At 73.6% G+C, this 56135-nt stretch carries 50 protein-coding genes and 2 pseudogenes (2 of these 52 running past the window's edge); 29 read left to right on the top strand and 23 right to left on the bottom strand.

Annotated elements, in window-relative coordinates:
* Together AC07BF_RS19235 and AC07BF_RS19230 are read right to left on the bottom strand one after the other, a co-directional pair.
* Positions 1–5825: the 5' portion of a DNRLRE domain-containing protein gene (locus AC07BF_RS19235; protein WP_478333641.1), read on the bottom strand. Its footprint begins 370 nt before the window's first position; only the first 5825 of its 6195 coding nucleotides appear in the window; its start codon is at positions 5823–5825; its stop codon lies off the left edge, out of view.
* Between the two features lie 497 nt (positions 5826–6322).
* On the bottom strand, positions 6323–6526 hold the full coding sequence (locus tag AC07BF_RS19230; protein WP_363631329.1) for a hypothetical protein: 204 nt from the start codon (positions 6524–6526) through the stop codon (positions 6323–6325).
* Positions 6527–6810: 284 nt separating this feature from the next.
* On the opposite strand from AC07BF_RS19230, the gene AC07BF_RS19225 reads away from it, so the two are divergent.
* Positions 6811–7797, top strand: coding sequence for a helix-turn-helix transcriptional regulator (locus AC07BF_RS19225; RefSeq protein ID WP_363631331.1), 987 nt, complete (start codon positions 6811–6813; stop codon positions 7795–7797).
* A gap of 892 nt (positions 7798–8689) precedes the next feature.
* Entirely contained in the window at positions 8690–9226 is a 537-nt protein-coding gene (locus AC07BF_RS19220; protein ID WP_400984933.1) for a cation:proton antiporter domain-containing protein, read from the top strand.
* A 97-nt stretch (positions 9227–9323) separates the two neighbouring features.
* On the opposite strand, the gene AC07BF_RS19215 is transcribed toward AC07BF_RS19220, so the two are convergent.
* On the bottom strand, positions 9324–9650 hold the full coding sequence (locus AC07BF_RS19215) for a carboxymuconolactone decarboxylase (protein ID WP_478333640.1): 327 nt from the start codon (positions 9648–9650) through the stop codon (positions 9324–9326).
* Between the two features lie 227 nt (positions 9651–9877).
* On the bottom strand, positions 9878–11323 hold the full coding sequence (locus AC07BF_RS19210) for a hypothetical protein (protein ID WP_478333639.1): 1446 nt from the start codon (positions 11321–11323) through the stop codon (positions 9878–9880).
* A 352-nt stretch (positions 11324–11675) separates the two neighbouring features.
* Here AC07BF_RS19210 and AC07BF_RS19205 point away from each other — a divergent pair.
* Positions 11676–12226, top strand: a pseudogene (locus AC07BF_RS19205) (hypothetical protein); the annotation flags it as partial.
* Positions 12227–12613: 387 nt separating this feature from the next.
* On the opposite strand, the gene AC07BF_RS19200 reads toward AC07BF_RS19205, so the two are convergent.
* Positions 12614–13447: a methyltransferase domain-containing protein gene (locus AC07BF_RS19200; protein WP_478333638.1), complete on the bottom strand. Its 834-nt coding sequence runs from the start codon at positions 13445–13447 to the stop codon at positions 12614–12616.
* A gap of 415 nt (positions 13448–13862) precedes the next feature.
* Between AC07BF_RS19200 and AC07BF_RS19195 the strand changes: the two genes are divergently transcribed.
* Both AC07BF_RS19195 and AC07BF_RS19190 read left to right on the top strand, forming a co-directional pair.
* Positions 13863–14645: a class I SAM-dependent methyltransferase gene (locus AC07BF_RS19195; protein WP_363631339.1), complete on the top strand. Its 783-nt coding sequence runs from the start codon at positions 13863–13865 to the stop codon at positions 14643–14645.
* A 53-nt stretch (positions 14646–14698) separates the two neighbouring features.
* The gene (locus AC07BF_RS19190; RefSeq protein ID WP_363631341.1) at positions 14699–15151 is read left to right on the top strand and encodes a hypothetical protein; all 453 of its coding nucleotides are present in this window, start codon (positions 14699–14701) and stop codon (positions 15149–15151) included.
* 85 nt (positions 15152–15236) lie between these two features.
* Here AC07BF_RS19190 and AC07BF_RS19185 read toward each other — a convergent pair whose 3' ends face one another.
* A complete protein-coding gene (locus AC07BF_RS19185; RefSeq protein WP_363631342.1) occupies positions 15237–16355 on the bottom strand; it encodes a DUF6745 domain-containing protein in 1119 nt (372 codons plus the stop codon).
* A gap of 187 nt (positions 16356–16542) precedes the next feature.
* Complete coding sequence (locus tag AC07BF_RS19180; RefSeq protein ID WP_063350717.1) at positions 16543–16869, bottom strand: hypothetical protein; 327 nt, start codon at positions 16867–16869, stop codon at positions 16543–16545.
* 201 nt (positions 16870–17070) lie between these two features.
* On the opposite strand from AC07BF_RS19180, the gene AC07BF_RS19175 reads away from it, so the two are divergent.
* From AC07BF_RS19175 to AC07BF_RS19145, 7 genes and pseudogenes are all read left to right on the top strand, one after another.
* A complete protein-coding gene (locus tag AC07BF_RS19175) occupies positions 17071–18027 on the top strand; it encodes an STM4015 family protein (RefSeq protein WP_478333637.1) in 957 nt (318 codons plus the stop codon).
* A gap of 79 nt (positions 18028–18106) precedes the next feature.
* Positions 18107–19048, top strand: coding sequence for an STM4015 family protein (locus AC07BF_RS19170; protein WP_400332874.1), 942 nt, complete (start codon positions 18107–18109; stop codon positions 19046–19048).
* 15 nt (positions 19049–19063) lie between these two features.
* The gene (locus AC07BF_RS19165) at positions 19064–20203 is read left to right on the top strand and encodes an STM4014 family protein (protein WP_478333636.1); all 1140 of its coding nucleotides are present in this window, start codon (positions 19064–19066) and stop codon (positions 20201–20203) included.
* A gap of 47 nt (positions 20204–20250) precedes the next feature.
* Positions 20251–21075, top strand: a pseudogene (locus tag AC07BF_RS19160) (STM4013/SEN3800 family hydrolase); the annotation flags it as partial.
* Between the two features lie 149 nt (positions 21076–21224).
* Positions 21225–22556, top strand: a complete 1332-nt coding sequence (locus AC07BF_RS19155; RefSeq protein ID WP_363631349.1) for an STM4012 family radical SAM protein — start codon at positions 21225–21227, stop codon at positions 22554–22556.
* Positions 22553–23506 (top strand): STM4011 family radical SAM protein, encoded by a 954-nt coding sequence (locus tag AC07BF_RS19150; protein ID WP_478333635.1) that lies wholly within the window; start codon positions 22553–22555, stop codon positions 23504–23506. The genes AC07BF_RS19155 and AC07BF_RS19150 overlap by 4 nt, the downstream gene beginning before the upstream one ends.
* A gap of 279 nt (positions 23507–23785) precedes the next feature.
* A complete protein-coding gene (locus tag AC07BF_RS19145) occupies positions 23786–24166 on the top strand; it encodes a VOC family protein (protein ID WP_363582641.1) in 381 nt (126 codons plus the stop codon).
* A gap of 161 nt (positions 24167–24327) precedes the next feature.
* Here AC07BF_RS19145 and AC07BF_RS19140 read toward each other — a convergent pair whose 3' ends face one another.
* Positions 24328–25923 carry a YDG/SRA domain-containing protein gene (locus AC07BF_RS19140; protein WP_363631352.1) on the bottom strand — a complete coding sequence of 532 codons (1596 nt, stop codon included), beginning with the start codon at positions 25921–25923 and terminating at the stop codon, positions 24328–24330.
* A 261-nt stretch (positions 25924–26184) separates the two neighbouring features.
* Here AC07BF_RS19140 and AC07BF_RS19135 point away from each other — a divergent pair, with 261 nt between their 5' ends.
* The gene (locus tag AC07BF_RS19135) at positions 26185–26514 is read left to right on the top strand and encodes a hypothetical protein (protein WP_363582638.1); all 330 of its coding nucleotides are present in this window, start codon (positions 26185–26187) and stop codon (positions 26512–26514) included.
* Between the two features lie 173 nt (positions 26515–26687).
* Positions 26688–27578 (top strand): YhjD/YihY/BrkB family envelope integrity protein, encoded by an 891-nt coding sequence (locus AC07BF_RS19130; protein WP_363582637.1) that lies wholly within the window; start codon positions 26688–26690, stop codon positions 27576–27578.
* 64 nt (positions 27579–27642) lie between these two features.
* Here the strand turns inward: AC07BF_RS19130 and AC07BF_RS19125 are convergent, their stop codons facing one another.
* Complete coding sequence (locus tag AC07BF_RS19125) at positions 27643–28350, bottom strand: rhomboid-like protein (protein ID WP_478333634.1); 708 nt, start codon at positions 28348–28350, stop codon at positions 27643–27645.
* On the opposite strand from AC07BF_RS19125, the gene AC07BF_RS19120 reads away from it, so the two are divergent.
* The 5 genes from AC07BF_RS19120 to AC07BF_RS19100 all read left to right on the top strand — a co-directional run bounded on the left by AC07BF_RS19120 (position 28334) and on the right by AC07BF_RS19100 (position 32781).
* Complete coding sequence (locus AC07BF_RS19120; protein ID WP_478333633.1) at positions 28334–28792, top strand: hypothetical protein; 459 nt, start codon at positions 28334–28336, stop codon at positions 28790–28792. The genes AC07BF_RS19125 and AC07BF_RS19120 overlap by 17 nt on opposite strands.
* A 146-nt stretch (positions 28793–28938) precedes the next feature.
* On the top strand, positions 28939–29547 hold the full coding sequence (locus AC07BF_RS19115; RefSeq protein WP_363582631.1) for a rhomboid-like protein: 609 nt from the start codon (positions 28939–28941) through the stop codon (positions 29545–29547).
* Between the two features lie 75 nt (positions 29548–29622).
* On the top strand, positions 29623–30153 hold the full coding sequence (locus tag AC07BF_RS19110) for a hypothetical protein (RefSeq protein ID WP_363582629.1): 531 nt from the start codon (positions 29623–29625) through the stop codon (positions 30151–30153).
* Between the two features lie 238 nt (positions 30154–30391).
* Positions 30392–31816 (top strand): argininosuccinate synthase, encoded by a 1425-nt coding sequence (gene argG / locus AC07BF_RS19105; RefSeq protein WP_063350707.1) that lies wholly within the window; start codon positions 30392–30394, stop codon positions 31814–31816.
* Positions 31817–32112: 296 nt separating this feature from the next.
* On the top strand, positions 32113–32781 hold the full coding sequence (locus AC07BF_RS19100; protein ID WP_363582627.1) for a GAP family protein: 669 nt from the start codon (positions 32113–32115) through the stop codon (positions 32779–32781).
* Between the two features lie 107 nt (positions 32782–32888).
* On the opposite strand, the gene AC07BF_RS19095 is transcribed toward AC07BF_RS19100, so the two are convergent.
* The 3 genes from AC07BF_RS19095 to AC07BF_RS19085 all read right to left on the bottom strand — a co-directional run bounded on the left by AC07BF_RS19095 (position 32889) and on the right by AC07BF_RS19085 (position 34877).
* Complete coding sequence (locus AC07BF_RS19095) at positions 32889–33578, bottom strand: hypothetical protein (RefSeq protein WP_400805759.1); 690 nt, start codon at positions 33576–33578, stop codon at positions 32889–32891.
* On the bottom strand, positions 33575–34147 hold the full coding sequence (locus tag AC07BF_RS19090) for an RNA polymerase sigma factor (protein WP_350882705.1): 573 nt from the start codon (positions 34145–34147) through the stop codon (positions 33575–33577). Before AC07BF_RS19090 ends, AC07BF_RS19095 begins: the two co-directional genes overlap by 4 nt.
* A 256-nt stretch (positions 34148–34403) precedes the next feature.
* Positions 34404–34877 (bottom strand): MarR family winged helix-turn-helix transcriptional regulator, encoded by a 474-nt coding sequence (locus AC07BF_RS19085; protein ID WP_363582623.1) that lies wholly within the window; start codon positions 34875–34877, stop codon positions 34404–34406.
* A gap of 117 nt (positions 34878–34994) precedes the next feature.
* On the opposite strand from AC07BF_RS19085, the gene AC07BF_RS19080 reads away from it, so the two are divergent.
* Positions 34995–35405, top strand: coding sequence for an organic hydroperoxide resistance protein (locus AC07BF_RS19080; protein WP_363582621.1), 411 nt, complete (start codon positions 34995–34997; stop codon positions 35403–35405).
* Positions 35406–35524: 119 nt separating this feature from the next.
* On the opposite strand, the gene AC07BF_RS19075 is transcribed toward AC07BF_RS19080, so the two are convergent.
* Positions 35525–35866 (bottom strand): SHOCT domain-containing protein, encoded by a 342-nt coding sequence (locus AC07BF_RS19075; protein ID WP_363582619.1) that lies wholly within the window; start codon positions 35864–35866, stop codon positions 35525–35527.
* A gap of 156 nt (positions 35867–36022) precedes the next feature.
* Between AC07BF_RS19075 and AC07BF_RS19070 the strand changes: the two genes are divergently transcribed.
* Positions 36023–36394: a hypothetical protein gene (locus AC07BF_RS19070; RefSeq protein WP_363582617.1), complete on the top strand. Its 372-nt coding sequence runs from the start codon at positions 36023–36025 to the stop codon at positions 36392–36394.
* 10 nt (positions 36395–36404) lie between these two features.
* Here AC07BF_RS19070 and AC07BF_RS19065 read toward each other — a convergent pair whose 3' ends face one another.
* Together AC07BF_RS19065 and AC07BF_RS19060 are read right to left on the bottom strand one after the other, a co-directional pair.
* Positions 36405–37055, bottom strand: coding sequence for a LamG domain-containing protein (locus AC07BF_RS19065; RefSeq protein ID WP_363582615.1), 651 nt, complete (start codon positions 37053–37055; stop codon positions 36405–36407).
* A gap of 158 nt (positions 37056–37213) precedes the next feature.
* Positions 37214–37843, bottom strand: coding sequence for a CBS domain-containing protein (locus AC07BF_RS19060; RefSeq protein ID WP_478333632.1), 630 nt, complete (start codon positions 37841–37843; stop codon positions 37214–37216).
* A gap of 342 nt (positions 37844–38185) precedes the next feature.
* Between AC07BF_RS19060 and AC07BF_RS19055 the strand changes: the two genes are divergently transcribed.
* Positions 38186–40036 (top strand): hypothetical protein, encoded by a 1851-nt coding sequence (locus AC07BF_RS19055; RefSeq protein WP_478333631.1) that lies wholly within the window; start codon positions 38186–38188, stop codon positions 40034–40036.
* Here AC07BF_RS19055 and AC07BF_RS19050 read toward each other — a convergent pair.
* Positions 40020–41279 carry an FAD-dependent monooxygenase gene (locus AC07BF_RS19050; RefSeq protein ID WP_478333630.1) on the bottom strand — a complete coding sequence of 420 codons (1260 nt, stop codon included), beginning with the start codon at positions 41277–41279 and terminating at the stop codon, positions 40020–40022. The two genes, AC07BF_RS19055 and AC07BF_RS19050, sit on opposite strands and share 17 nt — an antisense overlap.
* Before the next feature lie 135 nt (positions 41280–41414).
* Here AC07BF_RS19050 and AC07BF_RS19045 point away from each other — a divergent pair, with 135 nt between their 5' ends.
* The 3 genes from AC07BF_RS19045 to AC07BF_RS19035 all read left to right on the top strand — a co-directional run bounded on the left by AC07BF_RS19045 (position 41415) and on the right by AC07BF_RS19035 (position 43440).
* Complete coding sequence (locus AC07BF_RS19045; protein ID WP_400806148.1) at positions 41415–42104, top strand: TetR/AcrR family transcriptional regulator; 690 nt, start codon at positions 41415–41417, stop codon at positions 42102–42104.
* Positions 42105–42178: 74 nt separating this feature from the next.
* Positions 42179–42979: a HEAT repeat domain-containing protein gene (locus tag AC07BF_RS19040; protein ID WP_363582605.1), complete on the top strand. Its 801-nt coding sequence runs from the start codon at positions 42179–42181 to the stop codon at positions 42977–42979.
* A gap of 191 nt (positions 42980–43170) precedes the next feature.
* A complete protein-coding gene (locus AC07BF_RS19035; protein WP_363582603.1) occupies positions 43171–43440 on the top strand; it encodes a GlsB/YeaQ/YmgE family stress response membrane protein in 270 nt (89 codons plus the stop codon).
* An 83-nt stretch (positions 43441–43523) separates the two neighbouring features.
* On the opposite strand, the gene AC07BF_RS19030 is transcribed toward AC07BF_RS19035, so the two are convergent.
* Positions 43524–45425, bottom strand: coding sequence for an APC family permease (locus tag AC07BF_RS19030; RefSeq protein WP_363582601.1), 1902 nt, complete (start codon positions 45423–45425; stop codon positions 43524–43526).
* 315 nt (positions 45426–45740) lie between these two features.
* Between AC07BF_RS19030 and AC07BF_RS19025 the strand changes: the two genes are divergently transcribed.
* The 3 genes from AC07BF_RS19025 to AC07BF_RS19015 all read left to right on the top strand — a co-directional run bounded on the left by AC07BF_RS19025 (position 45741) and on the right by AC07BF_RS19015 (position 49722).
* Positions 45741–47360 (top strand): N,N-dimethylformamidase beta subunit family domain-containing protein, encoded by a 1620-nt coding sequence (locus tag AC07BF_RS19025; RefSeq protein WP_478333629.1) that lies wholly within the window; start codon positions 45741–45743, stop codon positions 47358–47360.
* 270 nt (positions 47361–47630) lie between these two features.
* On the top strand, positions 47631–48371 hold the full coding sequence (locus AC07BF_RS19020) for a polyprenol monophosphomannose synthase (protein WP_063350695.1): 741 nt from the start codon (positions 47631–47633) through the stop codon (positions 48369–48371).
* A gap of 115 nt (positions 48372–48486) precedes the next feature.
* Positions 48487–49722: an FUSC family protein gene (locus AC07BF_RS19015; RefSeq protein WP_363374742.1), complete on the top strand. Its 1236-nt coding sequence runs from the start codon at positions 48487–48489 to the stop codon at positions 49720–49722.
* 46 nt (positions 49723–49768) lie between these two features.
* Here the strand turns inward: AC07BF_RS19015 and AC07BF_RS19010 are convergent, their stop codons facing one another.
* From AC07BF_RS19010 to AC07BF_RS18985, 6 genes are all read right to left on the bottom strand, one after another.
* Complete coding sequence (locus AC07BF_RS19010; protein WP_363582597.1) at positions 49769–50218, bottom strand: SRPBCC domain-containing protein; 450 nt, start codon at positions 50216–50218, stop codon at positions 49769–49771.
* A gap of 4 nt (positions 50219–50222) precedes the next feature.
* Complete coding sequence (locus AC07BF_RS19005; protein ID WP_363582595.1) at positions 50223–50696, bottom strand: VOC family protein; 474 nt, start codon at positions 50694–50696, stop codon at positions 50223–50225.
* Positions 50697–50792: 96 nt separating this feature from the next.
* Positions 50793–52784, bottom strand: coding sequence for a phosphocholine-specific phospholipase C (locus AC07BF_RS19000; protein ID WP_478333628.1), 1992 nt, complete (start codon positions 52782–52784; stop codon positions 50793–50795).
* 14 nt (positions 52785–52798) lie between these two features.
* Positions 52799–54232, bottom strand: a complete 1434-nt coding sequence (locus AC07BF_RS18995; RefSeq protein ID WP_478333627.1) for an endonuclease/exonuclease/phosphatase family protein — start codon at positions 54230–54232, stop codon at positions 52799–52801.
* Positions 54233–54571: 339 nt separating this feature from the next.
* A complete protein-coding gene (locus AC07BF_RS18990) occupies positions 54572–54838 on the bottom strand; it encodes a metal-sensitive transcriptional regulator (RefSeq protein WP_363582589.1) in 267 nt (88 codons plus the stop codon).
* 222 nt (positions 54839–55060) lie between these two features.
* Positions 55061–55408 (bottom strand): PRC-barrel domain-containing protein, encoded by a 348-nt coding sequence (locus AC07BF_RS18985; protein WP_400805768.1) that lies wholly within the window; start codon positions 55406–55408, stop codon positions 55061–55063.
* Between the two features lie 244 nt (positions 55409–55652).
* On the opposite strand from AC07BF_RS18985, the gene AC07BF_RS18980 reads away from it, so the two are divergent.
* On the top strand, positions 55653–56135 hold the 5' portion of the coding sequence (locus AC07BF_RS18980) for an SAM-dependent methyltransferase (protein ID WP_363582587.1). 348 nt of this gene lie beyond the right edge of the window; only the first 483 of its 831 coding nucleotides appear in the window; its start codon is at positions 55653–55655; the stop codon falls past the right edge of the window.

Below are 56135 nucleotides of genomic sequence, written 5' to 3'. Positions count from 1 at the left end.
CCCTCCAGGACCGGGTCGGTCTGGAGGAAGCGGCCGGTGGCCGGGTCGTAGACCCGGACCCCCATGAGGATCAGGCCGCTGAGCGAGTCGCTGGCCCGCAGTTCCCCGCCGTGCCAGCCGTACTCGGTGGTGCCGGTGGCGTCGGCGACGTTGCCGTACTCGTCGTAGTGGTAGACGGCGAGGTCCTGGGTGCCGTCGGGCGACATCTGGACCGAGGCGTCGCCGTGCAGGTTGGTGAGGACCAGGACCGCGCCGCCGTCGGTACCTGTGGCGGCCACGAGCTGACCGCCGAGGTCCGTGACGTTGCGGGTGAGCTTGCCGTTGACCTCGCTGGTCCAGGTCGGCTTGTCGTCGGTGCCGTCGTAGTGGTGGGTGGCCCGGGCCGTGACGGTCCAGGTGCCGTCCTCGCCCCTGGTCTCCGTGGTGGCCGTCGCGAGGCGGCCCGCGGCGTCCAGGTCCCAGGTCTTGCGGGTTCCGCCGAGCGTCTCGCTGCGGATCAGGTCGGTGGCGTGGTAGCTCAGCTGGGTGCCCCGGGGCAGCGTGGTGGTGCGGCCGAAGGCGTCGTACGCGTAACCGGGGTCGGTGATCCGGTCCGCGGCGTCGTAGCCGTGGTTCTCGGCGGTGGTGACGGCGTCGGCGGTGGCCGGGTCGCAGTCGTCGCCGACCGTGGTGCGCTTGGTGCGGTTGCTGCTCCGGTCGAATGCGTAGCTGCGGGTGGCGCAGTCCAGGCCGTTGCCGGAGACGGCCTTCAACAGGCGGCCGACGGCGTCGTAGGTGTAGTCCTCGCTGGTGCTGTTGCCGTCGGTCTGGGTGCGTCCGGCCTGCTGCCCGTGGACGGTGAAGCCGGCGGTGTCGGCGAGCAGGACGGTCCCGGCCTGGGTGGCGTAGGTCTTGCCGGTCTGGATGCCCCGGCTGTCGTAGGAGCTGGTGAGGGTGTTGCCGCCGGGCAGCGTCTGGGAGACCAGGCGGCCCTCGACGTCGTAGCCGGCGGTGAAGGTGCCCGCGACCGAATCGGTCATGCTGGTGGGCAGGCCGCGCGGGTCCTTGGCGGTGTCGTAGCCGTAGGTGACGGTGGAGGGCACCGAGTCGGACTTCTTCACCACCCGGTCGAGCCGGTCGTACTCGGTGGTGGTGACGCTCCCGGCGCCGTCGTCGTAGGAGACGGGGCGGCCGAGCCGGTCGTAGCCCTGGGTGACGGTCGCCGTCCCGTTGCCGGTGGTCGACGGCTGGCCGGTGGCCTGGTCGTAGCCGTACACGGTGTCGGGCACGGCGGTGCCGGTGCCGCCCGTCACGGAGACCTTGGTCGGGCGACCGGCGCCGTCGTAGGTCCGGGTGGTGGTGCGGGTGACGCCGTTGGCGGACTCGGTGAGGACGGTGACGTTGCCCCAGCGGTCGTACTGGTACGTCTTGGTCGGCAGCTGCGCGGGGGCGCTGCCTCCGGTGACCGCCGCGGCCGGGGCGGTGGAGCAGACCAGCCCGGCCCATTCCGGGCGACCCGCGCACGAGCCGGTGGCGCCGGTGCCGTAGTAGGTGGTGACGGTGGTGCCCGCGTCCGAGCCGTCGGAGTTCGGGCGGGACTGCGAGACCACGCGGCCGCTCGCGTCGTAGCCGGTGGCGGTGGTGATCTTCAGACCCATCGGGTCCTGGACGGACCGGGTGGGCAGGCCCTGGGCCCAGTCGTAGCCGGTGGCGGTGGTGCGCACGTCCGCGTCGGCGGCGTAGCCCTCGATCCTGGCGCCGACCGCGACCGAGGTCTCCCGGTCACTGACCGCGGCGTTCGCCGGGCGGTTCTCGTCGTGGGTGGTGACGGTGTGGGCGCGGGCCGGGACCTCGTCGCCCGCGACCAGGGCGGGGCTGGTGCCGGAGGCCGCCAGGTCGTGCTCCAGGGTGACGAGCTGCAGCGGGTCGTACTGCTCGACCAGTCGCTTGCCGTCCGCCGAGTACACCGACAGGGCGGACAGCATCTGGGCGCGGTCGGCGGTGGAGCGGCCGGCGATGCCGAGGGCGCGCAGTTTGCCCAGGCCCTCACCGGTGGCGGCCAGGGCCAGGATGCGGTTCTCGGCCGAGAGGGTTCGCACCGGGCTGCCGTGGGCGTTGTACTCGGTGGTGACGATTCCGCCGCCGGGGGTAGCGATGTTGACCTCGCGCCCGGAGGCATTGGTGTAGGTCACCGAGGCGCGGGCGTAGGCGGCGGTGCCGAGGGCCTTGCCGTCGTGGCCCGCCGGTACGGCGTCGGGCGGCAGTACGGCGGTGGCGTCGGTCGGGGCGTCGCTCTGGCCCCAGGCGGCGACGTCGGAGGGGCCCAGCGGGTACGGGGCGTTGGCGCCCGACAGCGGCACGTCGTACACCATCGAGGTGGTCGCGGCGCCGTCGGTGACGTCCTTGCTGCCCTGCTTGAGGGTCGCCCGGGAGGCGGCCAGCAGCATGCCCTCGCCTGCGGTGGCGGCGTTGCCGGCCTTGCCGTACTCCAGCGTCCAGGGCAACTCTCCGGGCTGGGCCTCGGTGGCGACCCGGCCGGCGGCGTCGTAGGTGTAGACGGTCTTCAGCGCGGGACTGATCAGCGGGTCCCAGACCTCGCGCAGGAGGCCCTGCTCGTCGTAGGCGTACTGGGAGACGGCCACGGGGGTGGCGCTGCTCGCGGCGGGCTCGGTGGACCACAGCCGGATCTGCTTCACCTGGCCGGCCACGTCGCCCAGGGCGGCCGGGGTGGCGGTGGTGGCGGTGGCGTAGACGTACTCCAGGACGCGGCAGCCAGCGGTGGCGGGCGCGGCGGCGCAGTCGGCGGAGGCGGTCCCGGCGGTCGGCGCGATGACGTACTTGGGGCGGGCCAGCGTCCGGCCGCCGGCCACGACCTTCTCCGAGACCACGGAGGTGGTGGAGTCGGCGCTGGGCAGCGAGGAGCCGGTGGCCTGCCAGGTGGTGGCCGCCGGGTCGACCTTGCCGAAGGTGACGGTGGTACCGGCGGTGTCCTTCAGCGTGAAGGCGCCGGTGAACGCACCGCTCAGGGTGAGGTCCGCCGCGCCCGGCTCCGGCTTCCAGCCGCCCGCGCCGGTCGCGGTGAAGCCGATCTCACCGCCGGCCGAGGAGACCACCGACACCGAGGTCGGAGAGGTCTGGCGGACGTAGGAGTAGGCGGTCTCGGTGAGTTCGGCGGTGGTGCCGGAGCTCCACTGCGGGCCGAAGATCGCCGCCTGGCCCTCCTGGGCCGAGCCGTTGAGCGGCCGGCGGGAGGAGAACGAGCGCTCGGCGCTCAGGCCGAAGCCCTGGGCGTCGGTGGCCGAGAGCGTGAGGTCACCGGTGAGGGTGTTGACCTGGCCGGGGCCGACCGGGGTCTCGGGGGCGTCGCCGGCGTGCCGGTCGACCGTGACGGTGGTCGGCTCGGTGGCGTCGGTGGCGGTGCCGTCGGTGAACACTGCGCGCACGTCCACCGGGCCGTTCTCGGCCAGGGTGTCGGTGATGTTCCAGGTCAGCGCGGCCGGCTTGCCGGCGGAGGCGGCGAACGGCCAGGCGGCCACCGGCTTGCCGTCGGTGGTGGCTACGTTGGCGACCGGCACGTCCTTCCAGGCGTCGGTCTCACCGCGGCGGTACTGGTAGCGCACGCCGGTGTAGGTGCTGTTGCCCTCCGCCTGGAGCGAGGTGCGGCGGGCCGGGCGCTCGCCGGGGCCCGGGGCCACCAGGGCGGAGCCCTTGCCCGCGTAGAAGGCGTGGGTCTTGTCGGCGGAGACGTTGCCCGCCGCGTCGCGGGTGTGCGCGGTGACCTTGTGCGCCCCGGCCTTGAAGGTGAGCTTGGCCGAGACCGGCGCGCCGGTGGTCGCCACCGTCGCCCAGGCGCCGCCGTCCAGCCGGTACTGGACGTCCTTCACGTCGCTGGTCGGCGGGGTGAAGGTGAAGGTGCCGCTGTAGTCGCCGTTCGCGTCCGGGGAGCCCGCCCACTGGCCGGCCGGGAAGTCCGTGGAGGAGACGGTGGTGGCGCCCGGCGCCGTGGTGTCCACGGTGAAGGTGCGGAAGCCCGACCACGCGCTGTTGGCGGTGCCGTCCCAGGACCGCGAGCGCCACTTGTAGGCGCCCGGCACCAGCGCGGTGCCCGGCGTCCAGGTGAAGGTCGAGCCGGAGGCGGCGAGGCCGGTCCGGCCGGACTGGAGCGCCGCGGTGCCGGTGGACGTCCAGACCTCGAAGTCCAGGGCGATGTTCCCGCCGTCCGGGTCGGTCGCCTTGGCGGACAGCGTCGGCCTGGCCTCGTTGGTCAGCGCGGCGTTCGCCGGGGAGACCAGGGTGGAGACCGCCGGCGGGGTGTTGTACGTCACCGACAGGTACGGGGTGTTGGACGACGCGTTGCCGGAGTTGAACTTCTTCCAGCCGTACGGGTCGGCCTCGTCGGTGGCCCGGATGCCCAGGGTGTTGTTGGCGTTGCCGTTCCCGGCCCAGGCCTTGACCAGGGCGGTGATGTCCTGGTTCACCCAGCCGTCGTTGCAGGAGCTTGAGTAGCCCTTGGTCGCGGTGGAGGTGGCCCACTTGCGGTTCCAGTTGGGCTGCGCCGTCCAGCGGGTGGCGGTGGTGGCGCTGCCGGTGTCCCAGACCTCCCAGCTCTTCGCCGTGCAGGACCAGCTGTGGAAGTTCCACAGGTTGAGCTTGCCGCCGGTGATCTGCTTCCCGCTGATCTTCGCCATCGGGAACTGCAGGAAGGAGCGGGCCACCTGGCCGGAGCCGTTGTTGCCCAGCTTCAGCTCGGTCTGCGCGGAGACGTCGGTGCCGTAACCCTGCTGCACGAAGGTGTCGAAGCCGACGCCGATGTTGACCGCGGGGTCGACGGTCACCGGGTAGACGGTCCTCGGGTCGGTCAGGAAGGCGGCGTCCGGGGTGAGCGTCAGATCGATCGCGTCGCCGTCCTGGGTGACCTTCAGCCCGACCGGCGCGGTGCGGGTGTGCTCGCCGCTGCGCTCGTCGACCTGCGCGTCCCACATCACCGGCGCCGGGAGCTGGCCGGCCTCCTGGCCGGTCTTCGGGTCGAGGAACGACACCGAGCCGTCCGGGTTCTGCCGGGCCCGGAGGCCGTCCGCGTCGAGGGTGAGCGTGACGCTGCCGTTGGCGGCCACCGCCGAGCGGTCCTTGAGCTCCAGGAACTGCTCGAAGCCGGTGCGGGTGGACTCGATGACGAGGTCGGTGGCGGTGAGCGCGTCCGCGTACCGGGCGCGGGCGCCGTCCAGCGTGGGGGCGGGCAGGGCGCCGCGCCAGGACAGCGACATGGCGGTGCCGTTGCCGTTGTCCAGCGACACCAGCGGGGTGTTCGGGGCCTTCTGGTCCCCGGCCTGGGCACCGGCGGCCTTGAACGCCGACACGGCGGCGGGCGGGGTGGCGCCGGCCAGGGCGAGGTTGAGCGGGTGGCCCTTGGCCTTGACGCTGCCGTCAGGCTGGCGGGCGAGGTCGACGTCGATCGGCTGCAGGCGACCGGCCGCGTCCTGGTAGCGGACCGGCCCGGAGGCGACGTCCAGGGTGGTGGTGCCGTCCGGGTTGATCCAGGTGGTGGTGGACTCGGTACGCTCGTCGACCACCTCGATCCGACGGTCCTCCAGCCGGGCCTTGAGGTGGGCGGTGGCGAGGTCCTTGGCCTCGGCCGGGCCCAGGGACCGGGTGGGCCGCGGGGCCTGCTCCGTGGTGACGGCGACGGCCTGACCGGTCGTCATGATTACGACGGCCGACTCGGCGGCGAGCACCACGGCCAGGGCGACGGCGGTGTTGCGCAGCGCGGTACGGCGGCGGGTCGGCAAGGGGGACGGCGCGCCGGTTGCGGCCCGGTGCCGTGGCGGTTCGCCCGTGGGGCGTGGCATGGAACTCCTCGATGGTCTGTGTGGGTGACGGTTCTTTGTGGTGTCGACGGTTCGTCGGGTGAGGGCCGGCGGTTCGGGAGGGCCGGTCGTTGGAGGAGAGAGGAAGGATCGACATGACGAGCCCATGAGAGTCATGGCGAAGCAAAGCAATCGCAATGAATCAGCCAAATTGCCAGGCGGTCGAAATCGATCGAAAACCGTCCGGAAGATTGGAAACCATTCGAGCCCGGCTACCGCGGATCGAACGGATGCCGACCCCTGGCGGCCCGTGCCCGGGCCACCAGCGCCCACGCCCTCGAACGGGCCGCCGTCCCGTCAAGAGCGCGGACGTGGAGCACCAGGCCTGCGCCGCCGACGACGGCGCAGGCGCGCGTGCTCCAGGCCGCCGCCGGGACCGGCACACGACCACAGGGCGGCCTGGACCTTCGCGGCGACCGCATCGCCCGACGGCCAGGCGGAACCGGCCGACAGGGCCAGGTGGACCGGTAACACCGAGGTCAGGACCGCCCGGAGGCCTCGGCGGCAGGCGGGGCGTCCCAACCGATCGACCTGGCGGAGGGGCCGTCCCAGCCGATCCCGCCGCCCGCACCCCCGGCGGCGAGGGCCAAGGCGGCGGAGGCGGCGAGGGTGGCGAGAGCGGGGACGACCGGGGCGGCGAGGGCGAGGGACACGAGGACGGTGGCGAGCGGGCGGACGGACACGACGGAGTCCTGTTCTGTGCGGGAACCAGGGCGAGGGCGCCGGAATTCTGGGTGTCCGGGCTTTGGCGAGAGAGCGCGCACGGCGAATCCTCCCCTCCACGAACCGTCACGGGAAGCGGATCCGGCAGGCAGGATCAGGCCAGGCAGCTTGCTGCAAAGAGGCCCGGACGACCTGGGCGGGGGCGTTGACCGGATCAGGCCTTGCAAGGGTGTCCACCCGGCGGAAAGATCGACAACGGGCCGATCGGGAATACCGAATCGACCACGGGGATCGGGGGCGCGGAATGCTGGAACTGCTGGGGTTGGACACCACCGCGGAAGCGGTCTACCGGGAAATGCTCACCGACCCCGACGGAGGGATCGCCGAAATCTGCGACCGGCTCGCGCTTCCCGAGGCCGCCGTGCACACCGCCCTCGACCGGCTCGCGGACCTCACCCTGCTCCGGGCCTCCCGCGATCGGCCCGGCGCGCTGCGACCGGTCAGCCCGGAACGCGGGCTCGACCTCCTGCTGCGCCGACAGGAAGAGGAACTCGCCTGCCGTCAGCAGGAGTTTGCCGCCTCCAAGGCGGCCGTCGCACGCGCCCTGGCGGCGTACGCGACGCTGCGCACCGACACCCCGGTCGGCGTCCGCGAACGGCTCGTCGGGCTGGACGCCATCCAGGAGAAGCTGGAGATGCTGAGCGCCCGGCTGACCACCGAGGCCCTGGCGGTGATGCCCGGCGGCGCCCAGTCCGCGGCCAGCCTGGCCGCCTCCCGCCCCCTGGACGAGGAGGCCCTGCTGCGCGGGGTCGGCCTGCGCACCATCTACCAGGACAGCGTCCACGACGATCCGGCGACCCTCGGCTACGCCCGCTGGCTGGTCGGCCTCGGCGGCGAGGTGCGGACCGCTCCCGTCCTGCCGCCGCGGATGCTGGTCTTCGACCGGAGCACCGCGGTGGTACCGATCGACCCGCAGAACACCCGGGCCGGCGCCCTGTGCACCAGGGAGCCGGGGATCGTCGCCCCACTGGTCGCCCTGTTCGAACGGACCTGGGAGGCCGCCGTCCCGATCGCCGACGACCGCGCCGGTGGGGAGCCGGTGGGCCTCAGCCCCGGCGAGCGCGAGGTCCTGCGCCTCCTCTCCACCGGACTCACCGACGAAGCGGTGGCCAAGCGGCTCGGCGTCTCGGTCCGCACCGTCCGGCGCCAGATGGCGGCCCTGATGGAACGCCTCGAAGCCGCCAGCCGCTTCGAGGCCGGGCTGAAGTCCGCCCGGCGCGGCTGGCTCTGACCGGGCCGAAGGCGCGGAGGCCGGTCACGGAGAGGCTTCCGAAACGAGAACCGCTTCCGGGAGCAGCTGCACATCGGCGACCACCACACCCCGTACAACGCCGCCCCGAAGGCACCGGCCACGAGGTAGCCCGCACCCCGTGCCTCGGCGGCGGCCCGGAGGCGGACCGCCCTCGGCGCTGGACCGGCTCGGCCGCGAAGCACCGTCCGTCCGCGCACGGGCGGCGCCTTCTCACGTCGGGCCCTGATCGGGAAGGCCCGGGTCGGACGTCCGAACGGTCAGCCGCCGAGAGGGCCCGACACGTCCGCCACGGTGGGTGTACGCCTGCGACCTGCCCTGCGGCGCGGCTGCCACACTGCAGCCATGACAGAGGAAGGGACGGAGCAGGATCGGCCCCGCCGCCGTTCGCCCACCGCCCGCCCACCGGCCCGCACCGGTCGCGCGTCCAGTCCGGTCGGCCATCGCGGCAGCAGATCCGAGGTGACGCGATGACCTCCGCGGATCTGGCGATCATCACCGGGCTGGTCTTCGTCTGGGGGATGCTCTCGGCACGACTGGAACGCTTGGACATGACCGCGCCCATCGTGTTCACCTCAGCCGGCGTCCTGCTGACCCACGGCCCGCTGACGCCGCTCGGGATCACCCCCAGCCCGGAAATGGTGAAGGTCCTGGCCGAGGCGACTCTGGCGCTGGTGCTGTTCTCCGACGCCTCCCGGGTCGGGCTGCGCCAGCTACGCCCGGATCTGGGGCTGTGCCTGCGTTTGCTGCTCCTCGGGCTGCCGCTGTCCATCGGACTGGGCACACTTGCCGCCTTCGCCCTGCCCCGGGGTGGGGACCGTCTGGCTCGCCCTGCTCGTCGGCTCGGCGCTGGCGCCCACCGACGCGGCTCTGGGTGCGGCTGTCATGGTCGATCCGGCGCTTCACCGCCGCGGGCGGCCCGGCGGCCGCGTTGGTCCCCTTCGTCGAGGAGACCGGTGCCCTGCTCTCCCTGCTGGTCTGGCTGATCTTCGGCGTGATCGCGGTGGTACCGGCGATGGAGGCTCTGACCTGGCAGACGGCGCTGTACGCAGTGTTTAGCCTGACGGTCGTCCGGATGCTGCCGGTGGCACTCGCACTGGCGGGGACCCGTCTCGGCCGGCCCGCCGTCCTGTTCCTGAGCTGGTTCGGACCACGCGGCCTGGCATCCGTCGTCTTCGGACTGCTCGCACTGGAAGACCTCGCCGGGCCCGTGGCTCGGCCCGCTGTCACCGCGATCGCCTTCACGGTGCTGCTCAGCGTCCTAGCGCACGGCCTCAGCGCGGACCCGCTGGCCAAGCGCTACGGACCGCGCCTCGCCGCACCACAGGGAACGCCCGCCTCGCCGGCCGAAATCCCCGAGCGACGCCTCATCCGCCGCACCCCGGCCGACAACCGTCTCAGCGGGCGGTGAGCTCGTCGCCGGCGACGCCGAGGCCCGGCCCCACGCGGGGCGCGCACGGCCGGACCGCTGTCGGGAGCCTAGGCGGCCCGGATTCCGGAGAGGCCGCCTACGCTTCGAGTCCGGCTTCGCCTTCGGCCACGGCGATGACGTACCCGAGGGCCTCGGTGATGTGGGTGGCCGCGGACATGACCCGGGCGGTTCCCACGATCGGAGCGATCGCGATCAGGACGTCCTGCATCTGGGCGGGGGTCAGGTCGGTCTGGATGGCCGGATCGATGTGGGCGAGGTAGGACACCGCCGGTGCGTCCATGGCCGCGAGTGCGGCAATACGGGTGAGGATGAGCATGTCCGGGGGCAGCCCGCACCGCTCGACGGAGTCGAGGGTCATGGCGGCCAGGGTGTCGAGGACGGGGGTTTCGGACGATGTCGTCATGCTGAGCCATCTCCAGGGTGCGCCGGAGCCGACCCGTCAGTAGCGAGAAGGAACCCTGCGTCGCACCCCCTGTTTCAACTCTAGGAACACTCCTGCCGAGACGCATCCCGACTGCACGGGCAGCATTTCGGGGAGGCGGCAGACGCGCACCCGGCACTGGTGCCGATCCGCGCTGAACGCTGCCGGCAGCGTCTTGGGCGCGGCGTCGCGTCCCTGGTCCCGGAGCCTCAACCACCTGCGGATGGGCCGCCTTCGACCGTGGGTGCCGACGGCACCGGAGGGGAGCCTCCCGGTTCGGAATCCAGGAACTCCCGGATCGCGAACCCGGCCAGCACCACGACGACGATCCACAGAACCACGACCGCCGTCGGGTAGTTCCAGGTGGCGAGGACGACCGCTGCCACAACCAGGATGGCGGCGCCGATCCAGCGCTTGCAGCGGTGCACGAAGCGGCCCACCGGCCCGAGGCGCATGCCGTGTGACGTCGCCACCTCGCGCAACGCGCCGATCGACGAGCTGCAGGCGCTGCGGACAGCGACGGCGGCCCTGGACGGGCCGATCAGGAACGCGCCGGCAGCCGCCACCAGCGCCGTCACGCCGACGACCCGGATGCCTGCGCGCAGGAAGCGGATCAGTGCGTCGTAGATCGCGCCGGCGGCGGCCTGGGATGCCCCCGGCGGCAGGTGATCGAGGTAGAACGACCGGAAGACCGTCAGCACGGCTCCCAGCAGGAGCATGGCGACGGCCACCCCGAGGGCGGCACCGATCAGGCCGCGACGCCGGTTCACGGCGGTGAACACGCCGGCCGCGGCGATCAGCACCGCGATGACCGGGAGCCAGGACCCCATGATCTCCAGAAGCCGGAAGTAGCTCTTGACCTTGCCGATGTCCTTCGAGGCGAACACCACGAAGCTGGTGTGCACCTCCGGAATCTTCGCGGCGGGTCCGAAGCCGGAGCTCACCAACTGGTCCTTGACCTTGGCGACGATCGGCCCGATATCGATGGCGACCTGGTTGTTCTCCAGCGAGACCGCTCCCCCGCCCTTGCCCGTCAGCGCCTTGTCCAGCGAGGAGTGCACCACCCGGTTCGCGTCGACCCACAGGGTCGCGAACTGATCGCTGGTCACCACCTTGTTCACGGTGGTGCTGACCAACTGCGTGAGGCCGCTGGTGATCGGCCCGCTCAGGCCGCCGATCAGCTTGCCGAGCTCGGGTGGCGCACCCTGCTGGACGGCTGCCTGGGACAGCTCGTTCACCACGGCCTTCACGTCGATCTGGGCCAGGACCTCCGACGTGACCCGATCGGTGAGCGCGGCCTGGACATCCGGATTGCCGGCCAGCGGCGCGACCGTGGCGACGTACCGGTCGGTGTCGCCGACGATCGAGTTCGTCCAGACCGCGATGACCGAGAGCAGCGCCAGTAGAGAGGAGATGACGATCAGGACGACCGCGCCCGACGTACGAAGCCGGTGGTGCCGGTCCCCTGACGGCTGTGCGGACGCCTCCAGGGCGCTGAGACGGCGCCGCAGCTGGTCCAGCTCACTGCGTTCGCCCGTCGAGAGCTCGGCCGGCTCGGGCCGCCCGCCGTGAGCCGACGGCTCGCCCTTGCCGTCCGGCGGCCGCGCGTCCCCCGATCCCCCCCCCGGATCCGGCCCTGACGCATCGGCGGGCATCACATACTCCCTGGGTCAACTGTCCTGGACGAGATGGTTGACGATCGGCTCGCCCCCTCCAGGAAATGCCCGACGTGCCGGGACCGCCGCCGGGAGCGCTCACGCAGGTGACCAGCGCAGCCTGCAGCCCAACCAAGACCATCGGCGCCGGGACTTCCGCCGGTCCCGCACTCGACGGGTCCACGTTCTCGGATCGATGTCACCGGCTGCTTCCACCGTGCCGGTTGTGACCCGAATCCGCGGCGTGGCCCGATGAAGAGCTCATCGCGAGGATCCGTGAGTGGTGCTTGTGGAAGCGTCACTCGACTTCGGTGACGGAGCCGTGCACCGCCAGGCCTCGGGTACGGGCGCGATGCGGTGTCCTCTCGAACCCCTCGACGCCCGTGTCGGCCGACTCACCGGGCTGGCCGACACGGCCCCCGGCAGAACGATCCGGGCCTCGCCTCCACCGTCTTCAACCAGGCCGCGCTCCTCGCCTCCGACCTCGCCCTGCCCGACTACGCCCGCGACCTGTGCCACCGCCACGCCGCCCTATACCTCACCCGCGGCCCGCTCCCCGCGATGAGCGCCATCCGCGGCCTGGAGCCGGTCGTCAACCTCGCCCGCCTCCACATCCGCGCCGGCCACCACCGCCGTGGCCGCCAACTCCTCCTCGGCCTCTACCGCGCCGTCACCACCGCCACCAAGTCCTCCCTTGACGGCATCACCGTCCCCGCCCACCTCACCGAGACCGGAGAGCAGCGCAGTGAAGTCCGCCAGTGGCTGTGGCGGGTCATCATCGCCGACGGAACCCGCGCCCTCACCTCCACCGGCCGCTGGACGGACGCCTTGCACCACATCGAGGAACACCCCGGCATCGGCCAACGCATCTTCGACGGCCGCCAGGTCGCCATCCTCGCCGCGCCACCACCGCCGGCCTGCCCGGCCTGTTGTGAGCCACAGCGCATATCTGATGGTTCATCAGATATGGTCAGCAAGAGGTCAGCATAGGTACGAGCAGACCCTGCCCAACAAGCCCGGACGCGAGACTCGGCCACTGTCAGCACCCTTACCCGCGGAGGCCCCCAGCTGGAGGCCCATGGGTCCCATCGCACTGGCTGAGCAGGCCGCCCAACACCTATCGAATCGCTCTCGACGCGGGACTGCACGGGACATCTCTCCAGTTCAGAGCACTTTTCGAGCTGTCTCCCGGACAAACGGTGCTCACACTGGCAGGGGCGGCCAGCCGGACCTTCCAGACTTCCCTCGACTCTTCCATATCTGTACGATGCGGACACCGGATCAGTCGATCTACCTGCGCGCATCCATCAGGAAACGCGCCGAGTGGGCCACGAACGGGCCCTCGGCTCGGATCCGGGCGTCCAGCTCGCGCAGCCGGTCCCGGTAGGCGTCGACGGTGAAGCCCGGGACCATCCAGATCACCTTGCGCAGGAAGTACACCACCGCGCCGATGTCGAGGAACTCCATCCGGAGCCGCTCGGAGCGCAGGTCCACCACCTCCAGCCCGGCGGCCCGCGCGGCGGCGCTCTCGTCCTCCGGGCGGCGGGCCCGGCGTGCCTCGGGCTGCGGGCCGAGGAAGTACTCGACCAGTTCGAAGCCGGACGCCGGCCCCACGTGCTGGGCGCAGTAGGTACCGCCGGGCCGCAGCACCCGGGCGATCTCCGACCACCAGGCCTTCACCGGATGACGGCTGGTGACCAGGTCGAAGGCCCCGTCGCCGAACGGCAGCGGCGGCTCGTCCGGGTCCGCGACCACCACCACGCCCAGCGGGTGCAGCAGGCCGGTGGCGCGCGCGACGTTCGGCGGCCAGGACTCGGTGGCCGCCATGGTGGCCGGAAGCGCTCCGCGCTGCGCGGGGGCGGGCGCACCGGGGGCGGACTGTCCTGCGGTGGACTGTCCTGCGACGGGCTTCGCAGCGGCGAGCCGGGCCGCGCCGGCCAGCACCTCGCCGCCGCCCGTCTGGATGTCCAAGGCCGCCGAGGCCCGGCCCAGCCGCTCGGCCAGCAGCCGCTGGTAGCCCCAGGACGGCCGTTCCTCGGTGGCGCGGCCGGAAAGCCAGGAGAAGTCCCAGCCGTCCACGGACACCGCCTCGGCCTCAGCGATCAGCTCTTCGAAGGTGCGCATACCGGCATCATCCCCGTGGCCCGCCCGCCCGGCGAACCGTTTCACCCTCCGGGTCATCCCCTCGTACCGCAGGGCGGTTCCCCGGACCACTCGCAGACCGCCTGCCGCGATCAGCCCGGTCACCGGCTCCGAACCTCCGCCGTCCGCCTCGAAGGCGGCCAGCACAGCCGGCACCTCCCCGCACTGCCGCTCGACGCATCCCGTCCCGCCCGACGGATACTCGTTCGGCACTCGTTCCACCGTGCCGCCCCATCGTTCCCCGCCCTCGGAAAACCGGTGTCCGCCCCCGGTACGACTGGGCGAGGATGACGGCGTGACGAACGGGCAGGCGAGGGCCCCGCCTACCACCTCGCCCACGTCAACGCCCGTCGTGCCCGCTCTTCACCCCTCTCTCCACCGTGGAGCCTCCGACGCCATGACCCCCTCCCCACAGTCCCCCGTCGGCCGCTTCTACGACGAGTTCGCGGCCGGGTACCACCTCCTCTACCCCGACTGGGACGCCTCCGTCGCCCGCCAGGGCGCCAGCCTCGACGCCCTGATCCGCGCCGGCCTCGGCGATCGCCCGGTCGACGTCCTGGACTGCGCGTGCGGCATCGGCACCCAGTCCCTCGGCCTCGCCGCCCTCGGCCACCGCGTCACCGGCACCGACCTCAGCCCGGCGTCCGCCGCCCGGGCCGCCGCCGAAGCCGCCCGACGGGGCCTCCGTCTCCCCACCGCGGCCGCCGACATGCGCCGGCTCCCCTTCGCCGACGCCCGGTTCGACGTCGTCGTCTGCGCCGACAACGCGCTCCCCCACCTGCTCACCCCCGAGGACGTCCGCACCGCCCTCACCGAGATGCGCCGCGTGCTGCGCCCCTGCGGTCTGCTCCTGCTCACCACCCGCCCCTACGACGACCTGCGCCGCTCCCGCCCGGCCTCCACCCCGCCCCAGACCAGCGAACGCGACGGCCTGCGGTCCGTCATCTTCCAGCTCTGGCACTGGCACGAGGACGGCGAGCGCTACGACCTGGAGCTCTTCCGCCTCACCCCGGATGCCACCGGCCACTGGCAGACCGACATCCGTCGCTCCACCTACTGGGCGCTCACCCAGTCCCAGCTCACCACCCTCGCCTCCGAGGCCGGCTTCACCGCCTCCCGCTGGCAACCACCCGCCCGAACGGGCTTCTTCCAACCCGTGCTCATCGCCCGCGCCCCCTGATCCCGGCCGACCCCGACGACTGCGCGATCCGCACCGGCCGGGACAATTCCGGGGTGCTGTTGACATGGATCGCCGAAATAGCGGACGAACCGCTGGTACTGGAGCCGAGCGACCGGCGGGTCGAGTGGCGGACCAACACCTGGTACCTGAGCGCGGAGGACGAGGACAAGCGATCCTTGTCCGTGACCGAGGTCGTCGCCGCCTTCGAACGGACCGCTCAGGCCATCCGGCTCCGTATCCATGCGCTGGGCTTCGCCGGGGTGGCGACCTTCTACGTGTGGCACGACGAACAGGTCGATCAACTCCGCTGCTCCACCGGATCGGTGGCCGTCGATGAACTGCCGTTCGGCGGCACCTACCTGACCTCCGACGACCTCGCTCCGGTCGTCGAGAGCTTCCTGAACGACCGACGGCCAGCCGGGACCAACCCGTCGGACCAGACCGCGCCCAACGCCATGACGCCCTTCCCCGTCTGGGTCCGCAACGTCGGACCGACCCCACCCTGACCTGTCCCGCAGCCCGCCGAGGGCGGCGGCGGGAGCGGCCGGCCGAGATTCGCAGCTCAGCGGCCTGCGCCGGGGGCCGGGCCGGTCAGGTCTCGCGCTGCGGGTGGTACTCGGACTCGGGTATGCCGAAGGTCCAGGCGACCCCGGCGCGGGCGGTGCGGGTGCTCGGCGGGACGCGCAGCCAGTAGGTGCGGAAGGTGCCGTCGGGCTCGGCGGTCGAGTTGACGACCTCGACCATGACCACCGGTTCGTCGTCGGGCAGGGTGATCCGCCAGAGCACGCCGGTCTCGTCGCGGTGGATGGGCTCGGCCCCGGAGTCGGCCAGGTAGCGCTCGTAGCCGTAGTGCTCCAGCAGGACGCGGCGCAGTTCGGCGTTCGCCTCGGTGCGGATCCGCTCGACGGTGACGTCGGCCAGCCCGGCCAGGAACTCGGCGGGCACGGGCATGCCGCGCCAGGCGTGCAGGGCGAAGCCGTCGGCGTACTCCAGGGCGGGGCCGTCCGCCCGGTCGAGCCGCCCGGCCTCGTCGCGGTGCAGCGCGACGGGGCGCTCGCTGACCAGCGCGACGTCCTGGTACGGCCACCACCAGCCGGCCTCGCGGGCCACCCCGGCGAGCGGCGCGACGGCCTCGGCGCTGCCCCCGGCCGCGTCGGAGGCGGCCTCGAAGGCGGCGAACCAGGGAGCGTCGTGCTGGCCGCGCACGGCGTCGAGCAGGGCGAGCCGTACGGTGGTGCGCCGGGCGCGGGCGGCGGCGGCCACGTCGTCCGAGGCCTCCTCACGGTCGACCTCGGGGGCGAGCCGGTCGAGGACCGCCGTGCGGATGCGGTCGGCGAACGGGGTGGTGACCGGGCCGAGCTCGCCACCGGTGAGTGCCCAGTGCGCCGCCCACCCGGCCGCGCCGACCTCCTCGACGGCCCGCCGCCGGGCCTGTTCCCAGGGCCCGGTGCGCACGGCCTCGCGCACGCTCACCGCGCCGGCGGCCCGCAGTTGCAACGCCGCCTCGGCGGCGGCGAACGGCGAGCCGAACCAGCGGACGGCCGTGGGCTCGGGCAGCCCGGCCGCCCGGTAGGCGGCCCGGACCGCGTGCTCGGCCGCCGACCGGTCGGCCGGACCGGTGGCCGCCGCAGCGGCCCGCCAGCGGGCCGTCACCTCGGCGGGCCCGGCCGTCACCGCGCCCGCCGGGCGGTCGGGAATCGTCGTCTCCATCGTCTGCTCCGTTCCCGGCCGGGCTCCCCGCCCGGCCGCCTGCTTCCGTTCCGTTCGGCACTGCGCGTTCCACGCTGCACGTTCCGCGTTGCACGCCGCGCCCGCCCACCCGTCTGCGCGCCGCCTGCCGTCGCCCGACGCCCGGTCACCCGCCCATCAGCCACCGGTCCGCTCGTCGGGCCCCGCGTCAGTCCGCGACCACCCGCACTGCGCCCGGGGTGTACTCGCGCTGGCGCACCACCCGGTACCAGCTCTTCGGCAGCGGTATCGCCGCATGCTCCTCGTGCACCACCCGGCCGCCCTCGGGCAGGTGCAGCCAGCCCGCGCCGAACGGGCCGGCCTCCCGGCGCAGTTCCCCGGGACCGACCACGGCGTGCGCGTGGCCGGTGACCTCCCCGAGGGCCAGCACCATCCGGCCCCGGCCGTCCCGGGGCTGGACGGCCAGCGCGGCCACCCGGGGCGGCACGGCGCCCTCCTCGACCGGCACGATCAGCACATCGCCCTGGCGGTACATCAGTCCTCCCTCGCCGTACGGCCGGACCCCGGCGGCTGCCGGAATCCCGGGCTCCGCCGCGCTGTTCGCGGTCACGTTCCGGAGCCACGACCAGAACGTAGGGCATGGGTCTGACAACGCGCCCGGCCCGCCACCCGGCCACCGGATTGTCGGACCCGACTGGTAGACACGTGTTCGGCCCCGACCCCTGAGGAGCAGCGCATGACCGTCAACCACCACATCGAGCAGTTCCACGGTCTCCCGGTCTTCGACTTCGTCCAGGCCCTGGACGAGGCCGCCGACGGCGGCGACGCGGCAGCCGTGACCCTGCCGGAGCCGGCGTCGGCCGCCTGGCGGATCGGCCTGCACTACGACTCCGAGGAGGCCTTCACCGAGCGCTGGCGGCAGTTCCTCGACACGGTCGACACCGAGCGCGTGACGGCCGTGGTGATCGGCCCGTGGTTCTCCGACGAGCCGGAGCAACTCGACGCCGCCCTGGCCGCGATCGTCGAGGCGGCGGGCCGGCTGCCCGCGCTGCGAGGGCTCTTCGTCGGCGACGTCACGTACGAGGAGAGCGAGATCTCCTGGTTGGAGATGTGCGACGTCACCCCGCTGCTGACGGCCTACCCCGAGCTGGCCGAGCTGGTGGTGCGCGGCGGCAACAACCTGGAGCTGACAACCGTGCGCCACGAGGCGCTGCGAGCCCTGCGCTTCGAGGCCGGCGGCCTGCCGGCCCGGGTGGTGCGGGCGGTGGCCGGCTGCGACTTCCCCGCCCTGGAGCGGCTCGAACTCTGGCTCGGCGTCGACAACTACGGCGGCGACGCCACGCTGGACGACCTCGCCCCCTTCCTGGACGGCACACGCTTCCCCGCGGTGCGCCATCTGGGCCTGCAGAACAGCGAGTTCGAGGACGACATCGCGGCCGCCGTGGCGCACGCGCCGGTGGTGGCCCGGCTGGAGTCGCTCAGCCTCGCCATGGGCGTGCTGACCGACCAGGGCGCCACCGCCCTGCTGGAGGGCCAGCCCCTCACCCACCTGCGCGCCCTCGACCTGCACCACCACTTCCTCACCGGGGAGGTGCAGCAGCGCCTCACCGAGGCCCTGCCGGGCGTCGAGATCGACCTCTCCGAGGCCGGAAAGCCCGACGACCGGTGGCGCTACGTCGCCGTGGCCGAGTAGCCGTCACCGACCGCGCGCGCCCGACGCCGCCGCACCGCCGCACCGACCAGCCCACCACGCCCATCCGTCTGGAACCGACATGACCGTCTCCCTCCACCCCGACCGCTTCCACGACCTGCCGATCCGCGACTTCACCCCCGACGACGGCACCCGCACGCCGCCCGCCGCCGGCTCGGTCGCCTGGCGGCTCGCCCTGGACTACGACGCGAAGCACGACTTCGCGCAGCTCTGGCAGACCTTCCTCGACACCGTCGACCCTGCCGGAGTCCGCGCCCTGGTGATCGGCCCTTGGTGGCGCGGCGACTACGTCTCCGTGGCCGCCACCGTCGCCGCCATCACCGCGGAAGCGGAGCGCCTGCCCGCCCTGGAAGCGCTCTTCCTCGGGGACGTGACCTACGACGAGTGCGAGATCTCCTGGATGGAGATGGGCGACGTCACCCCCCTGCTGACGGCCTTCCCCGGGCTGACCGAGCTGACCGTCCGCGGCGGCACGGACCTGAGCCTCCAGCCCGTGCGGCACGACCGGCTGGCCGCGCTGCGCTTCGAGGCCGGCGGCCTGCCGGCCCGGGTGGTGCGGGCGGTGGCGGGTTCCGAGCTGCCGGCACTGGAGCGCCTGACGCTCTGGCTCGGCGTGGACGAGTACGGCGGTGACGCCACGATCGACGACCTCGCCCCCTTCCTGGACGGCGCCCGCCTCCCGAGCCTGCGCCACCTCGGGCTGGCCAACAGCGAGTTCCAGGACGAGATCGCCTCGGCCGTCGCGCACGCGCCCGTGGTGGCCCGGCTGGAGTCGCTCGACCTGTCCATGGGCGTGCTCTCCGACGACGGCGCCGCCGCCCTGCTGGAGGGCCAGCCGCTCACCCACCTGCGCGCCCTCGACCTGCACCACCACTACGTCGGCGAGGAGATGCAGCAGCGCCTCACCGAGGCCCTGCCCGGGGTCGCGCTCGACCTCTCCGAGGCCGAGGACCCCGACGAGGACGAGGACGACGGGGACCGCTACGTCGCGGTCGCCGAGTAGGCGGGTGACGGCACGATGACACCGCGGCTGACCGTCCTCGGCAATCCCGGGAACCGGCGGGTGACGCTGTTCGCCGCCGCCGCCCGGGCCGCCGGGCTGCCCGAGCCCGCCGTCCTGTCCTGGCTGGACGTGCTGCGCGGCGACTACCGGCTGCCCGAGGACGGCCTGCTGCGGATCGAGTCGCCCGGCGAGGAGGCCCTGGTCGACGAACTGCTGCGCGGCCCTGCGCTCGGCCCGTCCTACGCACCGACCCGGGTCGAGGGCACGGCCGCCTGGTACGCGGGGGTGACGGCCGCGCTGCGCGAGCTGGCCGGGCGCCCCGGCGTACGGCTGCTGGGCGATCCGGAGGAGATCGCCGTGATGTTCGACAAGCGGCGGGCACACGCGCTCCTCGCCGCCGCCGGGGTGCCGGTACCCCGGGCGCTGGGCGGCGAGGTCACCGGCTGGGAGCAGTTGCGCGGGCGGCTGGCCACGGCCGGCCTGCGACGGGTCTTCGTCAAGCCCGCACACGGCTCCTCCGCCTCCGGGGTGACGGCCCTGCAGTTCGGGCCGCGCGGGCAGGTCCTGGCCACCACTTCGGTCGAGCTGGCCGACGGGCTGCTGCACAACTCGCTGCGGGTCCGCCAGTACCGCGGCGAGCGGGAGGTGGCCGAGATCATCGACCGGCTGGCACCGGACGGGCTGCACGTCGAGCAGTGGATCCCGAAGGCCGCGCAGTCCGGCCGCTCGGCCGACCTGCGCGTGGTGGTGGTCGCCGGCCGGGCCACCCACGCGGTGGTGCGCACGAGCGCGCAACCGATGACCAACCTGCACCTCGGCGGCGCCCGGGGCAGCCTCGACCTGGCCCGGGAGGCCGCCGGGCCCGCATGGCCGGCCCTGCTGGAGACGGCCGAGCGCGCGGCGGCCTGCTTCCCCGGCTCGTTGATGGTCGGGGTCGACGTCCTGCCCACGGCCGGCTGGCGGCGCGCCCTGGTCGGCGAGGTCAACGCCTTCGGCGACCTGCTCCCCAACCTCACCGGCCTGCCCGGCGGCCCCGCCGAGGGCCTCGACACCTACGGCGCCCAGCTCGCCGCCCTCACCGGGGCCACCGGCCGCACCACCGGAACGCCCCTCCCCACCCCGACGGACCACCAGATCACGGAACCCTCCCGATGAACCACCAGACCTCCCCCCACACCCAGGCTCCCGCTCCGACCCCCGACATGAACGCGGTCGTCGGCACGCACGACCTGCTGCTCGTCACGCTCGACACGCTCCGCTTCGACGTCGCCGAGGAGCTGGCCGCCGCAGGCCGGATCCCGCACCTCGCCGCCTTCCTCCCCGGCGGCCGCTGGGAGCGCCGGCACGCGCCCGGCAGCTTCACCTACGCCTCCCACCAGGCGATCCTGGCCGGTTTCCTGCCCACCCCGGCCTCCCCCGACGGCCCCCACCCGCGCCTGTTCGCGGCCCGCTTCGCCGGCTCCGAGAGCACCGCCCCGCGCACCTGGGTGTTCGACGCACCGGATCTGCCGACCGCCCTCGCCGCCACCGGGTACCGGACGGTCTGCATCGGCGGGGTGGGCTTCTTCAACAAGCAGGGCCCGCTCGGCTCGGTACTGCCCGGCCTGTTCCAGGAGAGCCACTGGGATCCCGGGATGGGCGTGCCGTCCCCGACGTCCTTCGAGGAGCAGGTCGCCCGGGCGGAGCGGGTCGCCGCCGAACAGCCCGCCGGGCAACCGCTGTTCCTGTTCCTGAACGTCTCGGCGCTGCACCAGCCCAACTGGTTCCACCTGCCCGGCGCCACCCGTGAGCACGGCGACTCCCGGGCCAGCCACGCCGCCGCCCTGGAGTACGTGGACGCCCACATCGGCCGGCTCTTCACGGCGATGAGCTCCCGCCGCCCCTGCTTCGCGATCGTCTGCTCCGACCACGGCACGGCGTACGGCGAGGACGGCTACACCGGGCACCGGATCGGCCACGAGGTGGTCTGGACCGTCCCGTACGCCCACTTCACCATCCCCGCGGCCGTCCCCGATGCCGACCCCGCCGACCCCGCCGACCCCGCCGCCCCCGCCGCCCCCGCAGCTCCCGCAGCTCCCGCAGCTCCTGCAGCTCCTGCAGCTCCTGCGGCCAGCCCAGCCGCCGCTGCCGTCCCTGCCACCGCCACCACCGCCACCACCACCACCGAGGAGCGCGCATGACCACCGCACCCCCGCGCCCCGACTCGCCCTACCAGTCCTACGTCTACGCCTACCCGCACAAGACCGCCTACCGCCCGCTGCCCGAGCGCCCGGGGCTGCGCGAGCTGTGGGCCGGCGAGGCGCAGGACGCGCTCTCGCTCTACCTGCACATCCCGTTCTGCGAGGTCCGCTGCGGCTTCTGCAACCTGTTCACCAGGATCGGCAGCCCCGAGGGCCTGACCACCGCGTACCTGGACGCCCTGGAGCGCCAGGCGGTGGACGTCCGCACCGCGCTGGACGAAGGCGCGCGCTTCGCGCTGGCCGCCTTCGGCGGCGGCACACCCACCTACCTGACGGCCCGCGAGCTGGAGCGGCTGTGCGACATCGCCGAGCGGCGGATGGGCGCCGACCTGCGGGCGATACCGCTCTCGGTGGAGGCCTCCCCCGCCACCGCGACCGCCGACCGGCTGGAGGTCCTGGCCGCCCGGGGCACCACCCGGCTGAGCCTGGGCGTACAGTCCTTCGTCGACGCCGAGGCCCGCTCCGCCGTGCGCCCGCAGAAGCGGGCCGAGGTGGAGGCCGCCCTCGACCGGATCCGTGCCGCCGGGTTCCCGGTGCTCAACATCGACCTCATCTACGGCATCGACGGCCAGTCCGAGGCCAGTTGGCTGCACTCGCTGGACGCCGCGCTCGCCTGGCAGCCCGAGGAGCTGTACCTCTACCCGCTCTACGTGCGCCCGCTCACCGGCCTGGCCCGGCGAGGCGAGCAGGAGAGCCACTCCGCCTGGGACACCCGCCGGCTCGCGCTCTACCGCACCGGCCGCGACCACCTGCTGGCCCAGGGCTATCAGCAGGTGTCGATGCGGATGTTCCGCCGCGCCGCTTCCCCGCAGGCCGGGGCGAGCGAGTACGCCTGCCAGACGGACGGCATGGTCGGCCTGGGCTGCGGCGCCCGCTCCTACACCTCGCGGCTGCACTACTCCTTCGACTACGCGGTGAACGCCACCGAGGTGCGCGGAATCATCGACGACTTCGTCGCCACCGAGGACTTCCACCACGCCGAGGTGGGGCACCGGATGAGCGGCGGGGAACCACGCCGGCGGCACCTGGTGCAGTCGCTGCTCCAGGCCGAGGGCATGCCGTTGGCCGACTACCGGGCCCGGTTCGGCAGCACACCGGCCGCCGACTTCCCGGCGGAACTGGCCGAGTTCACCGCGCGCGGCTGGCTCGCCGATGACCGGGACCGCCTGGTGCTCAGCCCGGAGGGCCTGGCGCACTCGGACGCGGCCGGGCCGATGCTGTTCTCGCCCGAGGTCCAGGCCCTGATGACGGCCTACGAGGCGAAATGACCTTCCTCGGCCTGCCGTCCACCACCCCGCCCGCACCGCGCACACCGAGCGCCGAGAGCGCACCGACCGACGCGGCCGACCGCGGGCGCGACCTCACCCTGCTCTACCGTGGCCCGCTCGCCTCCTGCGACTACGACTGCCCCTACTGCCCGTTCGCCAAGCGCCGCGACACACCCGATCAACTGCGCGCCGACCGCGCGGCCTTGGAGCGGTTCACCGGCTGGGCGGCCGGCCGGGCGGGCAGCGGTGACACCCTCGCCCTGCTGTTCACGCCCTGGGGCGAGGGCCTGGTGCGGTCCTGGTACCGACGGGCGCTGGTCGAGCTGAGTCGGCTCCCGCACGTACGCCGGGTGGCGATCCAGACCAACCTCAGCTGCCGGACCGACTGGCTCGCCGACGCCGATCCCGACACCCTCGCGCTCTGGGTGACGTACCACCCCGGCCAGGTCACCCGGGAGCGTTTCCTCGCCAAGTGCCGGGAGCTGGACGCCATGGGCGTGCGCTACAGCGTCGGCGTGGTCGGCCAGCCCGAGCACCTGGCCGAGGCCCGCCGGCTGCGCGCCGAACTCGCCGCAGGCGTCTACCTCTGGGTCAACGCCGCCGAAGGCCGCACCTACACCGACGCCGAGGCCGCAGACTGGGCAGCCGTCGACCCGCACTTCGGCTACAGCCGGCACGCCCACCCCAGCGCCGACCGCCCCTGCCGAACCGGCGAGTCCGTGCTCTCCGTGGACGGCGACGGCACCGTCCGCCGCTGCCACTTCGTCCGGGACGTCCTCGGCAACCTGTACGACGGCTCCTACCGCACCCAGCTGCGGGCGCGCGGCTGCCCGTTGCCGGTCTGCGACTGCCACATCGGCTACGTCCACCTGGAGACCCTGCCGCTGTACGAGCTGTTCGACGCCGGCGTGCTGGAGCGGGTGCCACACGACTGGCCACAACGCGGCTGAGACCGGGCGGCGGGACGCGACAACCCGATCGCCGGACGGGGCCGCCACCCGCGAAAGCACACGAACGACCGTGCAGAACCCTCCGCGCCCCGCTCGTCCCGCTCGACCGCACCTCTCCGAGCGCGGCGACACCCGGCGACCGCCCGCACACGCCCCGGCTCCGCCGGCTCCAGCCCGGCTCGCCCCGCCGCCGCCCGCCGCCACCCATCGCCGCCCCCGCCCCCGTGGGCGCCCGCCCGCCAACGTCCCTAGCCTGGAAGCAGGAGGAGGCGAAGCACCATGCTTGGAGACGCACCACTGCAGGCCGTCATCCCCGCCGCCGACCTCGCCCGCGCGAGGAGTTTCTACACCGACACCCTCGGCCTCAAGCTCGCCGAGGAGACCGACGAGGAACTGGTCTGCGACTGCGGCGGCACCCAGTTCACGATCTACCACACCCCCAGCGGCGGACAGGCCGCCCACACCCTCGCCAGCTTCAAGGTCGCCGACCTCGACGGCGCGATGTCGGCCCTGCGTGAGCGCGGCATCACGTTCGAGGAGTACGACTTCCCCGGGCTGAAGACCGTCAACGGCATCGCCGAACGCGACAACCTGCGCGCCGCCTGGTTCAAGGACAGCGAGGGCAACATCCTCTGCCTGGCCCAGTCCGTCAGCCGGTAGCGCAACCCCCCAATCCCCACCCCCCCCGGGCCGAATCCGCTGCCCCGCCCGCTCACCACGAGCGGGCGGGGCAGCAGCCTCGCGACCGCCGGACGACCGGCCCTCACCGCAACGGCTGGGCCAGCACAACCGGTTCTGCTCCTGCCCGGCCCGGACAGGGGTCAGCGCATGCCCTCGTGCCGGGGAACCCCGTGCCGCAGCCGGTGCTCCGCGAGGCGCTTCCGGTCGACGACGTGATCCGCCGCCTCTCGCAGCCGGCCCAGCACGGAGCTGTCGTCGCGACTCACCACCGTGAGGTCGTCGTTGACGATCAGCATGCCGAAGTCGAACAGCACGTGGTGGTTGGCACACAGGCAGAGAACGTTGTCGACGGTGTCCGACCCGTGGTGCGGTCTCCCCAGGGGCGTGATGTGTGCGGCCTCGGCGTAGGCGCCGCCCGGGACCACCATGCGGACACCGCACACCTGGCAGGTGTAGTCGTGCGCACGTTTCACGTGGGTGGCGATCGCGGTGTTCCGGACGACGCGCTCGATCGATGTCGCGGATCGGACCGGCCCCGCCTCCCGACCGTCCTCATCCGTCGGAGCCGTCACCCGATCCGTCACCGGAGCCGCTACCTGAGCCGTCACCCGATCCGATACCCGGGCGACTGCCGCAGCCTGTTCGGCCGGGGGAAGGGCGACCAGGCGGAACCGCCACACGAGGAAACCGTCGGAGGAGGTCTCGGACCAGAGGTCCTCGACCCGGAAGAGCCCGTCGTAGCGGTAGAAGGAGCGGGTCGCGGTGGTGACTCCCCGGACCACGCGAACCGGGGCCCCGGTCGCCGCGCTCGTCGCCAGGGCCGCGTTGCCGCGCGTCAGCTGCTGGTTCCGGGCCGGCTGCCCCGTCTGCGGGCTTCGCCCGCCCTCCCCGGTGTAGAGGATCACATCACCGAGGTCCTCGTCCTCCTCGTACCCACCGGAGACCACGATCGATTCCGCGCCGAGCTCTCGCAGACCGCAGATACCGGCCTGGAGCGGCCGGTGCACACCGGCCAGCGAGAGCGTCCGCCGGTTGTCGAACTCCTGGCCCAGTCGTACGCCCGGCACCGGCCCGATGCCGTCGGGGAACGGGCCGAACTCGACGGGAGCCTGCCCTTCCGGGAGGGCCGTGGCCAGTTCCCTGACCCTCGCCCGCTCCTCCTGCCGCGCCGTCTGGGCGCGGAAGAGCACCTCCCCGATGAAGGTGTCCCGGGTGGCCGCCAGCCAGGCGCTGTCATCGGCGCGCAGCGCGGACAGCCCGTCGAAGAGTTCGCGAAGCCGCGACTCCGTCGGAATGGTCCGTCCGTCCAGGTAGGAGTCGAGGGTTCGCGCGCTCAGGTCGCAGTGGCGCGCCACCCGTTCGGTCGACGGGTCGCCGACCTTGCTCCACAGTCCGCGCAGCGCGCGGGTGAAGTCCTCCTCCTCGGGTGTGCGGCCGGCCGTCGCCGCGCCCTGCCGCCGGGCCGCCTCCGCGAGGCCTTCCTCGGCGGAACGTCGCCGGTCGTGCCACTGCCGCCGTTCGAGCTCGCTGCCGCTGCCCCACGCCTCGACCATGGCGTCCAGGTTCTTGGCGCTCGGCAGGCGGGATCCGTTCAGGGCGGCGTAGACCGCCGTCCGCGAGGCGCCTCGCGCGACGACCGTCTCGACCGTGCCCCGGGAGCGTTCCTTGAGTTCGCGGAGCTCGCGGGCGAAGGAGACCAGCGGGCCCGTTCCACTCAGCGGGAGCCTGCGCGCCATATCCCCACCGTGAGATTCCTCACAGTTCCTCTCCCATTTCCTGTGATGTGAGTCACATCGATGACGCCAGTGCGCCTCTGACCTGGACCAACATCAACTTTCTCAAGTCCCGCGATGTTTTCTGCGGTTTTTTGGCCTTCCACGGCTCTGTCATCGTAGCCACTGTCGGTACGAGCCGTACGCCCCACAACGGAGCGACGGCTCCCTGCGTCAACAGGAAGCCGTCATCACTCGTAGCCCCATCAACACCCGGAGAACTACATGCACGAGGGTACGGGGATTCCCGCGTCGGGCGGAAGCGCCCAGGCCACGGGCACCGCACCGCCCGCACCGGGCCCCCGCTGGCTCGCTCCGGCCGGAGTCGCCGCGACCGGCGCAGGCCCGGTCGCGGCCGGATTCCAGAGCAACAACACCATCGCGATCATCTCGGCGGCCCCGAGCCTCGTCGTGGTGTTGCTGTTCTTCTTCGGGGTCGTCTGCCCGGCGGTCTGGTCGCGCAAGGCCCAGCGCAAGAAGGCGGCCCTCAACGTGCTCAACACGCTCATCGGGCGGAGTCCCACGAGCCCCATGAGCCCGCCGCCCCGACGGTAGACCCACGACCACACCACACCACACCCGTTCCCCGTCCCCGTCCCCGATCCCCACACCCGATGCCGCCGCCCGACGCCGCCCACCCGCCTGCGGACGGACACCTCCGGTGGCGGGACGGGCCGGGCTGGCCTTGACTGGGGCGGATCGTTGCCCCGCTGCGGGAGGACCGAGGGATGAGGTCGGTGAGGGAGGCCGCCGGCCGTTGGGGGGAGCGGCTGGCCCGGGGCCGCGGGCAGTGGGAGCGGGCACGGGTCGAGGCCGAGCGGCGCTTCCCGGTGATCACCGAGCTGACGGCCCGGCTGCTCTCCCCCGGACTGCTGGACGCCGCCACCCGGATGGCCTCCCAGATCTTCCTGACCTCCGTACCACTGCTGTTCGCGGTGGCCGCGTTCGCCCCGCCCGATGTGCGGGACCAGCTGGTGGCCTCGCTCCGCGCGCTGTTCGGCGTCTCCGGCGCCTCGGATCAGGAGCTGCGCCAGGCGCTGTACGGCACCGGGGACCTGCGAGGCACCACCGGAATCATCGGCGTGCTGATGGCACTGCTGTCGGCGACCAGTTGCAGCCGCGCGGTGGCCCGGGTCTGCGAGCACGCCTGGCGGCTGCCGAAGGCCGGTACCCGGGCGGCGGCCTGGCGGTGGCTGCTGTGGATCGTGGCCTGGCTGACGGTGCTGCTCTTCCAGGGCTCGCTGCGGGACGGTTTCGGTGTCGGCTTCTGGCTGGGCCTGCCGCTCACCTTCGCGGCGTCCTTGGTGGTCTGGTGGTGGACCACCCACCTGCTGTTGAGCGCCCGGGTCGGCTGGCTGCCGCTGCTGCCCGGCGCGCTGCTGACGGCCGCCGCGGCCACCGCGATGTCACTGACCGCCCGGGTCTACATGCCGGGCGCGCTGAACCGCAGTCTGGCCCAGTACGGTTCGCTGGGGCTGGTGCTGATACTGCTGTCCTGGCTGATCGCGCTCTGCGCCGCCGTCACCTTCTCCGTCACGGCGGGGGCGGTGCTGGCCCAGGGGCCCCCGCTGAACGTCTACCTGGGCACGCCCGCCCCGGACCCCCCGCGCACCGGCTGATCCGTCGACGCCGCCACCACCACGGAGCAGCCACCAAGCACCACCGCCGCCACCACCACCACCGTCAACGCCGGCGCAGCCGCCGTCGGACGAGCCGGCCCGTGGCAACCGGGTCCCAGGAGCCCGGGCGGTCCCGGGTCAGCGGGTAGCAGGCCAGGCCGATCAGCACGGCGCTGAAGTGGCCGATGCTGGTGTAGTCCCGGCTCTGCGCGACGCCCAGGCCGTAGAAGACCAGCACAACGGCCACGTACAGGTACCGCCAGGGCCGCACGATCAGGTAGGTGAGCACCGCGACCACCCCGGCGAGCGCGTAGCTGACGCCGTAGTCGAGGGTGTAGACGGCCCTCGGCGGGGCGATGCCGCGGTGGATCGCCCACCCGAGCAGGCCCTCGCTGAGGTAGGTCGCGCCGACGTGCGCGATCATCGCCACCGAGATCCAGCGCAGGGTGCCGAGCCAGCGTTCGGCGGGCACGTGGAAGAGGTTGTAGAGCAGGAAGTAGCTCAGCCACCCGCCGCCCGCGATCCACAGCGCACTGGTGATCAGCACGCGCACCGGTGAGACCTGGAGGTGGTGCAGGTTGGTCGAGCGCCGTTCCAGGATCCGGTCGGCGGTCGCGCTGTCGACGTGGTGGATCACCTGTGTGGTGGCGAGCAGGATCGCCAGCCAGACGTAGGTACCCGGGGCCCGGCGGACGTAGGTCCGGACCGCGTGCGCGAGGCGTGCCCACCAGGGGCGCCGGTGTCCGGGCGCGTTGGTGGTGCCACCGGTCATCGGCGCCTCCTCGACGGTTCCCTTCACCCTCACCCGGGGCGGCCCCCGGCGCGTCTACGCGGTGCGCCCTTCGAGTGACCGGGTCTCGCGGACGGTCTACGCACCGGCCGCCGGGGCCCAGCAACCCCCGGCGCACGTCCCGCCCCAGGCCGGCCCGGCGCACGGCGCCAGCCCGTTCGCGGCGACCAGCACGGGCGCGGTGATCCGGCGGATCGTGGACACCGGGCCCGAGCCCGCCGCGCCGGCCGCCGTCCACGCCCTGGACCCGGCGCCGGCCGCCGTGGTGGTCCGCGCGCTGAACGCCGACCCGGCCGGGCGCCCGGCGGGCGGCGCGGCGCTGCTGGAGCTGCTGACGGCCGCTCCGGCCCCGGGCGTCCCGGCGCCGAACGCGAGTTCGGTCCGCGAGGAGATCACCCGGGGCTGGCGTACGCTGGCGCTCTGACCGCCCGGAACGGGCCGCCGGGGGCTGCCGGGCGGCACCACCGGGACCGCACAGCGAGGGCGACGGGCACGATGAGCGAGCGCGGCACGACGACCGCACCTGCGGGTATCGACGCCGGTCCCGGAGCTCGGCACCCGGCGCTGCGCGTGGCGGACCGACTGCGGCTGACCACGGTGTACGTGCTGCTGCTGACCGCGACGGCCTGCTGGCTGGCCGGCCAGAGCCACGGCGCCCGGGCCCGGTTCGTCCGGCACAACAGCAGCAACGTCCACCACATGGAGGTCGGCAAGTGGTGGACGATGTTCACCAGCGGGCTGGTGGTCGACGGGGTGCCCGCCTGGGCGGGCATCGCGGCGGTGGCCGTGGTGCTGGGCCTGGCCGAGTGGCGCTGGGGCCCGGCCCGGGCCGGCGCGGTCTTCGTCTTCGGCCACCTGGGCGCCACCCTGCTCACCGAGGGCGCCATGTGGGTGATGCTCACCGCCCGGATCCCGGGGGCGCTGTCCCGGGCGCGTGACGTCGGGATCAGCTACGGGCTGGTCGGCACCGCCGGCTGCCTGCTGGCCCTGGGCCCGGCCCCGCTGCGCCGGTTCGGGCTGCCCGCGCTCGGGCTGGGGCTGGCCGTGACCTGGGCGCTGGACCAGCAACTGGCCGACGCCGGGCACCTGGTGGCGCTAGGCCTCGGCGCACTGGCCGCCCGGACGCCCTGGCTGCGCATCCGGGCCCGGGCCCGGATGCCGGTCTCCGCCGCACGCTGACGGCCCTCCGACACTCCCCCCGGCGCTCCTCCCCGGGGTCTTGCGATCACCCCCACCCCGAGTAATGCTGATTACATGATTACAACCTCACCCGAAGAGCTCCGGGGGTGGTTCACCGGCCGCCTCCCCGCCGACCTGTTCACCGATCTCGTCGAGATCACCGCGGACCGCGAGGAGATCACCGTCGTCGGCCGCATCACCGAGCCCACCCTCGACCGGACGGCCTCGGACGCCGAGCGCGAAGCGGCGTCCGAGGGCCGGATCGCCGAGTTCCGCGACCGGACCAGGGACGCCCGGATCGCCGTCGCCCGGGAGGCCGAGCGCCGCTACGGCCGCAAGGTCTCCTGGGGCGCCGAGTGCGGCGACCTGAGGGGCATGTTCACCACCGTCTCCGCCCCCGTCATGACCCGGCTGCGCCAGCCCGAACGGCAGGTGCTCGACACCCTGGTGGAGGCGGGCGTCGCCCGCAGCCGCAGCGAGGCGCTCGCCTGGTGCGTCCGCCTGGTGCAGCGCCACTCCGACACCTGGCTCACCGAACTGCGCGAGTCGCTGGAGAACGTCCGCCGCCTGCGCGCCCAGGGGCCGGACGCCGACAGCGCCTCCTGACTCCTCTCCCCGGCGTCCGGCCACCCAACGCGCCTGGGAGAAAGCCGGGTTGAGGCCAGGCGACCACCGATCGGCCACGGCGAGGGGCGGCAACAGGAGCGGCCACCCCTCGCCGAGCCGATCGTATGCTCTTGCGATACTCTGCAAACCTATGCCAGAGTGCGGGCATCGGATACGCCGAATCCCCTCACACGTCGCTAAGTCAGGAGCCCGCGCCTCGCGGGTCAAGGGTGCATGCATGTCGAAGGTCTTGAGCAAGCTGCCGGTCGGTGAACGGATCGGCATCGCATTCTCCGGTGGATTGGACACCTCCGTCGCCGTCGCGTGGATGCGCGAGCACGGCGCCGTCCCCTACGCCTACACGGCCGACATCGGCCAGTACGACGAGCCGAACCTCGCCGACGTCCCGGCCCGCGGTCGCGCCTACGGCGCCGAGCAGGCCCGGCTGGTCGACTGCCGGGCGGCGCTGGTCGAGGAGGGCCTGGCCGCCCTCGCCTGCGGTGCCTTCCACATCCGCTCCGCCGGGCAGACGTACTTCAACACCACCCCGCTCGGCCGCGCCGTGACCGGCACCCTGCTGGTCCGCGCGATGCGCGAGGACGAGGTCTCCATCTGGGGCGACGGCTCCACCTACAAGGGCAACGACATCGAGCGGTTCTACCGCTACGGCCTGCTCGCCAACCCCAGCCTGCGGATCTACAAGCCGTGGCTGGACCAGCGGTTCGTCACCGAACTCGGCGGCCGCAAGGAGATGTCCGCCTGGCTCTCCGAGCGCGACCTGCCGTACCGCGACTCCGCCGAGAAGGCCTACTCCACCGACGCCAACATCTGGGGCGCCACCCACGAGGCCAAGCGGCTGGAGTACCTGGACACCTCGATGGAGATCGTCAGCCCGATCATGGGCGTGGCCTTCTGGGACCCGGCGGTCGAGATCCAGACCGAGGACGTGACGATCGAGTTCGAGTTCGGCCGTCCGGTCCGCATCAACGGCCGGGCGTTCGCCGACGCCGTCGAGCTGGTGCACGAGGCCAACCGGATCGGCGGGCGCCACGGCCTGGGCATGTCGGACCAGATCGAGAACCGCATCATCGAGGCCAAGAGTCGCGGCATCTACGAGGCCCCCGGCATGGCGCTGCTGCACACCGCCTACGAGCGGCTGCTCAACGCGATCCACAACGAGGACACCGTCGCCACCTACCACACCCAGGGCCGTCGGCTCGGGCGGCTGCTGTACGAGGGCCGCTGGTTCGACCCGCAGTCGCTGATGCTCCGCGACAGCCTCCAGCGCTGGGTCGGCCAGCCGGTCACCGGCAGCGTCACGCTGCGACTGCGCCGCGGCCAGGACTACTCGGTGCTCGACACCCAGGGCCCGAACCTCAGCTACCACCCCGAGAAGCTGTCCATGGAGCGCAGCGTCGACGCCGCGTTCGTCCCGGACGACCGCATCGGCCAGCTGACCATGCGCAACCTCGACATCGCCGACTCGCGCAGCAAGCTGGAGCAGTACGCGGTGCACGGCCAGCTGGCGCCGTGGAGCGGCCTGATCGGCGAGCTGGCGCCCGGCGGGGCGGCACCGATCGCCGCCGCCGGCCCCGACGCCGAGGCGCTGGCGGCCAAGTCCACCGCGCTCGACAGCGCTGCGATCGAGTCGGGCAACGACTGATCCGCTGCCGTGACCACGTCCGAGGGCCGCCGCACCACACCGGTGCGGCGGCCCTCGGCGGTTCCGGGCGAGCTGCGGCCGTTCCGGGCCTGAGCCCTCCGGGCCTCACCCGCACAGCGGCCCCGGCCGTGCACGGCGGCCCCGGGCGTAGCTGAATGGGGCAGACGTGTGCCCGGCGGGAGCAGGGCCCGGGCGACGGCTTCACCGGACGCCCCGGGCAGCGGCTCCACCGGAGGCGGGCCCGGACGGCGGCCCCGCCGGGCGAGCCCGGGCGACGGCGAGGAGGCGGGAGCGGGATGGGCGAGGCGGTCGGTTCGATGCTGGCGTCGGCGGTGGGCATCGCGATCAGCCCGCCGGCGCTGGTCGCGGTGGTCCTGATGCTGGCCGCACCGCGCGGGCGGACCATCGGGCTCGCCTTCGCGGCCGGCTGGGCGGCCGGCCTGGCGGCGGTGGTGGCGGTCGTGGTGGCGGCGGGCAGAGCACTGGGTTCGGGTGGCGGCCGGCCGGACTGGCCGTACTGGCTGGAGCTCGCGCTGGGCGTCCTGTTCGTCCTGATGACCTGGAAGCGGTGGCGCGACCGGCCCCGCGCGGGGCACGTCACCGCGCCGCCGAGGTGGATGCGGGAGGTGGGCCGCTTCAGCGCGGGCCGGTCGGCCGGTCTCGCGGTGGCCCTGGTCACGACCGGCCCGAAGAACCTGGCACTGGCCGTCGGCGGCGCGGCCTCGATCGCCGCCAGTACGGCCGGGATCGGCGGCACGGTGGTGGCCGCCGCGCTGATGGTGCTGATCGGCTCGCTGTGCACGCTGCTTCCGCTCGGGGTCCACCTGCTCCGCGGGGACCGCTCGGCGCGGACCCTCGGGGAGTGGAAGGCCTGGCTGGCCACCCACAGCACGGCGATCACGACCACCGTGCTGGCCGTGATCGGGGCCGAGTACGTCGGCGACGCCATCACCGGGCTCGCGTGAGCCCTCCCTCATCACCGGGCTCGCGTGAGCCGCCCCTCGGCGGCCGGCCCGCTGTCAGAGCCGCCGGGCCCCACACCACCACAGCCCTCCACCCACCAGCGCCCGGCTCACCGGATGCGCACCACCCCTCTCCCCCGCACCGACCGCAGGCCCAGCCGTCCGCCGTCCGTCCCCGGGCGCACCGCCAGCACGTCCCTGAGCGTCAGCAGGATCTCGCCGTCGTAGCGCTCGGCCAGCTCCCGCGCCAGCTGCGCGGCACCGCCCGGCCCGGCGTCCGGGGCCAGGGCGGGCAGGTGGCCGGGGGCGCTGAGGTCCTCGGCCTGGGCGGCCCAGCGGGCCGCGTCCCGGGTCTCGCCCTCGGCCGCGTAGTGGACGGCCAGGCAGTGCACGGCCAGCCGGTCGCCGTACTGCGTCGCGATCCGCCACCAGAAGACGCCGTCCGCGGTGCGGCCCATCCCGTAGAGCAGGCAGCCGAGGGTGCGGAAGGCCGTCTTCTCGGCGAGTTCGAGGTCCAGCGCCAGTTCGCCCGGTTCCACCGCGCCCGCCACGGTGGCGCACAGGTGCCGCAGGTCGCGTCGGAGCTCCGTCCGGCCGCCGGCCCACGGGGGTTCGCCGAAGGCGTGCGGCGGCCGGGCGTTCGCGGGCGGGCGGGCCGGGCGTTCGCGGGCGGGCGGCGCGGGCCGGCGGGCGGCGGCGAGCCGCTCGGCCAGCCGACGGGTGAAGGCGGCCGGGTCGTGGTCGCGGAACTCGCGTTCCAGCAGGGCGGCGTCCGCCCGCAGCAGTTCGGTGACCTTCACGGCGCCTGCCCGTCGTCCGGCTGCTCCAGCAGGTACTCCAGGTGGCGCCGCCCGAGGCTGTAGTAGGTGCGGGCGGTGGTGTGCGCGATGCCGAGGCTGCGACCGATGTCCGGGTAGGACAGGCCCGCCTGGCGCAGCCGGACGACGTCGGCCTGGACCGGGGCGGCGCGCGCGAGTTCCTCCATCGCCCAGTCCAGCGCATCGAGTTCGGCGAGCTGGTCCAGTTCGTCCTGGCTGGTGTCGGGCCGGCGCTGCGCGATGACGCGCAGCCGTTTGCGTTCGGCGCGGCGGCGCTCGCGCAGGAGGTCCACCACCGCGTCCTTGACGACCTTGAAGGCGAAGGCCTGCGGGTCGGCGCTGGCCAGGGCGCGGCGCCAGTTCTTGTAGAGCGTGGCGCCCGCGTTCTGGACGGCGTCCTGCGCGTCCTCGCGATGTCGCAGGCGCTGCTGGGCGTACCGGAGGTAGCCCGGGTGCTCGCGGGTGAAGAAGGCCTCGAAGTCGGCCGGCAGCGCGCCGAGCGGGTCCGCCCGCAGGTCCCGCTTCTCGCCCGGCCCGGGGGTGTTCAGCACACGCGCCCCCCTTTCGTGGGTCAGCTGGCCGGCCCACCGGGTGGCACGCCGACGGCCCCTGGGGGCTCGTGGTGTAACCGTCCGGGCGGCCCGGGTTGTTGACCGGATCGGGCGGACAATTGGCGACCGTTTCCGTTCACTTTCGAACACCGGCGCTGACCTGCCGGTTCGGCCCCGACAGGAGCCCGGGACCCAGGCGCACGTGACCCACGTCACAGGCTGCGGGCCGTCCGACTTGACAGGGCGAATGCCGCGACTACGGCGCCGGCTCCACCACCGCCGAGTCGAGCGCGGCGGTCACCCGCTCCAGCAGTACGCGCAGCGCGGCCAGGTCCTCGACCGGCAGCCCGGTCGCGTCGAACAGCCGGCGCGGCACCTGTCCGGCCCGCTCGCGCAGGGCGGAGCCCTCGGCGGTGAGGCTGACGGTGACCGACCGCTCGTCCTCCGGGCTGCGCTCGCGCCGCACCAGTCCGGCCGCCTCCAGCCGCTTGAGCAGCGGGGAGAGCGTGCCGGAGTCGAGCCGCAGGCGCTCGCCGATCCGCTTGACGGGCAGGTCGCCGTCCTCCCAGAGCACGAGCAGGACGAGGTACTGGGGGTAGGTGAGCCCGAGGTCGCGCAGCAGCACCCGGTAGACGCCACCGAAGGCGCGGGAGGCCGCGTTCAGCGAGAAGCAGATCTGCTGGTCGAGGCGGAGCAGTTCCTCGTCCGCCATGCCGGGGAGCGTGGTCATGGCTCCATGGTACCGATCACCCTCACGCCATTTAGTTGTGCGCAATTGAATTGCGTGCTCTACTTATCTCCAGAGGGCGGCCCGGGCGGCCGCCGGAACACACGAAGGGAACCGACCATGGACGCGCTCTACACCGCAGCCGCCACCGCCAACGGCCGGGAGGGCCGCGCCGTCAGCTCCGACGGGCAGCTGGACCTCGCGCTGGCGATGCCGCCCGCTCTCGGCGGCAGCGGCCAGGGCACCAACCCGGAGCAGCTGTTCGCGGCCGGCTACGCGGCCTGCTTCGCCAGCGCCCTCGGCCTGGTCGGCCGCCAGGCCCGGGTCGACACCAGCGAGGTCTCGGTCACCGCCGAGGTGTCCATCGGCAAGGACGGCGCCGGTTTCGGCCTGGCCGTCGTGCTGCGCGTCGAACTGCCCGAGGCGCTCGCGGACGGGACCGGCGAGCAGCTGGTCAAGCAGGCGCACGACGTCTGCCCGTACTCGCGCGCCACCCGCGGCAACATCCCGGTCGAGCTGGTCGTCGAATAGGCCCAGCAGGCCACGCACGCCGAGTAGGCCGAACGGGCTACGCAAACGCCGGCCAGGCCGCCACCACAGACGGGCCCGCCACACGTACCACCGTGTGGCGGGCCCGCCCGCGCCCCGGCTCAGCCGTCACCCGGCCCGTTCACCGAGCGCAGCGTGTCGAGCCTGTGCCGGTACTCCTCGGTGTCGATCTCGCCACGCGCGAACCGCTCCGCGAGCAGTTGCTCGGGCGTCGGCCCGGCCACCGCGCCGTGCGGCGCGCCCCACCCCGGCCCCGCCGCACCCGAAGCCGCCGCACCCGGACCCGCCGGGCCGTGCGGCAGCGGCCGGCGCGACCGCGACACGTACCGGAACAGGGCGATGGCGGCGAGCACCAGGACCAGCAGGACCAGCAGAGTCAAGATCGCCATCACGCCGATGCCCCAGCCACCCAGAACGTGGCCGTGTCCGTGCCAGTACCTCATCGGGACCTCCTCCTCCGGCCCCGTAGCCGGGGCCCGCCGAGGTGACCAGCGCCTCACCACCATCGTGCGCCCGCACCGGACCGAAGCGCCCTGAAGAAAGCCTGAGAAAACGTTCCGGCGCTCAGCGCCCGGCCCACCGGGGTAGCGTTGCCGCCCATGAACCACCACCCGCCGGCCGACGACCGCTCGCCCGAGCAGCTCGTCGCGGCCGGGGTGCTGCGGCGCCACGGGGACCACCGCCCCCACCCCGCGCTCGGCCACTCCCCGATCAGCTACGTCTCCACCGCGCTCTGGGCCGAACTCACCGTGCTCGCCATCGCACCGCCCGCGGCCGAAGCGACCGCCACCGCCCTGTTGCGCGCCATCGCCGCACGCGCCGTGGACGCGGCCCTGGCCCCCGGCAACGAACGCGCCCCGCGCGACGACCTGTACGTGGCCCACCCCGCGCACATCGGTGCGCACCGCCGGACGGTCTGGTTCCAGCGCTCCGGCCCGCGCGGCCCGGTCACCGCCACCTTCGCCCCGTGAGACGGGACGCTCAGCGCTCGACCTGAAGGCTGTGGCAGACCCAGCTGAGCCGGTCCGGCCCCTGCAGCGGCGGCCGGTCGTGGTAGGTGCCGTCCGCGACCGACAGGTTGACGATCAGGTACGCCTGCCAGGCGGGACCGACCCCGTGCAGGTCCGCGTAGACCAGCTCGTCCCCGACGTACCAGTCCACCGAGTTCGCGCCGAGCACGACCCGCAGGTCGAAGGTCGCCCCGGGTGCGATCCCCGAGCCGGCGCCGTGCCAGTACCGGTACCCGCCCCGGACGTGGTTGGAGAACTCCAACAGGTCCGGATGGTCGGGGTGGTACTCGAAGAGGTCGACCTCGTTGCCGCCGCCCCGCCAGGTCCAGACGGCCGGCCAGGCACCCAGCCCGACGGGCAGCGTGATGCGTGCCGACAGTTGGTCGCCGGTGCGGGCCTGGAAGCCGTCCGGACTGCCCTCGGTGGTGAGCAGGTTGCACGTCCAGAGCCCGCCGACGAGCCGCCGGGTGGCGCTGAACACGCCGCCCGGGCAATAGCCGCGGCCGAGATAGTCGAGCTTGTGGTCGCTCCGGTTGGTCGGCCCCATCCGGGGGTAGGCACTGCTGCGCCCGGCGGTCCACTGTCTGGCCGAAGTGAAGTCCGCGTCGAACACGACCGCCACGGCCGCCTCCCCTGTGCTCCGGCGCCCCGGCAGTTCGACCCGCCAGGCACACAGGGTGAGTTACCCGATACGCTCCGCAGTATGCGGAGCGGAACGCCCGGGCCGGAGCAGCGCGCAGCGGTCGGATCGCAGGATCTCGGGATCGACGGATCGACGGATCAGCCCACCGGAGCGGCCGTCCCGCCCGCACCGAGCCGGTCGGTGACCGAGACCACGCCGTCGACCGAGCGGCACAGGTTGAGCACGATCGGGACCAGGTACGGCTCGGGCACCGTACCGCTGAGCACCACCCGGCCCTGATCGACCTCGACGCCGATCTCCGCCGGGCTCACCCCGTCGATCCGGCCGAGCACCTCCTCGACGATCTCCCGCCGGATCACCACGTCCTCGCGCAGGAAGACCCGCAGCAGGTCCCCGCGGCTGACCATGCCGGTCACCCGCCCATCCTCGTCCAGCACCGGCAGCCGCTTCAGCCCGTGCTGGCTCATCAACCGGGCCGCCGCGACCACGCTGGTCCCGGGGGTCGTGCAGACCGGCTGCCCGGTCATCAGGTCGGCCGCGGTCACGGCACCGCCCGGGCCGGCCTGCGCCGCCTCGGGGGCTGGCAACAGAGCGCCCGGATCCTCCTGCGCGGCCAGCGTGCGCAGCAGGTCGGCCTCGGAGACGATCCCGAGCGGCCGCCCCTCCGCGTCCACCACCGGCACCCCGGTGATGTCGTACTCGGTCAGCAGCGCGACGATCTCCCGGAAGCCGGTCTCGGGCGCAACCCGGACCACGGGGCTGGTCATCACAGATTCGACGGTGGCATGCCGCACGCCGGTTCACCTCGTCCACGACACTCTTGCGGCCGGGCGCGGATCGTCCCGACCGGTACCGGCAGCATCGCGCCCGGTGGCACGGGCCGCCAGGGGCCAAGGGGCTGAACGGGTGGGACCTTGGGCCCGCCCGCCGAACGCGGATCCGACACCGTGCCGAACCACCGCCCGCCCGGCGCCTCGCCGAAACCACCGACCCTGCGATCCGGCGACCCGGTGGCCCGGACGGCGCAACCATCACATGATCGACTCGTTGGACCGTCCACCACGACAGCACGAACGGCATCCGGGGAGGGCACGTTGGCAGGACGGACGATGGGCGCGGCATCGTCGGCGCAGGGCGCCGCGGCGCGCCCGGTGGCCCAGGCCGAAGCCGCGCTGGTGCGCCACTACCGCCGGCTGGCCCGGCTGGCGTACCTCGCGCTGCCCGCCGACCGGGACCGGCACAGCCGGGTGCTGGCCGCGCACGCGACCGTCCAGCGCGCCCTGCCCTCCCGCTGGACCCGCCCGGCCGGTCCGCCGGCGGCGGACGAGGACCCGGTGTACGCCGCACTGCGCCTGCGGGTGCTGCGCGCCGCGCTGCGGCCGCACCCCGCGCGGCGGCTGCCCGCTCCCCGGATCTGGGGACTGCGGCTGTTCACCCCGCACGGCGGCGAGGAGGACGCGGCGCTGGACCGCGCACTCGCGGCCCTCGACGCCCCCGCCCGGGCGGCCTTCGCCCTGCGCGCGGTGGAGGGGCTGACGCCGGAGCAGACGGCCGGGGCGCTGCGACGGGCCGGGGTCGAGCACCCCGAGGAGGCCGTCGCGGCGGCGGCCGGCGTGACCGCCGGGGCGGACCCGGAGCCCCCCGCCTTCGACCCGTGCGCGGTGCGGGTCCAGCCCACCGACCTGCTGCGCCGCCGCCGGACGTGGAGCGCCGCGCTGCTGGTCGGCCTGCTCGGACTCAGCACGACGGCGGCCGTGGTGGCCGACTCCGGGCTGGCCGCGCCCGTGGCCCGCCCCGCGGCCGCCCCGTCCGGCACCGCGGCCGACCCGGCCCGCCTGACCCGGGTCGAGCCGGACCGGTGGCAGCACACCGCGCGGGTCGACTTCACCGCCTGGCCCGCCCGCGGCGACCGCCGCGACGACGGCGCGCTGCTCGGCCGCGCCCTGGCCGCCTGGGAGCGGCCCGGCCCGCAGACCCGCGGCGAGCCGGGCGTGGACGCCACGCCGCCCGTCGCCCCGCCGGCCCTGCTGTTCGCCGGGACGGTCGACGGCACCGCCTTGGTGGTGCTGTTCGACGGCCGGCGGCTCGCCCGCTACGCCGACGGGCGCGACGGCGGCCTGGACCTCGCCCGGGCCGACGACTCGGACGTGACCACGGCGGGCGCGGTGGTGCTGCGTCGCCAGGGCACCGCCGTGCGCTATCTGCTGGCCCCCTGGGTGGACGCCGCCGAGACCCGCCGGATCGACCAACCCGACTCCCCCGCGCGGCCGTTGGACCACCCTGACGGGGTCACGGCGGCGGTCCCGGGCGGCGGGCTCGCGGACTGCCACGGCGCCACGGTTCTCCAGCTGCACTCCTCCCCCGCCATCGCCGAGAAGCACGCCTTCCTGCTGACCGACCTCGGCGGGCTCGTCCCCGCGCACCTCACCTACTCCCCTCCGCCGGACCGCGCCCAGCCGGCCCGCGAGCCGCGCGAGGCCACCGGCCAGGACGCGCTGCTGGCCTGGGCCCGCGCGGGCTGCGCCGTCCCGGACGGCACGCCGGGCGTCAAGCAGCTCAACCTGTGGGCCTTCGCGGTGCAGCCGCTGCCGCAGAACGCGGGCTCGGCGTCCTGGGTCTGCCTGCGCGCCGACCGCTGGACCGGTGAGGGCAGCGCCGCCACCGCCGTCCTGCTGCCGACCGCCCGCGGCCCGCAGCGCACCGGCGGCGGCCCGGGGCGGGCGTGCAGCCGCTTCGAGCAGGACGTCGTCGGCTGGGCCTGGTGGCGCTCCCCGCAGGGAGCGGAGTTCCTGCTCGCGGCGGGCAGCCGGCGGGTCACCCGGCTCGCCGTCAAGGGCCCGGACTGGTCCGCCGACCGGCCCGTCCCGGACCACACGCTGGCCGTCGAGCGCCCGGCCCGGGCGACCGTCCAGGTGGAGGCGGCCCTGGACGGCGGCACCCGGATCAGCCCGCCGCGCTGAACCGGCCGGCCGACTCGCGCGCGTACTCCGGCAGCTCGTTGCCCGGCAGCTCGCTCTTCGGCAGCTCACTCTTCGGCAGCTCGTAGTCCGGCAGCTCGACGCTGGAGACCTGCTTGCCGAGCTCCAGCATGCGGTTCAGCACCCAGCGCCGGTTCAGCAGCCCGTTGCGCACGCGCAGGCCGGTCGCGGTGCGCGGCGCCAGGAACGGTCCGGTGCGGTCCCCGCCCTTCTGGCAGCCCTCGGCGTAGCCGCGCAGCAGCCGCTCGTACCGGGCGAAGGCGGTGCGGTGGTCGCCGCGGGCCCGGGCCAGTTCGCCGGCCAGGACGTACGCGGCCACCACGGCGGTGCCGGTGCCCATGCCGCCGATGGTGGCGCCGCAGGCCGCGTCGCCGAGCAGGGCGATCCGGCCGCTGGACCAGGTGGGGACGTCGGTGCGGCTGATCGAGTCGAAGTAGAGCTCGGGGGCGTGCCGCAGGCTCTCCAGCAGGCGCGGCACCTCCCAGCCGAGGCCCGCGAAGGCGTCCCGCACCAGGGCCTTCTGCTGCTCCGGGTCATGGCGGTCGTAGCGCAGTTCGGGCGAGGCGAAGAGGCAGAAGGCGCCCGCGCGGGCCGGGTCGCGGTGGTCGGCACCGATCGAGGCGAGCCGGCCGGGGACGTTGAGGCCGACCGAACCGGGCGCCAGGCCGAGGTCGTCGGGGAACTGCCAGGTGGCCGCGTAGTAGCCGAGGTGGCGGACGTAGCGCTGCTCGGGGCCGAAGGCGAGCCGGCGGACGTTGGAGTGCAGCCCGTCGGCGCCGATCACCAGGTCGAACTCGCGCGGCGCGCCGTGCCGGAAGGCGGCCCGCACACCGCCCGGGGTCTCCTCCAGGGCGGTGATGGAGTCGCCGAAGACGTACTCGGCGCGGGCGCGGCTGTGCCGGTACAGCAGCTGGGCGAGTTCGCCGCGCGGGATCTCCAGCTCGCCGCCCGCGAACTCGGCGGGCAGGTGCAGGAGTCGACGGCCGTCTGCGCCGAGGAAGGTCATCGGGCTGCCGCCGGTGTCGAGCGCGCGCAGTTCGTCGAGGACGCCCATCCGCTCCAGCACCGTCAGGTGGGTGCGGCCGCGGAAGTCGACGTTCTGGCCGCCGCCGCGCAGCGCCGGGGCGAGTTCGACGACGGTGACCTCGAAGCCGTACCGGCCGAGCCAGTGGGCCAGGGCGGGGCCGGCGATGCTCGCGCCCGAGATCAGGACCTTGGTGCTCATGGGAACCACTCCGTCCGAGAGGGTCGAGAAACTGTGTCTGGTGGATACTGTTTGCTGCTGTGTACGGTAGACGCAGTTAGGTCGGACGAGCAACCCCCAGAACGGGAGCGGACTGTGAGCGAGGCGGCGAACGACATGGTGCGGCTGCTCTGGGGCCCCCCGGCCAAGCCCACCCGCGGGCCGAAACCGGCCCTCAGCCTGGAGCGGATCGCGGCGGCGGGCGTCGAGATCGCGGACGCCGAAGGCCTGGGCGCGGTCTCGATGCAGAAGGTCGCCGGACTGCTCGACTTCACCAAGATGTCGCTCTACCGCTACGTGCCCGGCAAGGCCGAACTCGTCGCCCTGATGGTCGAGGCCGCCGTCGGCGAGCCCCCGCAGGGCCGGCACGCCCACGAATGGCGGGCCCAACTCACCGCCTGGGCACACCACTTGACCGAGTCGTTCGGCCGCCACCCGTGGCTGCTCGATGCCACCGTCGGCCCCCGGGTGATGGGCCCGAAGGAACTCACCTGGCTGGAACGGGTGGTGACCGCCCTCGACGGCCACGGACTGACCGGCCCCGAGCGGATGGACGCCGCCGTCCTGCTCGCCGGACACGTCCGCAGCATCGCCCAGCAGTCCCGCGCCGCCGGGCCCGACGGCTCCCCCGAAGCCGAACTCCTCACCGCCCTCGGCACACTGGTGCACCAGCACGCCGACCGCTACCCCGCCCTGGCCGCCGCCATGACCGGGGAGGACGGGCGCGACCAGGCCCTGGACTTCGGCCTGGACCGCATCCTGGACGGCCTCGCCGCCCTGATCACCCGCCGAACGGGCACCGCCTGACGCCACCTGCCCCGCCGCGCCTCGCGAGGAAATCCGATGGGCCTGCGTTCGGTCAGCCGCTAGCATCCCGGACCATGGCGATGTTCGTGCACCTGACCACCGCGGCGAACGCGCCGCGGATCCGCCGTGCCGGGATCCGGGCCGACAGCCGGGGGCAGGGCGGGGTGCGCGGGCTGTACTGCTTCCCGGTACTGCCCTCGTACCCGCTGACCCACCAGTGGCTGCGCGAACTGGCCCGGTTCGGCACCGGGGGCTCGCTGGTCGCGGTGCACCTCCGGCTGGACGACGCACAGCAGGTGCTGACCGGGCACTACCGGGACCGCGCGAGGGGCGCCCAGCAGTGGGTGCCCGCCGCCGAGGCGGTGCGGCGGGTCGCCGAACTGGCGGACCCGCGCGGCTGGGAGGTGTTCGTGCCGCGCGCGGTGGGCGCCCGCGAGGTCCACCGGATCCGCGGCGTGCCGCAGGTCGCCGGCTGGCGCTACCAGCCGAACGCCCACGGCACCCGGCCGTGCCCCTGCATGGGCTGCCAGCCCGTCGGCGGGTACGGCAGCCGTCGGCTGCGCGAGCGCCACCAGCACCCGCTGGACGCCCCGCCGCCGCCCGTGCCCGTCCTGCTCGCCCGGATCGAGGCCGCCGGCGAGCCGGGCGACCCCGCCGAACTGCTCGCCGCCCTGCAGAGCTTCGGGCGCCGCCGCCGCGGCCCACTGGACCGCCTCGCCCGGTTGGCCGCCCACCCGGACCCGGCCGTGCGCGAGGAACTGGTGTGGGCCGTCGCCGGCTGGTCCACCCCGGGCGTCGCCGCCCTGCTCGACGGCCTCGCGAACGACCCGCACCCGGACGTCCGCGAGGCCGTCGAGGCGGCGCTGGAGCGCTGAGGGCCGGCCGTCAGGAGACGCGCTTCGCTGCCAGGAGTCGTCGGTGAAGCTCGGGACCGAGCAGGCGCGGCCGGAGCCGTAGAAGCTCCCGACGTGCCCGTTCGGCCGATCCGGGCGATCATGGGACGAACCGCGTCTCGGCGATTCGGCGCACCGGTGTCAGTCCGGCCGCGCCCGGAAGGTGGACTGCGATGTTCCAGCTCCTGTGGATTCTGCTCATCGGCTTCGTGCTGGGCGTACTGGCCAAGCTGATCCTGCGCGGGCCGCAGTCGATCCCCTGGTGGCTGACGATGCTGCTCGGCGCCGCCGGTGCCTGGCTCGGCAACGCCGTCTCCGGATGGATCGGCGTCCGCCACACCTCGGGCATCGACTGGATCCGACACCTTCTCCAACTCGGCTTCGCCGTCGCCCTGGTGGCCTTCGTCGCCCCGGCCTGGAGCAAGTCCCACCCGAGCCGCTGACCCGGACGACCCGGGCTGCCGCCGCCCCGGACCGCCGGTGGCAGGAGGCGGAGGCGGCCGACCCGTTCGGCGGGGAGGCGCCGTCAGCCGACGTGGACGGCCGGGCGGCGGCTGCGGTCCGGTTCGGCCTCGCGCAGGACTTCGCGGGTGACGGGGGCGATCTCGCCCTGGCCGAAGAGGAAGAACCTGAGGAACTGGGCGAAGGGGTTGCCCTCGGTCCACTCGAAGTAGATGTGCGGCTGCTGCCCGGTGAGGTCCCGCACCCGCAGCAGCAGGGCGGCCAGCGCGTTCGGCACGCTGGAGCTCTGCAGCGTCAGCACCCGGTAGCGGTCGTGCAGCACCTCGCCGCGCACGGTCAGTTCGGCCTCGAAGTCGGACGGGTCGAGCACGGTGACCTCGACGAAGACCAGGTCGTCCTCGGTCGGGATGTCGTTGTCGGCGCGGATCTGGCGGATCTTGTCGCGGTACTCGGCGAGGTCCCGGCTGTTCGGCTCGTTGGCGATCAGCCGCAGCGGGCGGTACGTGTAGTCCCGGACGAAGCGTTCGGCGACGACATCGAGCACCACGTCGGTGACGCGCAGTTCGAAGGCCCGCTTGAGCCGGGAGAGGAAGGAGACCAGCATGATGCCGGCGATGAAGCAGCCGCCGATCTTGACGCCGTCCGGCCGCTCGGCGATGTTCACGGCCGTGGTGTAGAGGAAGACCCCGGCGATCGCGGCGAAGCCGACCGTCCTGCGGCGCTGCCCCGACTTGTGGGCGGCGATGGTGACGGCGATGGCGGCCGAGCTGATCAGCACCAGCACGCCGGTCGCGTACGCGCCGCCCTGGGCGTCCACGTTGGCGTCGAACAGCCAGGTGACCAGGAAGGCGATCAGGGTGAGGACGATCACGGTGGGCCGCACCGCGCGGGCCCAGTGCGGGGCCATGCCGTAGCGGGGCAGGTAGCGCGGCATCAGGTTGAGCAGTCCGGCCATCGCGGAGGCGCCGGCGAACCAGAGGATGGCGATCGTGGACAGGTCGTAGACGCTGCCGAAGGTGTTGCCGAGGTTCTGGTGGGCGAGGTAGGCGAGCGCCCGCCCGTTGGCCTGCCCGCCGGCCTTGAAGGCGTCCGCGGGGATCAGCAGGGTGGTGATGAGGCTGGTGGTGATCAGGAAGCAGCTCATGATCGCGGCCGCGGTGGTGAGCAGCTTGCGGGCGCCGCGGATCCTGCCGGTGGGCTTCTCCTCGGTGTCGTCCGGGTCGCCCTCGATGTGCGGCATCACGGCGACGCCGGTCTCGAAGCCGGACAGGCCGAGCGCCAGCTTCGGGAAGACGATCAGCGCGACGCCGATCATCGCGATCACGTTGCCGTGCTCCGCGGTGAGCGCGTCGGTCCAGTCGCCGACGACGTGCGGGGCCTTCAGCACGTGCCAGAGTCCGTTGGTCACCACCACGACGTTCAGCGCGAGGTAGACCGCGACCAGGACGACGGCGATGCCGATCGCCTCGCTGAAGCCCTTGAGGAAGACCCCGCCGAGCAGGGCCACCATGATGAGGGTGATCGTCACCTGCTTGCCGGTCAGCAGGCTGTGCAGATGCGGGTTCTCCACCAGGTGCGCGGTCGCGTCGGCGGCCGACAGGGTGATGGTGATCATGAAGTCGGTGGCCGCGAAGCCGAGCAGCGTGAGCACGAAGAGCTTGCCCTGCCAGAACGACAGCAGCCGCTCCAGCATGGCGATCGAGCCCTGGCCGTGCGGGCTCTCCTGGGCGACCCGCCGGTAGACGGGCAGGGCGCCGAGCAGCGTGACGATCACCAGCACGATGGTCGCCAGCGGCGAGAGCAGGCCGGCGGCGAGGGCGGCGATGCCGGGCTGGTAGCCGAGCGTGGAGAAGTAGTCCAGGCCGGTCAGGCACATCACCCGCCACCAGCGCTGGCCCTTGACGTGCGGCGCCTCGGCATGCGGGCCGGGGTGCTGCTTGGCCATGTCCGACAGGCCTTCCAGCATCCACGCCCGGAACCTCGCGCCGCGGGTCGCGGGTGCCACCCCCGGATCGGCCGAACCCGACGACACCACGTGCACCCCTGTCCACCAGTCGGCCGGCCGCGCTCGGCTCCGGCCCCCCAAAGGCCGCCGGACGGCGGGCCTGGTCAGGCTAGGGGACCGGACCGGTGCCGCCGGGGAGCAGCGCGTCCGGACACGCCAGGGGTGCCCCGGACGGCCCTCAGCGGTGGCGGACGGCGCCCCGTCGTGCCGGCCGTCCCGGCGCGGCGGGCCGCACGCACTGCCCGGAACGGGCGAGGATATCCGCGCGATCGACGGATGCGTGCAGGTTTGCCGAGAACGGACACCAGGGAGGCAGCGGTGGCGGAACCGAGTCGGCGGGGCATTCTGGGCCTGGGCCTGCTGGCGGCGGCCACCGCCTCCTGCGGCACCCACCGCCCGGACCCCGCCCCGCACTCCTCGTCCGACGGTCCCGCCCCGCGCCCCTCCCCCGACGACGCCGCCCCGACCGCCGCCGCCCAGCACGTGGGCGTCCCGCCGGAGCAGTCCCTACCCGGCGCGCCCGACTGGGAGATCACCGACCCCGGCCCCGCCGACGCCATCGAGGGCTTCGCCGACCGGGTCAGCGTGCTGCCCGGTGAGCAGTTCGGCCTGCACGTCTCCACCCCGGCCGCCGCCTTCACCGTCTCCGCCTACCGCACCGGCTGGTACGACGGCGCCCGCGCCCGCCTGGTCTGGCGCCGCGAGCACGTCCCGGGCGGCCGGCAGCCCGCCCCGCGCGTGGACCCCGCGACCAGGACCGTGCTGACCGGCTGGCAGCGCACCCTCGCCGTGGACACCACCGGCTGGCCCGAGGGCGCCTACCTGCTGCGCCTGGACGCCGAGGACGGCTCCGGCCAGCGCTACGTCCCGCTCACCGTCCGCTCCGCCGCCACCGCCGGGCGGACGGTCGTGATGAGCGCCCCCGCCACCTGGCAGGCGTACAACGAGTGGGGCGGGTACAGCCTCTACAACGGCCCCACCGGCGGTCTGGCCACCCGCTCGCTGCGGGTGGTCTTCGACCGGCCCTACGACTACGACCACGGCGCCGGGCTGTTCCTGGTGTACGAGGCGCCGCTGGTCGCGCTCGCCGAGCGGCTCGGGCTGCCGCTCGCCTACACCACCGGGATCGACGTGGCCCGGGAGCCCGGGCTGCTGCACGGCGCGAGTGCCGTCCTCTCCCTCGGCCACGACGAGTACTGGTCCCCCGAGCAGCGCGCCCAGGTGGTCGCGGCCCGGGACGCCGGCACCAACCTGGCGGTCCTGGGGGCCAATTGCTGCTTCCGCCGGGTCCGCTTCGAGCCCTCGGAGCTGGGCCCGGACCGGACGGTGGTCTGCTACAAGGACGCGTGGGCGCAGGACCCGGGCCACCAGGCCGGCGCCCCGGCGACCACCGACTTCCGGGCCGGCCCGGGCGCCGACCCGGAGAGCTCGATGCTCGGCGTGATCTACGACGGCTACCCGGTGGACGCCCCGTACGTGGTCGGCTCGCCGGAGCACTGGGCGTTCGAGGGCACCGGCGTCGCCGCCGGGGCGTCGTTCCCGCACCTGGTCGGCGTCGAGTACGACCGGGTGGACACCGCCTTCCCCACCCCGCGTCCGATCGAGGTGATCGCGCACTCCCCCGTGGTCTGCGAGGGCCGCCGCTCGCATTCCGACACCGCGTACTACACCGTGCCGGGCGGCGCCGGGGTGTTCGCCTCCGGGACGATGCGCTGGGTGGAGGCCCTGGACGCGCACGGGCCCGGGGGCGGCAGCGCCGACCACGGGATCGACGCCCGGACCGGGGACCTGGTCCGCCGGGTCACCGAGAACGTCCTGCGCACCTTCGCCGCCGGCCCGGCCGGCCTGACCCACCCGGCCCGGGACAACCTCGCGACCGTCTACGGCGGGGCGTAGCCCGTCGGGGGCTGCGAGGGACCGTCTGCGAGGGGCCGTCGCAGAAATTTCCCGGAACGACGGATCGGGGCGGTGCCGCGGCGCCCCGGGCACGCATCGCGGTCGAACGGATTTCCGGGCCGTGGCCGGCCGTGCCCAGCCCGTCACCCGGGGCGAGGAACCGTCCGCCGCACCGATACACTCACACGGTCTCATCCACAGCAGGTCGTCAAGGACAACCGTCCGGCGTGGCACGGGTGCCGGCCGGAAAGGGCACGAGGGAAACAGAACATGGTCGAGGCCTCCCCGAAGGTCGTTGTCGTCGTCCCCACGTACAACGAGCGGGAGAACCTTCCGGTCCTCGCGGGTCTTCTCGCGGACCTCCCGGTACCGGGCCTGCACCTGCTGGTGGTCGACGACAACTCGCCGGACGGCACCGGCGAGATCGCGGACAAGCTCGCCGCGGAGTCCGGCGGCACCGTCGGCGTGCTGCACCGCACCGAGAAGGACGGCCTCGGCCGCGCCTACCTGGCCGGCATGGCCCGGGCCCTGGACGAGGACGCCGACGTCGTGGTCCAGATGGACGCCGACCTCTCGCACCCGGCCTCGGCGATACCCGCGATGGTCCAGGCCCTGCTGGCCGACGACACCGCCGTGGTGCTCGGCTCCCGCTACGTGCCCGGCGGTTCGACCGCCGCGGAGTGGCCCTGGCACCGCAAGGCCCTCTCCGCCTGGGCCAACCTCTACGTCAACACCATCCTCGGCCTGGGCGTCCGGGACGCCACCGCCGGTTTCAAGGCCTGGCGGGCGAGCACCCTGCGGGCGATCGACCTGCCGACCGTGCAGAGCAGCGGGTACTCGTTCCAGGTCGAGATGAACTACCGGGTCGTCCAGCGCGGCCTGACGATCCGCGAGGTGCCGATCCGCTTCGAGGAGCGGATCGAGGGCGCGTCGAAGATGAGCATCGGGGTGCAGGTCGAGTCGGCGCTGGCGCCCTGGAAGCTGCGGCTGAACCGCCAGGACCCGCGGTAGGCCGTAGCCCGCCGGGCCGTGACCCTCACCCGGGTCAGAGCCAGGGCCCGGGCATACGGGTGCCGGTCGGACGGCTCGGCGGTGTGAAGGGCGACCACGGGGAAAGAAGGGCGACATGGCCCTTCTCCCGGAGTCCCTCACGGCCCTGATCCGCCGCGGTGCCCGAGAACCCTTCGTCGTCCAGACCGTGCGGGCCACCGTGGCCGCCACCCTCGCCTTCGCGGTGGCCACCCGGCTCAGCAGCGAGCCGGCCCCGCTGACGGCCCCGCTCACCGCGCTGCTGGTGGTGCAGGTCACCGTCTACTCGACGCTCAAGACCAGCATCCGCCGGGTCAACTCGGTGGTGGTCGGCGTGCTGATCGCGACCGGCTTCAGCGCCGTGGTGGGGCTCTCCTGGTGGAGCCTCGGGCTGATCATCCTGGCCTCGCTGGTCGTCGGCCGGTTCGTCCGGGTCGAGGAGTTCGTCCAGGAGGTCGCGATCAGCGCCATGCTGATCCTCGGCGTCAGCGGGCTCGCCTCGCAGGCCTGGGACCGGGTGCTGGAGACACTGATCGGCGCCGCCGTCGGCCTGCTGTTCAACCTGCTGTTCGCCCCGCCGGTCTGGGTGGACACCGCCGGGGAATCGATCGAGGACCTCGCCCGGCGGGCCCGCCAGCTGCTGCTGGACATCGCCGAGCAGTTGGGCCGTCCGACCCCGGTCGCCCGGGCCGCCGAGCAGCTGCACGAGGCCCGCCGGCTCGACCACGCCATCGCCGACGTGGACGTGGCACTGCGCCAGGCGGAGGACAGCCTGCGGCTCAATCCGCGGATCAACGACGGGCTGCTGTCCCGGCTGGTGCTGCGCACCGGGCTGGACACCCTGGAGATCTGCGTGGTGGTGATCCGGGTGCTGGCGCGCTCGCTGACCGACCTGGCCAAGCGGCGCGCGCCCGGCGAGCGGCTGTTCCCGCCGGACGTCGCGGTGGGCCTGGAGGAACTGCTGGCGCACGTCGGCGGGGCCATGGTCAGCTTCGCGGTGCTGGTCACCACCCAGGTGAGCCGCAGTGCCGAGGAGGCGGAGCGGCGGCTGACCGCCGAGCTGGCCGCGGCCTGGACCTGCCGGGAGAACGTCGCCCAGGTACTGCTGCAGAAGGTGCGGGAGCACCCCGAGGCGTGGCAGTTGCACGGTTCGATACTGGCCGAGGTGGACCGGATCCTGGACGAACTGGACCTGGAGCACCGCAGCCGGCGGCTGATGGAGGAGCTGGACCGGGCCTCGGTGGCGAGCCGGGAGCGGTTCTCGCGGTTCGCCGGGCTGCGCCGGTTCGTCCGGGGCGAGCGGGCGCGCCCGGCGGTGCGGGCCGGGCGCTGAGCCCGCGTCGGACTCCGGGGGGCGGGGGCTTGGGGGGCTTGGGGGCTCAGGGCATCGACCAGGGTTCCTGCGGGAGCGGGTGGCCGGTCTCCAGGTAGGTCTTCAGGTTGGACAGCACCGCCGACCAGCCCCGCTCGACGTCCGCCCGCTCGGCCTCGTCGGCCAGCTGGTCGTGGGTGACGGTGAGCCGGGTGAGGTCGTGCCAGCCCCGGAGTTCGAAGGTGACCTTGGAGGGACCGCCCGGGCGCCGCTCCCCGGGCGCCGCCCAGGTGGTGACCAGCCGGTGCGGGCGGTCGGCGGCCTCGACGACGCCGATCGCGTCGGCCGTCCCGGAGCCGTCGGCGCGCTGGTGCTCCCAGGGCGCGCCGGGCAGCCAGGTGGAGACGTTGCGGTGGCCCCAGTAGAGGCCGGACTCGTCGGCGTTGGTGAGGGCGTGCCAGACCCGCTCGGGGGTGGCGCGCAGGTAGAGGGTGCTGCGGAGGGCGGGCGCGGCCATCGCGTCAGCCCCTGGCCGCGTCGAGCAGCGGCTGGACCTCGATCTTCTGCATCCGCATCATCGTCGCCATCACCCGGCCGGCCTTGGCCCGGTCCTCGTCGGCGATCAGGTCGAGCAGGACGCGCGGGGTGATCTGCCAGGAGAGGCCGAAGCGGTCCTTGAGCCAGCCGCACGGGCCCGCCTGGCCGCCGTCGGCGGTGAGCTTGGCCCAGAGCTCGTCGACCTCCTGCTGGCCGTCGCACTCCACCTGCAGCGACATGGCCTCGGTGAAGTGGAACTCGGGGCCGCCGTTGAGGGCCGCGTACTCCCGCCCGGCGAGTTCGAAGGCGACGGTCATGACCGAGCCGGCTCCGCCGGGGCCGGTCTCGGGGTAGCGGGTGACCTGCGTGATGCGGGAGTTGGGGAAGAGCGAGGTGTAGAAGGTGGCGGCCGCTTCGGCCTGGTCGTCGAACCAGAGGAAGGTGGTGATCTTCTGCATGCGCCCGACGGTAGCCCCGGGCCCCGCCCGGACGGCCGAGCCACGGCCGGGGGTCACCGGTTCGGCGCCCCCGGCCCGCGGCCCGCCGCCACCGGGTCAGTGCACCCAGCCCGCGTAGCGCTGTACGAAGCGCAGGCCGGTGTGGGCGGTGACGACGACGTCGTAGCGGCCCTGCTTGTCCAGCGGCCAGGACAGGTTCGCCTGCTGCCCGGGCTTGACCCGGACGGTCTGCGCGGTGCCGGCGAAGTCGTTGGGCGCGGCGGTGAAGGAGACGTCGGTCATGCCGTCGTTGGCCACCTGCAAGGTGAGCCGCACGCTGCCGTGCAGGTCGGCGGTGACGATCGGTACGCCGATGTCGTTCTGGCCGTCCTGCCCGTCCCGGACCACGGTGCCGGCGAAGCGGCGGACGAAGCCGTCCGGGCCGTGGACGGTGAAGTCGTAGCGGCCGTTGGTGGCGGCGGCGTCCCAGACGTACCGGGCGGTGGCGCCGGGGGCGACGGTGTACGGGGTGCCCGCGAAGGGCAGCGCGATGTTCGGGTAGACGGTGTACGGGAAGGCCACCGAACCGTCGTTGCTCATCGTGCAGGTGACCTTGCCGGTCTTGCGGTCCACCTCCACGTCGGCCCACGGCTGGTAGGGCAGCGGGCGGTGCGGGCGCTCGCCGCGCTCCTGGACGGGCATCGCCTGGGCTCCGACCGCCGGGAGGGCGACGCCGGGCAGCTTGGTGCCCGCGTCGGCCCTGGCCATCAGGGCCGTGGTGTCGGGCAGCGACGGGACGGACGGGTTCGGCGCGGCGAAGTCGAAGCAGCTGGTGAGGTCACCGCAGACGGACCGGCGCCAGGCCGAGATGTTCGGCTCGGCGACGCCCGTGACCAGCTCCATGAAGCGCAGCACGGAAGTGTGGTCGAAGACCTGGGAGTTGACCCAACCGCCGCGCGACCAGGGCGAGACGACCCACAGCGGGACGCGGTTGCCGAGGCCGATGGCGCGGCCCTGGGTGAACTCCTCGGGGGTGCCGGGCTCGGGGGTGGGCGGGACCATGTGGTCGAAGTAGCCGTCGTTCTCGTCGTACATGACCAGGAAGACGGTGTGCTGCCACACGGCCGGGTTGGACATCAGCGACTGGAGGGCCTGGTCGACCCAGTGCGCCCCGTACGCCGGGCCGGCCTCCGGGTGCTCGGAGAAGAGGTAGGGGGCGACCAGCCAGGAGATGGTCGGCAGGGTGCCGTCCTTGCAGTGGCGGTCGAAGGCGGCCGGGTCGAACTTGGTCATCGCGTTGATGTAACGCGGGTCGGTGGGAGGGAAGTTGTGGAACTGCTTGAAGTAGGAGAGGGCGTTGTCGTCGTAGTCGCCGGTGCGGTCGTCCTTGCTGGGGTTGTGGTAGACCCGCCAGCTGACGCCGGCCTGTTCCAGGCGCTCGGCGTAGGTGGTCCAGTCGGCGACGGGGTTGTCGGTGACCGGGGTGTTGTCGATCCAGGGCCCGGTGGTGCCGTCGCGGCCGGGACCGGAGGTGCCCGTCCAGAGGTAGAGCCGGTTGGGGTCGGTCGGGCCGGCGAGGGAGGTGAAGTAGGCGTCGCAGAGGGTGAACGCGTCGGCCAGGGCGTACTGGTAGGGGATGTCGTCCCGGGTGAAGTAGCCCATGGTGCGCTCGCCCTTGGCGGCGATCCACTTGTTCATCGCGCCGTTGTTGATCGCCTGGTGGCCGGTCGCCCAGTCGTGGGGCAGGCCGCCGGCGTTCTGCGCGTTGTACTTCGAGGTGTCCATCCGGTACGGCAGCATGGCGCCGCCGTCGCTGCGACGGCTGTCCGGCTGGCGGAACACGTCGGCGCCGTCCGGGAATTGGAGCGCCTGCTTGTCGCCGAAGCCGCGGACGCCGCTGAGCGTGCCGAAGTAGTGGTCGAAGCTGCGGTTCTCCTGCATCAGCACGACGACGTGCTTGACGTCCTTGATGGTGCCCGTCAGCCGGCCGGAGGCGGCAGCGGCGGCGGCGGGGGCTGCCTCGGCGGGGGCGGCGCCCAATCCGGTCAGGGCGGTGGCGCCGACGGCCGCGGTGGCGCCGACGAAGGTGCGGCGGGAGAGCTCGGACATCACGAACTGGCCTCTCAGAGCTGGAAAGTGGCGACGGCGGCGGCGGTGTCGGAGGGCCACTCGTTGGCGGCGGTGTTCGGCTCGGGCTGCGGCCAGTCGGCGACCAGGGTGTGCGCCTCGACCAGCTTCAGCGAGCCGGCGTACTGGACGTAGTCGATGCGGTCCTGCGGCTCGGGCTTGGCGCCGCGCTGCTTGCGGGTGGGCGACCAGGTCGCGCCCGGGAACCTGACCGGGTCGCGGTGCTCCTCGCGGAAGGTGTCGGTCAGCCCCGCGCCCTGAAGGGCCACACTGACGGGCCAGTTGAGCACCCCGACGCCGCCGTGCGCGGCGGCGGTGGCGGCCGTCCAGTCCAGGTGGGACGGCGAGGAGAGGGCGCCGGCGAGCACCACCGGGGTGCGCCGGGCGATGTCCGCACGCACCGCGGCGGCCAGGGCCCTGGCCTGCTTCAGGCGGAGCGAGGCGGTCTCGGCGGCCTCCGCCTGGGCGGCCGTCCGACCGTCCTGGAGCGCGTACGGGCCGTAGCCGGCCTCGTCGAGGTGCGCGGTCCAGAAGCGGACGGTCCGGCCGCCGGGGAGCTGCACGGTGGCCCCGGCGGCGGGCAGGTCGGCGGTCGGCGGGGTGACGTCGGCGAGCGGGTAGCGGCTCAGGATGCCGACGCTGCCGGGGCTCTGGTAGGCGTACCAGCCGAGCGCGTCGGCCAGGGTCTTCGCCCGCTCACCGGCGGTCTCCTGGAGGGCGAGGACGTCCAGGCCCTGGGTGAGGACGACCCGCAGCTGCTTCTCCAGGGCGTCGGTGTACCCGGCGCCGGCGTCGTGCAGGTTCCAGCTGGCGGCCTTGAGGCGCGGCGGCGCGGCGGGGTCGACCACGGGGATGAGGACGGTGACGGTGTCGACGGCACCCGCGCTGTCCTTGACGCCGACGACGGCCAGCTCGGGGCTCTTGCCCGCCGCGGGCGCGGTGCCGGTGAGCGTGCCGTCGGCGGTGACGTTCAGCCAGGACGGCCCGCTGACCTTGCGGAAGACGGCGGTCCCCGCCGGGTTGCCGACCGGGCGGGACCAGAGGCCGCCGAGCTTGACGGAGACCGCCGCGCCGGGGGCGACGGGCGCGGTGGTGAGGGCGTCCACGGCGCTGTGCGGGCGGACGACGGCCGGCTTGGCGCGGAAGCTGAACGGGGCCGTCCGGGCGAGGACGCCGTAGCCGTCCTTGGCGAGCAGGTAGGCGGTGTAGGGGCCGCCGGTCAGCGCGGAGGTGTCGAGCTGGAGGTCGCCGGAGGTGCCCGGGACGTACTTCCAGAGGAGGGAGCCGCCGTTGCCGGGCTGGCGGTCGCCGTCGTACACGCCGACCCAGTTCTTGGCGTCGGGGGCGTCGGTCGTCCAGTGGAAGGTGAGCCGGTCGCCTTCGGTGGGGTTGGCGGAGGAGGTGAGGGTCAGGGCGCTGCCTGCGGCCACGGTTGTCCTGTCCGCCGCCCGGGGCCCGGTCCGCCGGGGGTCGGCGCCGGGTCCGCGCGCGGCTGGTCACGGAGGCTGGGGAAGGGAGGGCCCGGCAGTTGGCTGTACAACTGTGGGCGGCCCTCATTCATCCGAAAGTCAGCGACCGGGACGTGAACGGCGTGTGACGGCCCATCGGGCGGTTCGGGAACTCCATGGCGGGCGGCGGGAATTCTCGGCGGAGACGCCGGGGGGCCGGGGGCCGGAAGAGCCGGGAGGGCCGCGACGGGATCCGTCGCGGCCCTCCGGCGCTGCTGCGCCTCTCGGCTTCTGCGCTTCTCGGCTTCTTGACTTCTTGGCTTATGCCAGGGCGAGGAACAGCTTCTCCAGCTCGGCCTCGCTCATCGGCGGGGTGTCCTCGTCGGAGGCGGCCATGCACTGGCGCATGCCGCTGGCCACGATCTTGAACCCGGCCCGGTCCAGGGCGCGCGAGACCGCCGCGAGCTGGGTGACCACGTCCTTGCAGTCACGGCCCGCCTCGATCATCGCGATCACCCCGGCCAACTGGCCCTGGGCACGGCGCAGCCGGTTCAGGACCGCGCCGACCGACTCCTCGTCCACCTGCATGTCCGGGCCGCCTTTCGCATCGACTGTCGACTGACAACTGTACCCGGTGGGGTATCCATTCCCGGGCGGGGCGATGCGGGCGGGGGCACTGGGGTGTTCGGCGGTTCGGCGACGGTGTTCAGCCGCTTTGCCCAGCAGCTTTGCCCAGCAGCTTTGCTCAGTGACTTTGCTCAGTGGCTTTGGTCAGTGGCTTTGGTCAGCGGCTTTGGTCAGCGGCTGTGCTCAGCGGCGGGCGAGGCGGCGCTCGCCACCGGCGCCGGTCTCGTACGGGAGCCCGTAGTGCGCGAACACGGTCGGTTCGTCCTCGGCGGGCAGGACGTCGTCGGTGCCGATCGACGGCGCCTGCTTGACCTGGTTCTTCGGGAACGCCACCTGGACGTAGTCCGGCCCGACGACCGCCCCGTCGAGCGGGACGAACACCAGGCGGCGCCTGGTCACCAGGCCGACCGCGACGGTGGCGAAGAACGGCTGGTCGGTAGCCGTCTCCACGTAGACGGACTCCAGCGAGCCGATGCGATGGCTCTTCTCGTCGACCACGGCGTGGCCGCGCCATTCGCGGATGTCTGCCATAGCGATCACCACAGCGTCGGACCTCCTGTTCCCCGGTCTTTCCGCTTCCGTCGCCCGACAACGGTTCGCCGCCGGGACCTCCCATCCTCCGCCGGGACGACCAGGGGCGCGCGATGGGCGACGAAAACGGACATACAGGGGTGACCTGACCAACCGCCACCAGGGCCGTGACCTGGGCTTTAGGCTGTCCGCCGAGGGAGTTGCAAGCAGATCACCCGATCGTCAACAGACGGAGGCAGCGGCCGTGGGACACGACGACCTGTGGGAGTCCGGCGAGGCCGGAACCCCGGCCGACCTGCGGCCCGACATCCCGCACCCGGCCCGGATGTACGACTACTACCTCGGGGGAAAGGACAACTTCCCCGCCGATCGGGCCGCCGCCGAGAAGGCGCTCGCCGCCAATCCGGAGTTCCGCTCCACCGCGCGGGCCAACCGGGGCTTCCTCACCCGCGCGGTGCGCTGCGTCGCCGACCTCGGCATCGACCAGTTCCTCGACGTCGGCACCGGCATCCCCACCGCCGGCAACACCCACGAGATCGCCCAGGCCGCCGATCCCGGGGCGCAGGTCGTCTACGTCGACAACGACCCGATCGTGCTCAGCCACGCCCGCGCCCTGATGTCCGGCACGGGCCCGGGGCGGACCGCCGTCCTCCAGGCCGACCTGCGCGAGCCGTCCGCCGTACTCGCCGTCGTCGAGGCCGCGGGGCTCCTCGACTTCTCCCGACCG

The organism is Kitasatospora sp. NPDC043950, assembly GCF_056435345.1.
The sequence above is the reverse complement of the archived record's forward strand: the minus strand, read 5'-3'. Positions and strand labels throughout refer to the sequence as shown.

Coding starts and splice junctions, on each gene's coding strand:
- AC07BF_RS19225 (WP_363631331.1), top strand. CDS start 6,811: ATGCTGGAACTGCTGGGGTTGGACACCACCGCGGAAGCGGTCTACCGG.
- AC07BF_RS19215 (WP_478333640.1), bottom strand. CDS start 9,650: ATGACGACATCGTCCGAAACCCCCGTCCTCGACACCCTGGCCGCCATG.
- AC07BF_RS19210 (WP_478333639.1), bottom strand. CDS start 11,323: ATGCCCGCCGATGCGTCAGGGCCGGATCCGGGGGGGGGATCGGGGGAC.
- AC07BF_RS19200 (WP_478333638.1), bottom strand. CDS start 13,447: ATGCGCACCTTCGAAGAGCTGATCGCTGAGGCCGAGGCGGTGTCCGTG.
- AC07BF_RS19195 (WP_363631339.1), top strand. CDS start 13,863: ATGACCCCCTCCCCACAGTCCCCCGTCGGCCGCTTCTACGACGAGTTC.
- AC07BF_RS19185 (WP_363631342.1), bottom strand. CDS start 16,355: ATGGAGACGACGATTCCCGACCGCCCGGCGGGCGCGGTGACGGCCGGG.
- AC07BF_RS19180 (WP_063350717.1), bottom strand. CDS start 16,869: ATGTACCGCCAGGGCGATGTGCTGATCGTGCCGGTCGAGGAGGGCGCC.
- AC07BF_RS19175 (WP_478333637.1), top strand. CDS start 17,071: ATGACCGTCAACCACCACATCGAGCAGTTCCACGGTCTCCCGGTCTTC.
- AC07BF_RS19170 (WP_400332874.1), top strand. CDS start 18,107: ATGACCGTCTCCCTCCACCCCGACCGCTTCCACGACCTGCCGATCCGC.
- AC07BF_RS19165 (WP_478333636.1), top strand. CDS start 19,064: ATGACACCGCGGCTGACCGTCCTCGGCAATCCCGGGAACCGGCGGGTG.
- AC07BF_RS19155 (WP_363631349.1), top strand. CDS start 21,225: ATGACCACCGCACCCCCGCGCCCCGACTCGCCCTACCAGTCCTACGTC.
- AC07BF_RS19150 (WP_478333635.1), top strand. CDS start 22,553: ATGACCTTCCTCGGCCTGCCGTCCACCACCCCGCCCGCACCGCGCACA.
- AC07BF_RS19145 (WP_363582641.1), top strand. CDS start 23,786: ATGCTTGGAGACGCACCACTGCAGGCCGTCATCCCCGCCGCCGACCTC.
- AC07BF_RS19140 (WP_363631352.1), bottom strand. CDS start 25,923: ATGGCGCGCAGGCTCCCGCTGAGTGGAACGGGCCCGCTGGTCTCCTTC.
- AC07BF_RS19135 (WP_363582638.1), top strand. CDS start 26,185: ATGCACGAGGGTACGGGGATTCCCGCGTCGGGCGGAAGCGCCCAGGCC.
- AC07BF_RS19130 (WP_363582637.1), top strand. CDS start 26,688: ATGAGGTCGGTGAGGGAGGCCGCCGGCCGTTGGGGGGAGCGGCTGGCC.
- AC07BF_RS19125 (WP_478333634.1), bottom strand. CDS start 28,350: ATGACCGGTGGCACCACCAACGCGCCCGGACACCGGCGCCCCTGGTGG.
- AC07BF_RS19110 (WP_363582629.1), top strand. CDS start 29,623: ATGATTACAACCTCACCCGAAGAGCTCCGGGGGTGGTTCACCGGCCGC.
- argG (WP_063350707.1), top strand. CDS start 30,392: ATGTCGAAGGTCTTGAGCAAGCTGCCGGTCGGTGAACGGATCGGCATC.
- AC07BF_RS19100 (WP_363582627.1), top strand. CDS start 32,113: ATGGGCGAGGCGGTCGGTTCGATGCTGGCGTCGGCGGTGGGCATCGCG.
- AC07BF_RS19085 (WP_363582623.1), bottom strand. CDS start 34,877: ATGACCACGCTCCCCGGCATGGCGGACGAGGAACTGCTCCGCCTCGAC.
- AC07BF_RS19080 (WP_363582621.1), top strand. CDS start 34,995: ATGGACGCGCTCTACACCGCAGCCGCCACCGCCAACGGCCGGGAGGGC.
- AC07BF_RS19075 (WP_363582619.1), bottom strand. CDS start 35,866: ATGAGGTACTGGCACGGACACGGCCACGTTCTGGGTGGCTGGGGCATC.
- AC07BF_RS19070 (WP_363582617.1), top strand. CDS start 36,023: ATGAACCACCACCCGCCGGCCGACGACCGCTCGCCCGAGCAGCTCGTC.
- AC07BF_RS19060 (WP_478333632.1), bottom strand. CDS start 37,843: ATGACCAGCCCCGTGGTCCGGGTTGCGCCCGAGACCGGCTTCCGGGAG.
- AC07BF_RS19055 (WP_478333631.1), top strand. CDS start 38,186: ATGGGCGCGGCATCGTCGGCGCAGGGCGCCGCGGCGCGCCCGGTGGCC.
- AC07BF_RS19050 (WP_478333630.1), bottom strand. CDS start 41,279: ATGAGCACCAAGGTCCTGATCTCGGGCGCGAGCATCGCCGGCCCCGCC.
- AC07BF_RS19045 (WP_400806148.1), top strand. CDS start 41,415: ATGGTGCGGCTGCTCTGGGGCCCCCCGGCCAAGCCCACCCGCGGGCCG.
- AC07BF_RS19040 (WP_363582605.1), top strand. CDS start 42,179: ATGGCGATGTTCGTGCACCTGACCACCGCGGCGAACGCGCCGCGGATC.
- AC07BF_RS19035 (WP_363582603.1), top strand. CDS start 43,171: ATGTTCCAGCTCCTGTGGATTCTGCTCATCGGCTTCGTGCTGGGCGTA.
- AC07BF_RS19030 (WP_363582601.1), bottom strand. CDS start 45,425: ATGCTGGAAGGCCTGTCGGACATGGCCAAGCAGCACCCCGGCCCGCAT.
- AC07BF_RS19025 (WP_478333629.1), top strand. CDS start 45,741: ATGCGTGCAGGTTTGCCGAGAACGGACACCAGGGAGGCAGCGGTGGCG.
- AC07BF_RS19020 (WP_063350695.1), top strand. CDS start 47,631: ATGGTCGAGGCCTCCCCGAAGGTCGTTGTCGTCGTCCCCACGTACAAC.
- AC07BF_RS19015 (WP_363374742.1), top strand. CDS start 48,487: ATGGCCCTTCTCCCGGAGTCCCTCACGGCCCTGATCCGCCGCGGTGCC.
- AC07BF_RS19010 (WP_363582597.1), bottom strand. CDS start 50,218: ATGGCCGCGCCCGCCCTCCGCAGCACCCTCTACCTGCGCGCCACCCCC.
- AC07BF_RS19005 (WP_363582595.1), bottom strand. CDS start 50,696: ATGCAGAAGATCACCACCTTCCTCTGGTTCGACGACCAGGCCGAAGCG.
- AC07BF_RS19000 (WP_478333628.1), bottom strand. CDS start 52,784: ATGTCCGAGCTCTCCCGCCGCACCTTCGTCGGCGCCACCGCGGCCGTC.
- AC07BF_RS18990 (WP_363582589.1), bottom strand. CDS start 54,838: ATGCAGGTGGACGAGGAGTCGGTCGGCGCGGTCCTGAACCGGCTGCGC.
- AC07BF_RS18985 (WP_400805768.1), bottom strand. CDS start 55,408: ATGGCAGACATCCGCGAATGGCGCGGCCACGCCGTGGTCGACGAGAAG.